Consider the following 55,172-nt stretch of genomic DNA (forward strand, 5'->3'; position numbering starts at 1 on the left):
GTGAGGCGTTGAGCTAACCAATACTAATTGCCCGTGAGGCTTGACCATATAACACCCAAGCAATTTGCTAGCGCAGATTGCGGTGGTGAAGACGAAACGAACCGAAAGTTCGAACGCACATTACACAAATCACATATCTGAATTCGCTGGGCTGTCCATCTGGACATTCTGGCTACCGAATTTCTTGACGACCATAGAGCATTGGAACCACCTGATCCCATCCCGAACTCAGTAGTGAAACGATGCATCGCCGATGGTAGTGTGGGGTTTCCCCATGTGAGAGTAGGTCATCGTCAAGATTCATTTCGCAAAACCCCTATCTGCGCGAGCAGGTAGGGGTTTTGTCTTTCCAGCCTCCTTAGCCGGAAAGTCGGCTCCCACATTTCGAGCTGGAACACTAGAATAGAGCCGACGTACCTATTCAGAACCTCGAGATGCCCAACCCAGTCGAAACTCAAGCGTTAGAGCAGTTGCCGCTGGACGAACTGGTCGCCTGTCACGAATGCGACCTGCTGATGCGCAAGCCGACACTGCAGCATGATGAAAAAGCCCAATGCCCCCGCTGCGGCTATGAGCTGTACGCTCACCGGCACAATGTGGTCAACCGTAGCCTAGCCCTGGTGCTGACTGCGCTGCTGCTATTTGTGCCAGCCAATTTCCTGCCGATCATGCAATTGCATCTGCTTGGCCAGACTTCAGACGATACGGTGTGGAGTGGGGTGGTGGGCCTGTACAACTCGGACATGCGCGGTGTCGCAGTCGTGGTGTTCCTGTGCAGCATGGCCATTCCGTTCCTCAAGCTCCTGTGCCAACTGCTAGTACTGCTGAGCATCCGTTTTAACGCGGGGCGTAGCTATGGCCTGCTGTGCTACCGCATCTATCACCACGTGCGTGACTGGGGCATGCTCGAGGTCTACTTCATGGGTGTGCTGGTGGCGATCGTCAAGCTGGTCGATCTGGCCGAATTGACCGTGGGGCTTGGGTTGTTCTGTTTCATCAGCCTGCTGTTGATCCAGGTGTGGCTTGAAGTGGTGATGTCTCCACACCAGATATGGAGCGCGTTGTCGGGGGAGGATCTCCATGCGGGCGATTGATGCAGGCATTCTGGTCTGCAATGAGTGTCATGAACTTAACCGGCAAGACCCTGGCAGCACATCGCAGGCTTGCACGCGCTGCGGGGCCCTCGTGCATGCACGGCGCCCCAACAGCATCATACGAACCTGGGCGCTGCTGATTGCCGCTTCTATTCTGTACATCCCGGCCAACCTGCTGCCGATCATGACCGTCAGCACGCTGGGGCAGGGCAGCCCGGACACGATCATGTCGGGGGTCATTACCTTGCTCAAGCACGGCATGGTGCCAATTGCCGCCGTGGTCTTCATCGCCAGTATTCTGGTGCCCACGTTCAAGCTGGTGGGTATCGCGCTGCTGTTGTATTCGGTACAGCGCCGCCAGCCCTTATCGGCGCGGCAACGTATCCTCATGTACCGTTTCATCGAATTCATAGGGCGCTGGTCCATGCTGGACATCTTCGTCATTGCCATCCTGGTGGCGGTGGTGAATTTCGGCCGCATTGCCAGTGTCGAAGCCAACCTGGGCGCTGTCGCCTTCGCTACTGTAGTGATACTCACGATGCTCGCTGCTTTAACTTTCGATCCCCGGCTGATCTGGGATAACACGGAGTCGGATGACGACAATGAGTGACATGCCAACGGCTAAAACCCGCCCAGCCTCCAATTGGTCGGCCATCTGGATTCTGCCGCTGATTGCACTGATGATTGGTGGCTGGCTAGCCTGGCAGGCCTATCGCGAAGCCGGCGTGGAAATCGAGGTTCGGTTCGAAAGCGGTGAGGGTATCGTCGCCAACAAGACCGAGGTGATCTTCAAGGGCATGCCGGTCGGCAAGGTAAAGAGCCTGGTGCTCGATGCCGAGGGCGAGAAGCAGGGCGTTATTGCAACCATCGAAATGAACCAGGCTGCCGAGCCCCACTTGACCAAGGGCACGCGCTTCTGGCTGGTCAAACCCAGTGTCACCCTGGCGGGCATCACTGGCCTTGAGACATTGGTGTCAGGTAATTACATTGCCGTCAGCCCTGGCGAGGGTGAGCGCACCAAGCGCTTCACCGCGTTGAAGGTGGCGCCACCGCTGTCTGACAGCGAGCCGGGCCTGCACCTCACCCTCAAGGCCGAGCGCCTGGGTTCGCTGAACCGTGACAGCCCGGTGTTCTACAAGCAGATCCAGGTTGGCCGGGTGAAGAGCTACCGCCTTTCCGAGGACCAGAGCACTGTCGAGGTCAAAGTGTTCATCGAGCCGGCCTACGCCAGCCTGGTGCGCAAACACACGCGCTTCTGGAATGCCAGTGGCATCAGCATCGATGCCGGCCTGTCCGGGGTGAAGGTGCGCAGTGAGTCGCTGTCCAGCATCGTTGCCGGCGGCATCGCCTTCGCTACCCCGGAGTACCGCAAGGACAGCCCGCCCACGGACCCAAGCCTGCCGTTCCGCCTCTATGAAGACTTCGATGCAGCTCAGGCGGGCATCCGGGTGAAGGTCAAGTTGAGCGACTACGAGGGCTTGCAGGCAGGCCGAACGCCTGTCATGTACAAGGGCATCCAGGTTGGCTCGCTGAAAACCCTGAAGATGGAAGACAACCTCGGCAGCGCCATGGCCGAACTAACGCTGGACCCGCTGACCGAAGACTATCTGGTCGATGGCACGCAGTTCTGGGTGGTCAAGCCGTCCATTTCCCTGGCGGGTATCACTGGCCTGGAAGCCTTGGTCAAGGGCAATTACATCGCCATTCGCCCGGGTGAGAAGGGTGCAACGCCACAACGCGAGTTCGAGGCGCGGCCCAAGGCACCGCCGCTCGACCTCAAGGCGCCAGGCCTGCACTTGGTGCTGTTCGCCGACACCCTTGGCTCGCTGGAAGTCGGTAGCCCGGTGATGTACCGCCAGGTCAAGGTCGGCAGCGTGCAGAGTTACCAGTTTGCCCGTAACAGCAATCGCATCCTGATTGGCGTGCACATCGAAAAAGAATACGAAAAGCTGGTCAATGGCTCATCGCGCTTCTGGAACGTCAGCGGCATTACCCTCACGGGTGGCCTCTCCGGTATCAAGATAAAGAGCGAATCGCTGCAAACCTTGATGGCTGGCGGCATCGCCTTCGATACGCCGTCGCCGAATGTGGCGCTCAAACGCCATATTCCGCGCTTCCGTTTGCATGACAGCCAGGAGGCGGTGAACCGCGCCGGTACGCTGATCACCATTCGTGTGGACCGTGCCGATGGCCTTAAGCCAGGCACGCCGATCCGCTTCCGCGGCCTGGACGTGGGCAGTATCGAAAGTGTCGACCTGACCAAGGACCTGCAGGCAGTGCTGCTGCGAGCACGCATCACGGAGTCGGCAGACCGTATCGCGCGGGCCGGGACGCAGTTCTGGGTGGTAAAGCCGGCCCTGGGGCTGGTGCGTACCGAGAACCTGGATACGCTGATTGGCGGGCAGTACCTGGAAGTGCAGCCTGCAGTGAAGGACAAGGGGCCGCAGCGGGATTTCATCGCCCTGGCCGAAGCGCCTGAGGTAAAAGGCGAGGAGATCGGCCTACCACTGACCCTCAGCGCCCCGCGGCGTGGCTCGATCAAGCCTGGCGTGCCGGTGACCTACCGTGAAGTCGCGGTGGGCAAGGTGACTGGCTTCGAGCTGGGCCAGACCGCAGATCGCGTGCTGATTCACATCCTGATCGAGCCGCGCTATGCCGCCTTGGTACGTGGCGGCAGCCGGTTCTGGAACAGCAGTGGCTTCGGTTTTGACTGGGGCTTGTTCAAGGGTGCCACCGTGCGTACCGAGTCGCTGGAAACGCTCATTGATGGGGGCATTGCCTTCGCCACGCCAGACGGCGAGCAGATGGGCAACCCAGCGCGGCCGCAGCAGACCTTTGCCCTGTTCGACAAGCCGGAGGATACCTGGCTGCAGTGGGCGCCGAAGATTCAGATCGCCAAGTGATACACCAGCGGGGCTGCCAAGTGCAGCCCCGCATTTTCTGTTGCCCGTGCATAAATCGCAGGCAATAAAAAACCGACCCTAGGGCCGGTTTTTCGACTAAAGCGTCGCTTAGGCAGCTGCAGCTTCTTTCAGCGCCTTGATGTGGCCATTCAGACGGCCTTTGTGGCGAGCAGCTTTGTTCTTGTGGATGATACCTTTGTCGGCCATACGGTCGATTACAGGTACAGCCAGAACGTAAGCGGCTTGCGCTTTATCGGCGTCTTTTGCGTCGATGGCTTTAACTACATTCTTGATGTAGGTGCGGACCATGGAACGCAGGCTGGCGTTGTGGCTGCGACGCTTCTCAGCCTGTTTTGCACGTTTCTTGGCGGAAGGTGTGTTGGCCACCGTCGAGCTCCTCGAAAGACTTTAGGTAAATAGCAAACAAAATAGGCCGCGAATCATGCCGATCACTTGAACGGATGTCAAGGCCACCTGCAAGGTTCCGCCGAGCGGCGCACCAACAGGAGGGAAATATTCCTTTCTGCTGCACGACCTGTAAACTCGGGAATTTTTGGCTCCCCTGCGAAGGCGCGGGAGTATCGCACATTCGGACGCTGTCTGGCAGCGTCCTCTGCCCTTGGCGTGAATCTTTTCGATGAACCTGCTCAAATCCCTGGCTGCAGTCAGTTCCATCACCATGGTTTCCCGGGTGCTGGGTTTCGTGCGCGATACCATCCTGGCCCGTGTTTTCGGTGCCGGCATCGCCACCGATGCCTTCTTCATCGCCTTCAAGCTGCCCAACCTGCTGCGGCGTATTTTTGCCGAGGGCGCGTTTTCCCAGGCGTTTGTGCCGATTTTGGCCGAGTACAAGACCCAGCAGGGCGATGAGGCGACGCGCACCTTCATTGCCTATGTCAGCGGCCTGCTGACGCTGATCCTTGCCCTGGTCACGGTGCTCGGCATCTTCGCCGCACCCTGGGTGGTGTGGGCCACCGCGCCAGGCTTTGTCGACAGTACCGAGAAATACCAGCTGACCACCGACCTGCTGCGGGTCACCTTTCCTTATATATTGCTGATATCTCTGTCGTCCCTGGCGGGGGCGATCCTCAATACCTGGAACCGCTTCTCGGTCCCGGCGTTCACGCCAACCTTGCTCAATGTGGCGATGATCATCTTCGCCGTGCTGCTGACGCCGTACTTCGATCCACCGATCATGGCGCTGGCCTGGGGCGTGCTGGCCGGCGGCCTGGCGCAGTTGCTGTACCAACTGCCAGCGCTGAAGAAGATCGGCATGCTCGTGCTGCCGCGGATCAACCTGCGGGACAGCGGTGTGTGGCGGGTACTCAAGCAGATGCTGCCAGCCATCCTCGGTGTTTCCGTCAGCCAGATTTCGCTGATCATCAACACCATTTTCGCCTCTTTCCTGGTGGCTGGCTCGGTGTCGTGGATGTACTACGCCGACCGCCTGATGGAGCTGCCATCGGGTGTGCTCGGCGTGGCCCTGGGCACCATTTTGCTGCCGACCCTGGCCAAGACCTACGCCAACAAGGACCGCGAGGAGTATTCGCGGATTCTCGACTGGGGCCTGCGCCTGTGTTTCCTGCTGGTGCTGCCTTGCACATTGGCCCTGGCTATCCTCGCCGAGCCGCTGACCGTCGCGCTATTCCAATATGGCAAGTTCACCGCGTTCGATGCGGCGATGACCCAGCGCGCCCTGATCGCCTATTCGGTAGGCCTGTTGGCAATCATTCTGGTCAAGGTACTGGCACCGGGCTTCTATGCGCAGCAGAATATCCGTACGCCGGTGCGCATCGCGATCTTCACCCTGGTCTGCACCCAATTGTTCAACCTGGCCCTGGTCGGCCCGCTGCAGCACGCCGGCCTTGCCCTGGCGATCAGCCTGGGTGCCTGCCTCAATGCTGGCCTGCTGTTCTGGAAGCTGCGCAGCAAGCAGCTGTTCCAACCTCAGCCGGGCTGGATGATGTTCCTGCTCAAGCTGGTGTTTGCGGTGACCTTGATGGTGGCGGTACTGCTGGTGGGCATGCATTACCTGCCAGCCTGGGAGCAGGGCAACATGTTCGAACGTTTCATGCGCCTGGGGGCGTTGATCGCGGCCGGTATCGTGACCTATTTCGGTTGCCTGTACCTGTGCGGCTTCAGGCCTCGGCACTTCGCCCGCAAGGCCCTGCACTGAGGTAGAAAGCGGGTCAGGCGTCGGTTTTTCCTATTCCACGCCACCCCCGGGCGCTGCTGCCTGTCACCGGCGCCCGGGTGTGGTTATAATCGGCCACTTTATGAGCAAGAAGCGCGTTATGCAGCTGGTTCGAGGTCTTCACAACCTGCGCCCCGAGCACCGGGGCTGTGTCGCCACCATTGGCAACTTCGACGGGGTTCACCGCGGCCACCAGGCGATCCTGGCGCGCCTGCGCGAGCGCGGCCAGGCGCTTGGCCTGCCGACCTGCGTGGTGATCTTCGAGCCGCAGCCGCGCGAGTACTTCGCCCCGGACACAGCACCGGCCCGCCTGGCGCGCCTGCGCGACAAGGTCGAGCTGCTGGCCGCCGAAGGCATTGATCGGGTGCTGTGCCTGGCTTTCAATCAGCGCCTGAGCAAGCTCAGCGCCGATGAGTTCGTCAAGGCGATCCTGGTCGACGGCCTGGGCGTGCGCCACCTTGAAGTGGGCGACGACTTCCGCTTCGGTTGCGATCGCGCCGGCGATTTCACCTTCCTGATCGAAGCCGGCAAGCAATATGGCTTCTCTGTCGAAGCCGCGAACACGGTGATCCAGGACGGCCTGCGAGTCAGCAGCACCGAGGTGCGCAAGGCGCTGTCCGAGGGCAACTTCGAGCTCGCAGAGCATCTGCTGGGCCGCCCATACCGCATTAGCGGGCGCGTCCTGCACGGCCAGAAGCTGGCCCGCCAGCTCGGAACGCCCACCGCCAACATCCAGCTCAAGCGCCGCCGCGTGCCGCTGTCCGGGGTTTACCTGGCCAGCATCGAAATCGACGGCAAGGCCTGGCCGGGTGTCGGCAACATTGGGGTACGCCCCACCGTGGCCGGTGACGGCCGCCCGCACCTCGAGATTCATCTACTGGATTATGCCGGCGATCTGTATGGCCGGCGCCTGACGGTGGAATTCCACCACAAGCTGCGTGAAGAGCAGCGATTCGCCTCCCTGGAGGCGCTGAAGTCGGCGATCGATGCGGATATCGCCGCCGCACGTGCACATTGGCACGCTCAACCGCTAACGAAGAGCCTGAAATGACCGACTACAAAGCCACGCTTAACCTTCCGGACACCGCCTTCCCCATGAAGGCCGGCCTGCCTCAGCGCGAACCGCAGATCCTGCAGCGCTGGGACAGCATTGGCCTGTACCAGAAGCTGCGCGAAATTGGCAAGGATCGTCCGAAGTTCGTCCTGCACGACGGCCCGCCCTATGCCAACGGCAAGATTCACATCGGTCATGCGCTGAACAAGATTCTCAAGGACATGATCGTCCGCTCCAAGACCCTGGCAGGCTTCGATGCGCCGTACGTGCCGGGTTGGGACTGCCACGGCCTGCCGATCGAGCACAAGGTCGAGGTCACCCATGGCAAGCACCTGACCGCCGACCGCACCCGCGAGCTGTGCCGCGAGTACGCGGCCGAGCAGATCGAAGGGCAGAAGACCGAGTTCATCCGCCTGGGTGTGCTGGGCGACTGGGACAACCCGTACAAGACCATGAACTTCGCCAACGAGGCCGGTGAAATCCGCGCGCTGGCCGAGATGGTCAAGCAAGGCTTCGTGTTCAAGGGCCTCAAGCCTGTGAACTGGTGCTTCGATTGCGGTTCGGCGCTGGCCGAAGCCGAAGTCGAATACGCCGACAAGAAGTCGCAGACCATCGACGTGGCCTTCCCGGTCGCCGACGCCGACAAGCTGGCCGCCGCGTTCGGCCTGGCTTCGCTGCCCAAGCCTGCCGCCATCGTGATCTGGACCACCACTGCCTGGACCATCCCCGCCAACCAGGCGCTGAACATCCACCCGGAGTTCAAGTACGCCCTGGTCGATACTGGTGAGCGTCTGCTGGTGCTGGCCGAAGAGTTGGTCGAATCGTGCCTCAAGCGCTACAACCTGGAAGGCTCGGTCATCGCCACTGCCCAAGGTTCGGCCCTGGAGCTGATCAACTTCCGCCACCCGTTCTATGACCGCCTGTCGCCGATCTACCTGGCTGACTACGTCGAACTGGGTGCCGGCACCGGTGTGGTTCACTCTGCGCCTGCCTACGGTGAAGACGACTTCGTCACCTGCAAGCGCTACGGCATGGTCAACGACGACATCCTCACCCCAGTACAGAGCAACGGCGTGTACGTCGAGTCGCTGGAATTCTTCGGCGGCCAGTTCATCTGGAAGGCCAACCCGGCCATCATCGAGAAGCTCAGCGAAGCCGGTGCGCTGATGCACACCGAAACCATCAGCCACAGCTACATGCACTGCTGGCGCCACAAGACCCCGCTGATCTACCGTGCCACCGCGCAGTGGTTCGTCGGCATGGACAAGCAGCCCACCACTGGCGAGCCGCTGCGTGAGCGCGCGCTCAAGGCCATTGAAGACACCAAGTTCGTCCCGGCCTGGGGCCAGGCGCGCCTGCATTCGATGATCGCCAACCGCCCCGACTGGTGCATCTCGCGTCAGCGCAACTGGGGCGTGCCGATCCCGTTCTTCCTGCACAAGCAGACCGGCGAGTTGCACCCGCGTACCGTCGAGCTGATGGAAGCGGTGGCCAAGCGTGTCGAGCAGGAGGGCATCGAAGCCTGGTTCAAGCTGGACGCCGCCGAGCTGATCGGTGACGAAGCGGGCCAGTACGACAAGATCACCGACACCCTCGACGTGTGGTTCGACTCCGGCACCACGCATTGGCACGTGCTGCGTGGCTCGCATGACATCGGCCACGCCACCGGCCCAGTCGCCGACCTGTACCTGGAAGGCTCCGACCAGCACCGCGGCTGGTTCCACTCGTCGTTGCTCACCGGTTGCGCCATCGACAACCACGCGCCGTACCGCGAGCTGCTGACCCACGGCTTCACCGTGGACGAGAACGGCCGCAAGATGTCCAAGTCGCTGGGCAACACCATCGAGCCGGAAAAGGTCAACAACACCCTGGGCGCCGACATCCTGCGCCTGTGGGTTTCGGCCACCGACTACTCCGGTGAAATGGCGGTTTCCGAGCAGATCCTGCAGCGCAGCGCCGACGCCTACCGCCGCATCCGTAACACCGCGCGCTTCCTGCTCTCCAACCTGTCCGGCTTCGACCCGGCCCGCGACCTGCTGGCCCCGGAAGACATGCTGGCCCTGGACCGGTGGGCTGTAGACCGTGCCCTGCTGCTGCAACGCGAGCTGGAAGAGCACTACAGCGAGTACCGTTTCTGGAACGTCTACTCGAAGATCCACAACTTCTGCGTGCAAGAGCTGGGTGGCTTCTACCTCGACATCATCAAGGACCGCCAGTACACCACTGGCGCCAACAGTGTCGCCCGCCGTTCCTGCCAGACCGCGCTGTACCACATCAGCGAGGCGCTGGTGCGCTGGATCGCGCCGATCCTGGCCTTCACCGCCGACGAAATCTGGCAGTACCTGCCGGGCGAGCGTAACGAGTCGGTGATGCTCAACGGTTGGTACCAGGGCCTGAGCGAGCTGCCGGAAGGCATCGAGCTGGACCGTGCCTACTGGGACCGCGTGATGGCGGTCAAGGCAGCCGTCAACAAGGAGCTGGAAAACCAGCGTACCGCCAAAGTCATCGGCGGCAACCTGCAGGCCGAAGTCACCCTGTTTGCCGAAGATGGCCTGAGCGCCGACCTGGCGAAGCTGGGCGACGAACTGCGCTTCGTGCTGATCACCTCCGCTGCCAGCGTGGTGCCGTTCGCGCAAGCGCCGGCCGAAGCGGTGGCCACCGAGGTCGAGGGCCTCAAGCTGCAAGTGGTCAAGTCCGGCCACGCCAAGTGCGGCCGTTGCTGGCATTTCCGCGCCGACGTCGGCAGCCACGCAGAGCACCCGGAAATCTGCAGCCGTTGCGTCGATAACCTGACCGGCTCCGGTGAGGTGCGCCACTATGCCTAACCCTGCTGCTGGGCGCTTCGGGCGCCTTGGCTGGCTCTGGCTCAGCCTGTTGGTCCTGGTCCTCGACCAGGCCAGCAAGCTGTATTTCAACAACGCCCTGAGCATGTACCAGCAGATCGTGGTCATCCCTGACTACTTCAGCTGGACCTTGGCCTACAACACCGGCGCGGCGTTCAGCTTCCTGGCCGACAGCTCCGGCTGGCAGCGCTGGCTGTTCGCCCTGATCGCCGTGGCGGTCAGTGCGGTGCTGGTGGTGTGGCTCAAGCGCCTGGGGCGCAACGAGACCTGGCTGGCCGTGGCCTTGGCGTTGGTGCTTGGCGGTGCGCTGGGTAACCTGTACGACCGCATCGTGCTGGGCCACGTGGTCGATTTCATTCTGGTGCACTGGAAGAATATTCATCACTTTCCGGCCTTCAACCTGGCCGACAGCGCTATCACCGTTGGCGCGGTGATGCTGGCGCTGGATATGTTCAAGAGCAAGAAGTCCGAGGATCCGGTCCATGACTGACACCCGTATCGGCCAGAACACCGAAGTCACCCTGCACTTCGCGCTGCACCTGGAAAACGGCGACACCGTCGACAGCACGTTCGACAAGGCCCCGGCCACCTTCAAGGTCGGCGATGGCAACCTGTTGCCCGGCTTCGAGACCGCGCTGTTCGGTTTCAAGGCCGGTGACAAGCGCACTGTAGTAGTGGCCCCGGAGAATGCCTTCGGCCAGCCCAACCCGCAGAACGTGCAGGTCATGCCAAGGTCCAACTTCGAGGGCATGGAGCTTTCCGAAGGGCTGCTGATCATCTTCAACGATGCCGCCAACACCGAGCTGCCAGGTGTGGTCAAAGCGTTCGATGACGACCAGGTGACCATCGACTTCAATCACCCACTGGCTGGCAAGACCCTGACCTTCGAGGTGGAGATCCTCGAGGTGAAGGCCCTGTAAGCCTGGAGCCGAGCATGCAAATCAAACTCGCCAACCCTCGCGGCTTCTGCGCGGGGGTCGACCGGGCGATCGAGATCGTCAACCGTGCGCTGGAAGTCTTCGGCCCTCCGATCTACGTGCGCCATGAAGTGGTGCACAACAAGTTCGTGGTGGAAGACCTGCGCAACCGTGGCGCCATCTTCGTCGAAGAGCTGGACCAGGTGCCGGACGACGTCATCGTCATCTTCAGTGCCCATGGTGTTTCCCAGGCCGTGCGCCAGGAAGCCGCTGGCCGTGGCCTGAAGGTGTTCGACGCCACCTGCCCGCTGGTGACCAAGGTGCATATCGAGGTCGCCAAGTACAGCCGCGACGGCCGAGAGTGCATCCTCATCGGCCACGAAGGGCACCCGGAAGTCGAAGGCACCATGGGCCAGTACGACGCCAGCAATGGCGGCGCCATCTACCTCGTCGAAGACGAGGACGATGTCGCCAAGCTGCAAGTACGCGACCCGGACCACCTTGCTTTCGTCACCCAGACCACGCTGTCGATGGATGACACCAGCCGCGTCATCGACGCCCTGCGCGCACGCTTCCCGAACATCGGCGGCCCGCGCAAGGACGACATCTGCTACGCCACCCAGAACCGCCAGGACGCGGTCAAGCAACTGGCGGGCGAGTGCGACGTGGTGCTGGTGGTGGGCAGCCCCAACAGCTCCAACTCCAACCGCCTGCGCGAGCTGGCCGAACGCATGGGTACACCGGCCTATCTGATCGATGGCGCCGAGGACATGCAGCGCAGCTGGTTCGATCAGGCGGCGCGGATCGGCATCACTGCCGGCGCTTCGGCCCCCGAAGTGCTGGTGCGCGGCGTGATCGACCAGCTCAAGGGCTGGGGCGCGACTGGCGCCGAAGAACTTGATGGGCGCCCGGAGAACATCACGTTCTCCATGCCCAAAGAGCTGCGGGTTCGCTCGCTGATCTGATCAGGGGGCTGCGCACAGTGAACTGTTCGGTTCACCTGTGCGCAGGCTGATCCTGCCGCCGCTGGCCAGCACCACGCGATGCTGGCTGGTTGCAGACGACCGTTCGCAGACTTCAAGCGTTGCACCTAGCCAACGGTTGTTGTGCAGCACGCCCAGTGCACTGAACTTCACCTGCCCTCCGCTATTCGCTGCGATCCTGATGGGCCGTGACAGCCGATGCTCGCGCAGGACTTGCTGGTTATGTTCCAGTATCACCTGCCACCCTTTTCCCCAATCGCTATCGAGCGCCCGCACTTGTACGGCCTGTCGTTGCAATTGTGCGTGGCTGCGCGCGGTGCGCAACGCTTGGGCCAAGTCACGGGCCGCCGCTGCCCTGTGTAAGTCGTCGCTCAATCTGGCGTAGGCAGGCATTCCAAGCTGTGTCAGCAGCGTGGCCACCGCCAAGCCAAACATCATTTGTATCAGTGTTACCCCCTGTTGCTTCACCGTGCATTCCTCCCTGAAAGTGCTTTGCTTCAGCTTCACGGTCGCTGGGCAAGAGGTCCAGTCGCCATGTTCAAGACAAACGCGGGAAATGTCGCGGGAGGTGCAGGGATGCACACAAGACAATATGGCATGACGTTGCTGGAGGTACTGCTGGCCCTGGTAGTGGTCGCGCTGGGGGTGTTCGCCGCAGCGGCTTTACAACTGCAGGCACTCCAGGCCACAGACGCAGCCCGTCGTGATGTGCAGGATGTGCTGGCTGCGCAGACTGCGCATGAGCGGGCTTGGGCCATGGGCGAGTTGACGGTGCCCGCGCCGTGAGGCGTTTGCAGCGTGGTTTCGGCCTTCTCGAGGCGCTGCTGGCGCTTGTTATCGGGTTGATGTTGATGGCCGCTGTCAGTGAACTTTTCGTCTCCGCTCATCAGGCTTGGCGCCTGCAGGGCGCCGCAGCGCGCATGCAGGATGATGCACGTGTTGCGCTGCTGCACATGGCTCAGGATATCCGCATGGCCGGTATGTTCGGTTGCTTGCGCCTGCAGCCAGGTGACTTCAGGGATCCAGCTGCGCGACAGGCATTCGGCCGGCCGGTGGAAGTCAGCCGCTCCGGCCTCACGGTCGTGGTGGCGCAATTGCCGGGGTACGACGGTAAGCCTGACTGGACGTTACAGACGGATTGCATCAGCGAAGTGCACATTGGCAGTGGCCTTGTTGCAGGTAATGAACGCCTCTGGTCGTACGCCATAAGCCGGCACACTTATCAATTGTCGGGAACGACGCTGAGGTTCAAGCGGGGCAGCAACACCAGCTTCCAGCCGCTGATCGACCATGTGCATGAAATTCGTTTTGAGCACGTGCCGGCGCAGGAGGGGGAGCGGGTCGATATAGCGTTGACCCTATTCGACCCAGCCATGGGCCTCAAGCAGCAGTACGAAATGAGCGTAGCGATCCGCAACCCGGTGTCCGAACCATGAAGCACCAGCGAGGGGTTGTCCTGCTATTGGCCCTGGTCCTCAGCCTGCTGCTCGGTTTGCTCGCTGCTTCCGCTTTGCGCGGTGCCCTGGTGGAAACACGCCTGGCCGGTTACCTGCGCGATGGCCAGCAGGCGTTCGAACAAGCAGAGGCCACGCTGCTGGCCGGCGAGGGTGTATTGCAAGTGTCGCCGCCCGAGGCGTGCCAAGCGTGTTTGCCACCGCCCAATCCACACGACCTGCAGGGCCAATGGCACACCAGCAAAAGCGGTTATTTTGTGTTGCAGAACCTCGGCGTGAGCACCCGTGCCTTGCACATGCCCAAGGATGAACCGGTCACGCTGTACAGGATTACCGCCGTCAGCCTGCAACCCGAATCACGGCAGGTACTTGAAGCGGTCTACGCCATCCCAGCCGCTCAAGCACAAGCGCCGCGGCGCATCCTGTGGCGGCAAAGGCTCAGGGAGGGCTGACATGCAACGCGGCCTGAGCCTGATCGAGTTGTTGATTGTCGTGGCCGTCACCGGCATTCTGGCAGCCATTGCCTACCCCAGTTACAGCGACCAGCTCAGGCGAGCCGCACGCAGCGAAGTGGTTGGCCTGCTGCATGACGCAGCCCTGCGCCTGGAGCGCCATCGCCTGCGCACCGGCCAATACGCCGAGGGCGACCCGGCGTTGCCCACTGCCAACCGTCATTACAGCCTGCAGGCCCAACGCGGCAGCGATACCTTCACGCTGCGTGCTCGGCGGCTGCCGCATGGCCTGATGGCCGACGATCGCTGTGGCGACTTTGAGCTCGACCAGGCCGGCGTGCAGAGCAATCCCGGTGCCGGCGAGGCCAGCGAGCGTTGTTGGGGAAGCTGAAGGTTGAATGATGCCCGTGCATCGCGGTTTTACTTCAGGTGTTGGATCGACAGATGAGCAAGCAAGTAGTGGTGGTCGGTGGCGGGGTGATTGGCCTGCTGACGGCGTTCAACCTGGCGGCGAAGGTTGGCCAGGTGGTGGTGTGCGACCAGGGCGAAGTCGGCCGTGAGTCGTCCTGGGCGGGTGGCGGCATCGTCTCGCCGCTGTACCCCTGGCGCTACAGCCCGGCAGTGACTGCGCTGGCGCACTGGTCGCAGGACTTTTATCCACAGCTGGGCGAGCGCCTGTTCGCCAGCACCGGCATCGACCCTGAAGTGCACACCACCGGCTTGTACTGGCTCGACCTGGACGACGAAGCCGAAGCCCTGGCGTGGGCGCAACGCGAGCGCCGGCCACTCAGTGCAGTGGATATCTCTGCGGTTTATGACGCAGTGCCGGTAATGGGCCCAGGCTTCAAGCACGCCATCCACATGGCAGGCGTGGCCAACGTGCGCAACCCACGGCTGGTCAAGGCGCTCAAGGCGGCGCTGCTGGCATTGCCCAACGTGACTTTGCGCGAACACTGCCAAATCACCGGCTTCGTCGAAGATAGCGGGCGCGTGACTGGCGTGCAGACGGCAAATGGCGTGCTGCAGGCCGATGAAGTGGTGCTCAGCGCTGGCGCCTGGAGTGGCGACCTGCTGCGCACCCTAGGCCTTGAGCTGCCGGTGGAGCCGGTGAAGGGCCAGATGATCCTGTTCAAGTGCGCCGAGGACTTCTTGCCGAGCATGGTGCTGGCCAAGGGGCGTTACGCGATCCCCCGCCGTGACGGGCACATCCTGGTGGGCAGCACGCTGGAGCATGCCGGGTACGACAAGACCCCGACCGAGGATGCGCTGGCGAGCCTGAAGGCCTCGGCGGTGGAGCTGTTGCCGGCGCTCAAGGATGCAACGGTCGTGGGGCACTGGGCCGGGCTGCGGCCGGGGTCGCCTGAAGGCATTCCCTATATCGGGCCTGTGCCCGGGCATGACGGGTTGTGGTTGAACTGCGGGCATTACCGCAATGGGTTGGTGCTGGCGCCGGCTTCGTGTCAGTTGTTTACCGATTTGCTGACGGGCGCTGCGCCGATCATTGATCCCGCGCCGTATGCCCCGGACGGGCGTCTGGGCTGAGATCGCCAGGGGCGCTTGGCGGCCCAATCGCTGGCAAGCCAGCTCCCACAGTGACAGCGTTGCTCTCAAGTGCTGCGCTGTACCTGTAGGAGCCGGCTTGCCGGCGATTGGGCCGGTGGGGCCAGCAAATAACTAAGGCCTCAACTCACCATCGGCGCCTGCAAATGCCGGCTCGGGTAGTGCTGCTCATACACCTTGCATACCCGCAGCACCTGCTCATCGGCAAACCGCCCCGCAACGACCTGCAACCCCACCGGCAACCCCTCGCGGGTAAACCCGCACGGCACCGACGCCGCCGGCTGCTGGGTCAAGTTGAACGGGTAGCTGAACGGTGTCCACTCCATCCACTGCGCCATCCGCGACCCCGGCGGCACGTTATGCCCCGCCTCGAACGCCACCAGCGGCAACATCGGTGACACCAGCACGTCATAACGCTGGTGGAAGGCATTCATCCGCGCAATCAGCTCGGCCCGTGCCTCCAGCGCCTGGGTGTATTCGCTCAAGCTGGTCTGCGCGCCTTGTTCGGCAATCCAGCGCAACCCGGGGTCGATCTGCTCCCGCTGCTCGTCGGTAAAGGCGCTGGTCAGCCGAGCAGCCCCGGCAAACCACAGGGTATTGAATGTCTCCAGCGGGTCAGCGAAGCCCGGGTCGACTTCCTCCACCTGCGCCCCCAGCCGCGCCAGGCGCTGCACCGCCTGCGCCACCAGCGCCTGGATCTGCGGGTCGACCTGCACGTAGCCGAAGTCGGCGCTGTAGGCGATACGCAGCCCGCTAAGGTCCTGCTCCTGGCCCAGCCATGGCGCCTGTCGGGCTGCACCGGCCAGCCCATCACGCGCATCGGGCCGAGCCACGCAGTCGAGCATCAGCACCGAGTCATCGACGGTGCGGGTCATCGGCCCAAGGTGCGAGAGCACGGTCATGGCGCTGGACGGCCACTGTGGTATGTAGCCGAATGTGGGCTTGATGCCGAAGGTGCCGGTAAAGGCGCAAGGGATGCGGATTGAACCACCGGCATCGCTGCCCTGGTGCAGCACACCCAGGTTCAGCGCCGCCGCAGCCGCCGCGCCGCCGGATGAGCCACCTGCCGTCAGGCGTGTGTCCCACGGGTTGCGGGTGATGCCGTACAGCGGGTTGTCGGTCACGCCTTTCCAGCCGAACTCCGGCGTGGTGGTCTTGCCGACCAGCACTGCACCCGCACCGCGCATGAATGCGCTGAAGGGCGCATCGACGTCCCACGGGCCAGCGCCCGATGTGGTGCGTGAACCCTTGCGTGTGGGCATGCCGCGGGTCAGGGTCAGGTCCTTGATCGACGCTGGCACCCCGTCCAGCCGGCCACACGGCTCAGCGCGTTGCCAACGTTGTTCGCTGGCGCGGGCGGCGGCGCGGGCGCCTTCGCCGTCCACATGGCAGTAGGCGTTGACGGCCGGGTTGTGCTGATCGATGCGCGTCAGCACATCATCGATCACCTCTACAGGCGACAGCTCACGCCGCTGGTAAAGTTCGAGCAGTTCGACGGCAGTCAATTCGCCGATGGCTGTTTTGCCGTTCATCTCAATGCGCTCTCTGGTTGGCGGCCTGGAACATGGCGCGCAGCAGCACATCGCAGCCGTCAGCCAGATCCTGTGGCGCTGCGTTTTCGATTTCGTTGTGGCTGATGCCGCCTTCGCAAGGCACGAAGATCATGCCGGCCGGGCCCAGCTCGGCGAGGAAGATCGCGTCGTGGCCAGCCCCGCTGACGATGTCCATGTGGCTCAAACCCAGCTCGCGTGCACCCTGGCGCACGGCATCGACGCATTGCTCGGCGAAGTACAGCGGGGGGAAGTCGGCTGTGGGTGTGAGTTCGAAGGTCAACCCGTGTTTTGCCGTGGTCGCATCGATCGCCGCCCGCACTTCGTCGACCATGGCGTCGAGGTGGGCCGGGTCGAGGTGGCGCAGGTCAAGCGTCATGTGCACTTGGCCGGGGATGACATTACGCGAGCCGGGGTGCAAGGTCAGGCAACCCACCGTGCCGCAGGCATGCGGCTGATGAGCGTGGGCCACACGATTGACCGCTGCCACTACATCGGCGGCGCCGACCAGAGCATCCTTGCGCAGGTGCATGGGGGTTGGGCCGGCATGGGCCTCGACGCCGGTCAGCACCAGGTCGAACCATTTCTGCCCCAGGCAACCCTGGACCACGCCGATGGTGGTGCGCTGGTCTTCCAGCACCGGGCCTTGCTCGATGTGCGCTTCGAAGTAGGCGCCCACCGCATGGCCCGTGGGTACGCGGGGGCCGGCGTAGCCGATACGCGTCAGCTCCGCGCCCACCGACAGGCCTTGGTCATCGACCTTGTCCAGCGTTTCCTGCAGGCCGAACTTACCGGCAAAAACGCCTGAGCCCATCATGCACGGTGGGAAGCGCGAGCCTTCTTCGTTGGTCCACACCACCACTTCCAGCGGCGCCTCGGTGGTCAGCTGCAGGTCATTGAGGGTACGAATCACCTCCAGCCCGGCCATCACCCCGTAGCAACCATCGAACTTGCCGCCGGTGGGCTGGGTGTCGATATGGCTACCGGTCATCACCGGTGGCAAGGCCGGGTTACGCCCGGGGCGCCGGGCGAAAATGTTGCCGATGGCGTCAACGCTGACCGTGCAGCCCGCCTCGGTGCACCAGCGCACGAACAGGTCCCGGGCCTGGCGGTCGAGGTCGGTCAGGGCCAGGCGGCACACCCCGCCCTTGGCGGTGGCGCCGAGCCTGGCCAGGTCCATCAGCGATTGCCAGAGGCGCTCGCGGCTGACCAACGCACCTTGGCCGAGCAAGTGCTGCGAGGGATCGATGCGGGTATTCATGGGCATTCTCCTTTCAGGCGCTCAGGGCCAGGTAGCGGTTCTTGATGCTCGGGTCGTCGCGGAACTGCGCCGCGCTGCCCTGGTAGGCCACTCGGCCTTGTTCGAGTACGTAATGGCGGTCGGCTAGGGCGTCGCAGACCATCAGGTTCTGCTCCACCAGCAGGATCGACAGGCCTTCGCCCTTGATCCCGCGCAAAATCTTCACCAGCTCATCGACGATCACCGGGGCCAGGCCCTCGGTGGGCTCGTCGAGGATCAGCAACTTGGGGTCATTGAGCAGGGCGCGGGCGATGGCCAGCATCTGCTGCTCGCCGCCGGAGAGTGCAAAACCGCCGTTGCGCCGCCGTTCTTTCAGGCGCGGGAAGAGGGTGTAGACGTCTTCCAGCTGCCAGCGGCTTTCCTTGCGCACGGCAATCTTCAGGTTCTCCTCGACGCTGAGCTGGCGGAAGATGCCGCGATGCTCCGGCACCAGGGCGATGCCCTGGCGGGCGATGTCGAAGATTTCGCGGCCGACCAGCTGCTGGCCGTTGAAGCTGATCTGCCCCTGGCGCGGCCGGACGATACCGAGGATGCTGCGCAAGGTGGTGGTCTTGCCGGCGCCGTTGCGCCCCAGCAGGGTCACCAGTTCACCGGCGCCGACCTGCAGCGAAACCCCTTCGAGCACGTGGCTCTTGTCGTAGTAGGAATGGATCGATTCGACGTCGAGCATCAGGCGGCCTCTCCAAGGTAGGCGGTGCGCAAGCGGGCGTCGTTACGCACCTGTTCCGGTGTGCCCTCGACCAGGATCTGGCCGTGGCTCATGACGGTGATGCGCTGGCTGATCGACATGACGATGCTCATGTTGTGCTCGATCAGCAGCACGGTATGGTCGCGGCCCAGGTCGCTGATCAGGTCGGTCATCACCGGGATGTCGTCGATGCCCATGCCCGAGGTCGGCTCGTCGAGCATCAGCAGGGTGGGCTTGGCGCAGATCGACATGCCCACCTCAAGCACCCGTTGCTGGCCGTGCGACAGTTCGCCGGCGAGGGTGTCGGCGCGGGCGGTCAGCTTCAGCCGCTCCAATACTTGATCGGCGGTGTTCCAGTGGCTGCGCTTGTGCTCCACGCTGCGCCAGAAGTTCAGCGCGCCCAGGCCATCGCGGCCTTGGGCCGCCAGGCGCAGGTTTTCGCGTACCGACAGGTTCTGGAACAGGCTGGTGAGCTGGAACGAGCGCGCCATGCCCAGCGCCACGCGGCCGTGGGATGGTTTGCGGATGATGTCCTGGCCGTTGAACAGGATCTTGCCGCTGGTGGCCTGGCGTTCGCCGGTCAGGCAGTGGAACAGGCTGGTCTTGCCGGCGCCGTTGGGGCCGATGACCGTGTGAATGGTGCCGGCGCGGACCTTCAGGTCGACGCCTGCCACCGCCTTGAACGGCCCGTAGGCCAGCTCCAGGTTGCGGGTTTCCAGGAGGTAATCACTCATCACAAGGTCTCCTTGGTCTTGGCTGTTGTCTTGTCATCGTTAGTGCGCGAGGGTTGCAGGCGCTTGCCCAACTCGGCCAAGCCGCCCCACAGGCCCCCACGCATGAACACCACCACCAGGATCAGAATCGCCCCCAGCAGCATCAGCCAGCGTGGCCACAGCTCCGACAGCACATCGCCCAGCACTACGATGGCGCCCGCACCCAGCAAGGAGCCGAACAGCGAGCCGGTGCCACCGACGATGGTCATGATCAGGATGTTCTCGCTCATCATCAGGTCGATGTTCGACAGCGGCGCGAAGTGCAGCAGCATCGCGTACAGCGCACCCGCGATACCGGTGATGGCGCCAGACATCATGAACACCAGGATCTTGAAGTGGCGGGTGTCGTAGCCGATGGCGGCGGCGCGGGTCTCGTTTTCGCGGATCGCCAGCAGGGTGCTGCCGAACGGCGAGCGGATCACCCGCAGGGCGCCCGCGAAGATCAACAGGAACAGCACCGCCACAAACACATAGAAGTGCCGTGGGTCGGCCAGGTCGACCAGCACGTGGCCGGCGATTTCGATGTTCGGCCGCGGCACGTCGAGCAGGCCGTTGTCACCGCCGGTCCAGCCGCTCAAGGTATACGCCAGGAAGTACGCCATCTGGCTGAAGGCCAGGGTCAGCATGACGAAGTAGATGCCTTTGCGGCGGATTGCCAGGGCCCCTACCAGCAGCGCCAGAAAAGCGCCGAACACGGCCGCGCCGAGCAGCGCGCTGAACATCCCCCAGTTGAGGTGAATCATCAGCAGCGCCGCGCCGTAGGCGCCCACGCCGAAGAAAATGCCCTGGCCGAACGACAGCAGGCCGGTGTAGCCGAGCAGCAGGTTGCAGGCCAGCGCCGCCAAGGCAAAGATCAGGATCTCGGTGGCCAGGGTAGCCGACGGCAAGATCAACGGCAGCGCCACCAGGCTGGCGAGCACCAACAGCAGCAGGGCAGGGGTGCGGCCCTTTACGGGCAATGGGTTCTTCTCGCTCATCGTCATGCTCTCCCGAACAGGCCATAGGGGCGAACCAGGATCACCGCCGCCATCGCGCCGTAGATCATCAAGCTGGCGCCTTGCGGCCAGAGGCTGGTCATCATGCTTTGCACCACACCCACCAGCAGGCCGCCCACCAGCGCGCCGCCGAACGAACCCATGCCGCCGATCACCACCACTACAAAGGCGATGCCGAGGATTTCTGGGCCGACGAAGGGTTGGGCACCCCGCAGCGGTGCGAACAGCACCCCCGCCACGCCGGCCAGGCCCACGCCCAGGGCAAAGGTCAGTGAGAACAGGCGGAAGATGTTGGTGCCCAGCAGCGACACGGTTTCGGTGCTCTCGCTGCCTGCGCGCACCAGCGCGCCAAAGCGGGTGCGCTCCAGCAGCAGCCACAGGCCCAGGCCGATCAGCGCCGCGAAGCCGATGAGGAACAAGCGGTAGTACGGGTAGATGAAGTCGCCGACGATCAGCACCCCGCGCAGCTCCGGTGGCACTGCGATGCTTTTGCCCACCGGGCCCCAGATCAGCACCGAGGCTTCCTGGATGATCAGCGCTATGCCCAGGGTGACGAGGATCTGGAAGGTGTGCGGCAAGTGGTAGATGCGCTTGATCAACAACCGCTCTACCGCCCAGGCCAGCGCCGCGACCACCAGCGGGGCGATCAGCAGGGCCAGCCAGAAGTTGCCGGTGATCGCCACGGCGGTGTAGCACAGGTACGCGCCCAGCAAGAAAAACGCGCCGTGGGCGAAGTTGACGAAGTTGAGCAGGCCGAAAATGATCGTCAGGCCCACGGCGATGAGGAAGTAGATCATCCCCAGGCCCAGGCCGTTGAGCAGTTGGAACAGGTACAAATCGAGCATGAGTGTGCCCTCGACAGTGCGCGCTGCGCCTGCCTGTACGAGTGGTTTTGACTAACGCCGCAGCTTCAGGCCAAGGCGCAACCGGTGTGGTCGACTTCGACGAACGAGCGCCCCGAGCTGATGACTTCGGCTAGGTCGTCCTCGTCGCGCATCTGCCCCTGGGGCTTGCCGCGCAACAAGTAGTAGTCCTTGAGCACCTGGTGGTCGCCGGGGCGGATCAGCTCTTCGCCGGTAGGGCCCTGGAAGCGCATGCCCTGCAAGGCGGCTGACACGCTGGCGCCATCCAGGCTGCCGGCTTTGGTAATGGCATCGAGCATGACCTTGGTGCCGATGTAGTCGGCCGCCAGCGGGTAGTTGGGGTTGATGCCATAGGCCTTCTGGGTGGCGGCGACCAGCTGTTTGTTCAGGGGTGTATCGACCTGGTGCCAGTACTGCGCGCCCAAGTACACGCCTTCGAGCACGTCGCTGCCCAGCTCCTGGAACTGGTCGAGCCCGGCCGACCACACCATCAGCACTTTCATGCGGTCCTTGATGCCGAAGTTGACCGCCTGGCGCAAAGCGTTGGACGACTGGCTGCCGAAGTTGAGCAGCACCAGCACGTCGGGTTTGGCGGCGATGGCGTTGGTCAGGTACCCGGAGAATTCCTGTTCCTGCAGCGAGTGGTAGCTGTTGCCGATGTGTTCCACGCCAAACTCGGCGAACACCTTGCGGGCGTTGTCCAGCAGCGCATCGCCGAACACGTATTGCGGGGTGATGGTGTACCAGCGCTTGGCCTGCGGCAGCTGGCGAATCATCGGGATCAGCGTCTCGCGGATGGCGCCATAGGTGGGCACCGACCAACGGAAGGTCGACGCGTTGCAGTCCTTGCCGGTGATCTCGTCGGCACCGACCGGCGTCATGAACACACCGCCTGCCTTGTGGATTTCCTTCGACACGGCCAGCGCCGAGGACGACAGGGTGCAGCCCTGGAAGAAGCGTGCGCCATCCTGGCCGATGGCTTCCTGTACCTTGCGCACCGCCTTGCCGGCGTTGCCTTCGGTGTCGATGACTTTGTACTTGAGCGGGCGGCCGAGCAGTTGCGGGTGCTCGGCGATGGCCAGGCGCGAACCCATGTCGGCGTACTTGCCGTAGCTGGCGAAGGCGCCAGACATGGATTTGAGCCCGTAGAAGGTCAGCGGTTCGTCGGCGAATGCCCGGTGCGCCCCCAAGGGGAGGCTACCGAAGGCACCCAAGGCAAGGCCTGCCTTGAGCAGGGTACGTCTTTGCATGAGTAACTCCTTGGTTGTGGTTATTAGGCAGGAGTGCAATGACAAAGCGGTGCGGCCGGGCCTGTGTGCAGGCCTCTGTCCAGGCGGATCAGTGGTTGTGTGGGAACTCCAGCAAAAAGTTGCGGGCGACCTCGCCTTCCAGCGCGGTCATGTGGTGCTCGGCGTCACACATGTGCTCGTGCATCAGTCGGCGCACGGCGGGCTCGTCGCTGGCGCGCAGGGCCAGCAACAGTTGCTTGTGGTAGTCGATGTTGGCGGCGGCGAACTGCTGGCGCTTGGGCAGGTAGGCCTTCTTCAGCACCACCAGGTCGCGCAGCAGGTCGTTGAGGAACACCGCCATGAAGCGCAGCAGCGGGTTGGGGCAGCGGTGTGCCAGCAGGGTATGGAACTCCAGTTCTGCCAGGCGTTGCTCGCGCTGGCCTTCTTCGCTGTCTTCCGGGGCGCTGCAGAAATCGATGTTGGCCTGCAGCGCGGCGTAGTCGGCTTCGCTCAGTTGCCCCATCACCGACACTGCCAGCTCCACCTCAATGACCTTGCGCAGTTGGTACACCTGCTCGCCGTCCAGGTGCTGGAAGTGCAGGTAGTTGCGCAGGGCACGGCTGGCCGGTTCGGTGCCGACTTCGTTCAGGTAGGCGCCGCCGGCAGGGCCGGTGCGGGTGCTGACCAGGCCTTCGACTTCCAGCGCCTTGAGCGCTTCGCGGGCGGTGCCTTTCGAGCATTCGAAGTGCTCCATCAGCTCACGCTCGGTGGGCAAGCGGTCGCCTGGGTGCAAGGCTTCGGTGACGATCGAGCGCTTGACCGATTCGACGATCACGTCGGACAACTTCTGGCGCTTGCGTTTGGGTTTGAGCATTTCGCTATTTTTCATATTTATGCGGATAAATAGGATTTAGCGAATTTTGCCGGGGTGGGTCAATGCTGGCGGAGGGGTAGGGGTCGTAAATGGTGCGAAAGGGTCGGGGAGGGACAAGTGGCTGGTGTGATTGATCGCATGATCAACGCGTGCTTCTCGGGGCAAGCCCGCTCCCACAGATAATCACTGCGCTGAAGGCATGCATTTCAACTGTGGAAGCGGGCTTGCCCCGCGAAGAGGCCCACACCGAATCAACGCGATTGGCCAGGCCCCTGCTGCAGGTGGGCCTGGCTGCAATACCACTCATTGCCCCGGTGCAACGCCCGGTCATTGGGCAGGTGCACGCCGCAATGGGCGCAGCGCACCATCTGCAGCGGCGCGTCGAGTTTCGGCCCGGATGGCGATTGCTGGCTGATCTTGAATTTGCGCCACAGCCAGAACGCGGCGGCGATCAGGGCGATCCAGAAAAGTAGGCGAACCATGGTGTCCAGCTTGTCTATTGGAGAAGCCGACAGTCTAGGGCGCGGCCAATAAAAAAGGGAGGCCCAAGGCCTCCCTTTCTCGTACCACGATGAATCAGTCGAACAGACCAAAGGTCATGTAGCTGAACCAGGAGCGGTCTTTTTCGGCTTCTTTCGGGCCTTCCGGCAGGATCGGGTCGCCGTTTTCGTCTTTCGGCAGCAGGTCCTGCGGCATCTCGGCGCGGGCGTCCTGGAACTGGCGGACCACGTCCTGATTGGCGCGGGTTTCACCCGGCGGCAGCGGCGCGTCGGTTTCGATCAGGCCCAGGGTGGCCTTGGACAACCAGCCACGGCCGTCAGACTCGGTCTGCTTGGGCTGGAACTCGCCATCGACCAGGCTCGGGTGGTCAGGGTAGTTGAGCTTGAGGGTTTCCAGGCTGGTGGCGGCCAGTTCGTCCAGGTGCATTTTCTGGTACGACTCGACCATCACGGCCAGGCCGTCGCCGACCGATGGGGTTTCCTGGAAGTTCTCTACCACGTAGCGGCCACGGTTGGCGGCAGCGACATAAGCCTGGCGGCTCAGGTAGTAGTCAGCCACGTGGATCTCGTAGGAGGCCAGCAGGTTGCGCAGGTAGATCATGCGCTGCTTGGCGTCCGGGGCGTAGCGGCTGTTGGGGAAGCGGCTGGTCAGCTGAGCGAACTCGTTGTACGAGTCGCGCGCGGCGCCCGGGTCACGCTTGGTCATGTCCAGCGGCAGGAAGCGCGCCAACAGGCCACGGTCCTGGTCGAACGAGGTCAGGCCCTTGAGATAGTAGGCGTAATCGACGTTCGGGTGCTGCGGGTGTAGGCGGATGAAGCGCTCGGCAGCCGATTTGGCGGCCTCCGGCTCGGAGTTTTTGTAGTTGGCGTAGATCAGCTCTAGCTGCGCCTGGTCGGCATAACGGCCGAACGGGTAGCGCGACTCCAGGGCCTTGAGCTTGTTCACGGCGCTGGTGTAGCTGGAGTTGTCCAGGTCAGCCTGGGCCTGCTGGTACAGCTCGGCCTCGCTGAGGTTCTCGTCAATCACCTCTTTATTAGAGGAACAGGCCGCGGTAAGCCCGAGGATGGCGATCAGCAGCAGGTGTTTCACTTGCATGGCGGCTTGCGTCCCTTTGACGGCCGCTGTCTTGGGCGGTGCCGTCCTGTTATGATGAGCGCCCCGGCCAACCCCGGGACAAAAGAAGCCGTATTTAACCACAAGCTCGCAGCCGAAACCAAAGGCTGTGCGCCCGCCGAATCGAGCATGTCCGAGATCATTCAACTTAGCGCAGAGGTACCGTCCGAACTGGGCGGTCAACGCCTCGACCAGGTCGCCGCCCAATTGTTCGCCGAGTACTCGCGTTCGCGGCTTACTACGTGGATCAAAGAGGGCCGCCTGACGGTCGATGGCGCCGTCGTGCGCCCTCGAGATACCGTCCATGGTGGCTCGCTGCTGGCGCTGGAGGCCGAGCAAGAGGCCCAGGGCGAGTGGATCGCCGAAGATATCGAGCTGGATATCGTCTACGAAGACGAACATATCATGGTCATCAACAAGCCCGCCGGGCTGGTTGTGCACCCGGCCGCCGGTCATGCCAGTGGTACGCTGCTCAATGCGTTGCTGCACCACGTGCCAGATATCGTCAACGTGCCGCGCGCCGGTATCGTTCATCGCCTGGACAAAGACACCACCGGCCTGATGGTGGTGGCCAAGACGTTGCAGGCGCAGACCAAGCTGGTCGAGCAGATGCAAAGCCGTAAAGTCAGCCGCATCTATGAGTGCATCGTGATTGGTGTGGTAACGGCCGGTGGCAAGATCGATGCCCCGATCGGCCGCCACGGCGGTATGCGCCAGCGCATGGCAGTCACCGACGGCGGTAAGCCGGCGGTCAGCCACTACCGCGTGCTCAAGCGCTTCCGCTCCCACACCCACGTGCGGGTCAAGCTGGAAACCGGCCGTACTCACCAGATCCGTGTACACATGGCCCATGTTGGTTTCCCGCTGGTCGGCGACCAGACGTACGGTGGGCGCTTCCGCATTCCACCGGCTGCCAGCCCAACCATGGTCGAGGCGGTCAAGACCTTCCCGCGCCAGGCGCTGCACGCGCGTTTCCTGGCGTTGGCTCACCCGATTACCGGTGAGATCATGAAGTGGGAATCGCCACTGCCAGATGATTTCGTCTGGTTGCTGTCGCTGCTCAACCAGGACCGCGAGAGCTTTGTGGGATGAGTGGCCTGGCGCAGTCGCTGCTGTTCCCCGACTGGCCCGCCCCGGCCTCGGTCCGCGCCTGCGTCACCACCCGTCAGGGCGGCATCAGCCTGCCGCCCTACGAATCCTTCAATCTGGGTGACCATGTGGGCGATGAGCCGCAGGCTGTCACCGAGAACCGCCGTCGCCTGAGCGACGAATTCGCCATCCAGCCCGCCTGGCTCAAACAGGTGCATGGCCTGGTGGTGGCGGATGCCGACCCGTCCGTGGTCGCCGAAGCCGACGCCAGCTGGACCGACCAGCCCGGCATCGCCTGCACCGTGATGACTGCCGATTGCCTGCCAGCGCTGTTCTGCGACCGCGCCGGTACCCGTGTAGCGGCGGCGCATGCTGGCTGGCGCGGGCTGGCTGGTGGCGTGTTGGAAGCCACCTTGGACCGCTTGGCCTTGCCGCCTGAAGAAGTGCTGGTGTGGTTGGGCCCGGCCATCGGCCCGCAGGCCTTCGAAGTAGGCCTGGAAGTGCGTGATGCCTTCACGGCGGTGCACCCGGAGGCTACCAGAGCATTTGTCGACGGTGAGCGGCCGGGCAAGTTGCTGGCCGACATCTATGAGCTGGCGCGTATTCGCCTGGCGGCGCGCGGTGTGACTGCGGTTTATGGCGGTGGTTACTGCACGGTCAGCGATGAGCGGTTCTTCTCCTATCGCCGTACCCCGCAGGGTGGGCGGTTTGCTTCTTTGGTCTGGCTGGATCCTCGCTGACAGGCCCGGCCTCATCGCCGGCAAGCCGGCTCCTACAAGTACCCACCTTGCTTGAAGTTTGCGCCTTCTTGTGGGAGCCGGCTTGCCGGCGATTGGGGCACCGTTAATCCATCAGGCTGACCTCGGTCAACCCCGCTACGCTTGAATCTTCCAGAATCAGCCTTATCTATAAGCTCATCTCAGGCAGGTTTCTTCATTAAAGGTGCTGTCCATCGCTCCGACCTGCCCTTACAGGAAGGTACTCCCATGCGAATAGACCGTTTAACCAGCAAGCTTCAATTAGCGATTTCCGATGCCCAGTCCCTGGCCGTTGGCATGGACCACCCCGCTATCGAGCCCCTGCACCTGCTGCAGGCGCTGATCGAGCAGCAAGGTGGTTCGATCAAGCCGCTGCTGATGCAGGTCGGCTTCGACATCAACAGCCTGCGCCAGGCACTGGTAAAAGAACTCGACCAGCTGCCGAAAATCCAGAACCCCACCGGCGACGTGAACATGTCGCAGGACTTGGCGCGCCTGCTCAACCAGGCCGACCGCCTGGCCCAGCAGAAAGGCGACCAGTTCATTTCCAGTGAATTGGTGCTGCTGGCCGCCATGGACGAGAACAGCAAGCTCGGCAAGTTGCTGTTGAGCCAGGGCGTAAGCAAGAAGGCCCTGGAAAACGCCATCAACAACCTGCGCGGCGGCGCAGCGGTGAATGACGCCAACGCCGAAGAGTCGCGCCAGGCCTTGGACAAGTACACCGTCGACCTGACCAAGCGTGCCGAAGAAGGCAAGCTTGACCCGGTGATCGGCCGTGACGACGAAATCCGCCGCACCGTGCAGGTGCTGCAGCGCCGTACCAAGAACAACCCGGTGCTGATCGGCGAACCCGGTGTGGGCAAGACCGCCATTGCCGAGGGCCTGGCCCAGCGCATCATCAACGGTGAAGTGCCCGACGGCCTCAAAGGCAAGCGCCTGCTGGCGCTGGACATGGGTGCGCTGATCGCCGGTGCCAAGTACCGCGGCGAGTTCGAAGAGCGCCTAAAGTCGCTGCTCAACGAGCTGTCCAAACAGGAAGGCCAGATCATCCTGTTCATCGACGAGCTGCACACCATGGTCGGCGCCGGTAAAGGCGAGGGCGCCATGGACGCCGGCAACATGCTCAAACCGGCCCTGGCCCGTGGTGAGCTGCACTGCGTCGGTGCCACCACGCTCAACGAATACCGCCAGTTCATCGAGAAGGACGCCGCCCTGGAGCGCCGCTTCCAGAAAGTACTGGTGGAAGAGCCGAGCGAGGAAGACACAATCGCCATCCTGCGCGGCCTTAAAGAGCGCTATGAAGTGCACCACAAGGTGGCCATCACCGACGGCGCCATCATTGCTGCGGCCAAGCTCAGCCACCGCTACATCACCGACCGCCAGCTGCCGGACAAGGCCATCGACCTGATCGACGAAGCGGCCAGCCGCATCCGCATGGAGATCGACTCCAAGCCGGAAGTGCTCGACCGTCTCGACCGTCGTCTGATCCAGCTGAAGGTGGAATCGCAGGCACTCAAGAAAGAAGAAGACGAAGCGGCGAAAAAACGCCTGGAAAAACTGACCGAGGAAATCGAGCGCCTGGAGCGCGAGTATTCCGACCTGGAAGAAATCTGGGCGTCCGAAAAAGCCGAAGTGCAGGGCTCGGCGCAGATCCAGCAAAAGATCGAGCAGGCCCGCCAGGAGCTTGAAGCTGCCCGTCGCAAAGGCGACCTGAGCCGCATGGCCGAGCTGCAGTACGGTGTGATCCCGGACCTGGAGCGCAGCCTGCAGATGGTCGACCAGCACGGCAAGACCGAGAACCAGCTGCTGCGCAACAAGGTGACCGAGGAAGAGATTGCCGAAGTGGTGTCCAAATGGACCGGCATCCCAGTGGCCAAGATGCTCGAAGGCGAGCGCGAGAAGCTGCTGAAAATGGAAGACCTGCTGCACCAGCGCGTGATCGGCCAGAACGAAGCCGTGACTGCCGTGGCCAACGCCGTGCGCCGCTCGCGTGCCGGCCTGTCCGATCCGAACCGGCCAAGTGGTTCGTTCATGTTCCTCGGCCCGACCGGCGTGGGCAAGACCGAGCTGTGCAAGGCGCTGGCCGAGTTCCTGTTCGACACCGAAGAGGCCATGGTGCGCATCGACATGTCCGAGTTCATGGAGAAACACTCCGTGGCTCGCCTGATCGGCGCCCCACCAGGGTATGTAGGTTATGAAGAGGGCGGTTACCTGACCGAAGCGGTACGCCGCAAGCCTTACTCGGTGGTACTGCTGGACGAGGTGGAGAAAGCCCACCCGGATGTGTTCAACGTGCTGCTGCAAGTGCTTGAAGATGGCCGCCTGACCGACAGCCACGGCCGTACGGTGGACTTCCGCAACACGGTGATCGTGATGACCTCCAACCTGGGCTCGGCGCAGATCCAGGAACTGGTGGGCGATCGCGATGCTCAGCGTGCGGCGGTGATGGACGCCTTGGGTTCGCACTTCCGTCCGGAGTTCATCAACCGGGTCGACGAAGTGGTGGTGTTCGAGCCCCTGGGCCGCGAGCAGATCGCCGGCATCACCGAGATCCAGCTTGGCCGCCTGCGCAGCCGCCTGGCTGAGCGCGAACTGGCGCTGAACCTCAGCCCGGAAGCCTTGGACAAGCTGATCGCGGTGGGTTACGACCCGGTGTATGGCGCACGGCCGTTGAAGCGGGCGATCCAGCGCTGGATCGAGAACCCGCTGGCGCAAATGATCCTGGCTGGCAAATTCTTGCCGGGCTCGGCGATCACGGCCAAGGTAGAAGGCGAAGAAATCGTGTTTGCCTGATCCATCCGCTGCAAAAATCAGCCCCGCACCTGCGGGGCTTTTTTATGGCCGCTGTGTTTCTGCAGCCAACGCGGCCCCTTGTGGGAGCCGGCTTGCCGGCGAAGACGCCCACCCAAACCCCGCAAAATCAGGCCCTCGCCATTTTTTTTCATAACTTGCTGAAATTTTTGAAAAAAACGCTTGCACGGTTTCAAGAGTGCCCCTAATATACGCCGCGTTGTCAGGCACTAAGCGAATCACCAGGAACATCGGTGTTAGCAAAACAACTTAGAAATCAGTAAGTTGAATGAAAAAAAGTGGTTGACAAGCAAAACGAAGAATGTAGAATAGCCGGCCTCAGCAGCGACAAAGCGAAAGCCAAGAAGCTGAAGAGATCGAAGCTAACACAGACTTCGATGCAGTAAAGATGTACCGAAGTTCAGTTCCGCGATAGCTCAGTCGGTAGAGCAAATGACTGTTAATCATTGGGTCCCTGGTTCGAGTCCAGGTCGCGGAGCCAATCTCGGGGTGTAGCGCAGTCCGGTAGCGCGCCTGCTTTGGGAGCAGGATGTCAGGAGTTCGAATCCCCTCACCCCGACCATTTTCAGGGTCGTTAGCTCAGTTGGTAGAGCAGTTGGCTTTTAACCAATTGGTCGTAGGTTCGAATCCTACACGACCCACCATGTAAAGAGGGCATCTCGACAGAGATGCCCTTTTTCTTTTGTCTCGAAAAAGTCACGGAGTCCGCAGCCCGCGCAAGCCCGCTCCCACATCAGTAAGCTGCCACAGTTGCCGCAGCCAAAAAAAGCCCAGCTCACTGAGCTGGGCTTTTAACTATCAGTGCAGCTTAAGCCGCGGCTCAGTGCCCCGGCCAATCTTGCTACCCAGCATCATCATCGCCGTACGGAAGAACCCATACAGCGCCATCTGGTGCATGCGGTACAGCGACACATAGAACATCCGCGCGAGCCAGCCCTCAAGCTTGACGCTGCCCATCAGGTTACCCATCAGGTTACCCACCGCCGAGAAGCGCGACAACGACACCAGCGAACCGTAGTCCTTGTAGGCGTAGGTGGGCAGCGGCTTGTTCTCGAGGCGTGCCTTCAGGCTCTTGGCCAACATTTCCGCTTGCTGGTGCGCCGCCTGGGCGCGTGGCGGCACGTTGCGGTCACTGCCTGGTTGCGGGCAGGCGGCGCAGTCGCCGAAAGCAAAGATGTCATCGTCGCGGGTTGTTTGCAGGGTAGGGCGCACGACCAGCTGGTTGATGCGGTTGGTTTCCAGGCCATCGATGTCCTTGAGGAAGCCGGGCGCACGAATACCGGCCGCCCACACCTTCAGGCTGGCCTGGATCACGTCGCCATTGGCGGTTTTCAGGCCATCCGCGGTCACTTCGCTGACCGAGGCGTTGGTCATCACCGTCACGCCGAGTTTTTCCAGCGTCTTGTGCACCGGCACACTGATGCGCTCCGGCAGTGCCGGCAGCACCCGCGGGCCCGCTTCGATCACGGTGATGTGCATGTCTTTGGGCTGGATGCGGTCCAGGCCATAGGCAGCCAATTCGTGAGCGGCGTGGTGCAGCTCTGCCGCCAGCTCGACACCGGTGGCACCGGCGCCGACGATGGCCACACTGATCTTTTCACTGGCCTGGTCGCCCGCATGAGCGCGCAGGTAGTGGTTGAGCAGCTGCTGGTGGAAGCGCTCGGCCTGCTTGCGAGTATCCAGGAACAGGCAGTGCTGCGCCGCGCCCAGGGTGCCGAAGTCGTTGGTATTGCTGCCCACGGCGATTACCAGGGTGTCGTAGCGCAGGGTGCGCGCAGGCACCAGCTCGCGGCCATCTTCGTCGAGGGTGGCAGCGAGTTGAATCTGCTTACCTTCACGGTCCAGGCCGCTCATGCGCCCCAGCTGGAAGTTGAAGTGGTTCCACTTGGCCTGGGCCACGTAGTTCAGTTCGTCTTCCGAGGAGTTGAGCGAGCCGGCGGCCACTTCGTGCAGCAGTGGCTTCCAGATGTGCGTGAGGTTGGCGTCGACCAGGGTAATCTCGGCCTGCTTGCGCTTGCCCAGGGTTTTACCCAGGCGGGTCGCCAGTTCCAGGCCGCCGGCGCCGCCGCCGACAATCACGATGCGATGAGTCATGGGGATATCTCATAAGGTTTACGGAATTCGTGGCCCTGGGGGCCGGCCGCAAACTGCATGAGGGGAGGGCGAGCGCGAGGCAGCTCATAGCACCAGTCCACTCAACAGGCGGCTGATGAGGCCCAACCCGATGGTCACCGCCAGCACCAGCACAAGGAGCAGCCACGGCCGGAAGGGCTTGCGCTCGACTTGGTGCTGAGGGGCTTGCAGGTACTCATCGACACGACGCTGATCTTCCGGGTTCAGTCGGCTGGTCATGGCAGGGCCTCGTCAGGTAGACGTATGTGACTGCGCGAACGCTACAGGGTTCGGGCAAGTACTTGAGACAAATGATAAAGCTTTCTATCCCTGGCGCCGAGTGTACGCCATCGCAAAGACTCTCGGCACTGGATCAAAGACTGATGCCCACGTCGAAAACAATGCTGCGCCCCAGGTTGCCGCGCAGAAAATCCGGCGCGTCGGGGTGGGCGAACAGCACCCGGGCAAAGGTCGGCCCCACCAGCGACAGCGACCGCCAGCCCTGGCGCAGGTATTCGGTGGGCGGCGGGAAGTGGGTATTGAGGTCGAGCACTTCGCGCTTGAGGCTGGCGAAGGCAATGATGTCCAGCTCGCTCAGGTCCAGCCCGCGTTCCCGGTAGTTGTGTGCCTTTTTGCGCAAGGTCGGCGCCAGCCGCGCCAGCAATTCGGTGGCGGCGATGCGCCTGGGCCGGGCCTCGCGCCGCACCAGCTGAGCCAGGGAAAAGGCACTGCGCCGACGCTGCAGCTCTTCACGCCACTCATCATTGAGGCGGCGGCCTTCATCGAGCACGAAAAACACCTCGAACGACGCATCGCGAAACAGCACATCCGGCGGCTCCTGGCCGGCCGGGGTAAATTCTTCGCCGCGATAGGGGATGTTCAGCCCCTGCAGCAGGCGCTGGCATACCCAACGCTCCCGCTCCCATTTGCGTGCATTGGAGAGGAAGGCGTTGGCTTGTTCGGCCTGGATGGTGAGCAGGCGCAGGTAGTCTGAGTCATCCATGCACACAAGCTTAGACGCTAAACCATGACGATAAGATGCTGTTTTCCAATGGGTGTAGACTCAGGTATGTCCACAGGGTAGCCAGGGGCATTCGTCAGGTGATCAGCGCGCACGTCTTGTCCAGCACCAGCCTCACACTGGGTTGGCTGGGTTATGTCCCTTTATTGCTGTGGGCGGTTGGCCGTACCCGCTGGGTGGAACTGTTTGCCGACAACCGCCGGCAGCACCTGCTGTTCGGCACGGTGTTTTGCCTGTTTGCGTTGTGGTTGGTGAGGCGCGATTTTGACACCGGCGTGTCGTACCACTTCATCGGTATGACCGCCGTGACCTTGCTACTGGACTGGCCACTGGCGGTACTCGGCGGCTTTCTCGCCCAGCTCGGTTTGCTGGCGCTTGGGCGGCAAGACCTCGCAGCCCTTGGGGTCAACGGCCTGCTGCTGATCGGCCTGCCGGTGCTGATTACCGAAGTGTGCGCGATCCTGGTTGAACGCGCGCAGCCGCGTAACCTGTTCGTCTACATCTTCTGCTCGGGCTTTTTTCCCGCCGCACTGACCGTGCTGGTATGCCTGCTGGCCGGGCTAGGGCTGCTGTGGCTGGACGGGCGTTTCGCCATGCCAGAATGGCTCAGCGACTTTGTCGGCTACCTGTGGCTGATGATGTTCCCGGAGGCGTTCATCAACGGCATGGTGATCAGTGCCCTGGTGGTGTTCAGCCCGGAATGGCTGGAGACCTTCAATCGCACGCGGTATTTGCAGGCGCCGTGGAAGGATGATGAGCGGTAGTTTGTGTCGGCCTCATCGCCGGCAAGCCGGCTCCCACAGGTAGCGCGCTGGCCGTAATTTTTGCGCCAGCCCTTGTAGGAGCTGGCTTGCCGGCGATGGCCTGCAAAGCAGGCCCAAACGCACTCAACTCAATGCCGCGGTTCCAGATCCCCCGAATACAGCTCATCTTCGGATTCTTCCGACCCCGCCGGCAAGCCGGCTCCCACAGGCACCGCGCCGGCCGTAATTGTTGCGCCAGTCGTTGTAGGACCTGGCTTGCCGGCGATGGCCTGCAAAGCAGGCCAAAAGCACTCAACTCAATGACGCGGTTCCAGATCCCCCGAATACAGTTCATCTTCGGATTCCTCCGACCCCGCAATCTTGTGCTCCTCAGCCGCCCACGCCCCCAGATCGATCAATTTGCAACGGTCAGAACAGAACGGCCGGAAAGCGCTCTTCTCGCTCCATTCCACAGGTGCGCCACAGGTCGGGCAGTCGACGGTCAATGGCTGGCTCATGGCTGGCCTCCTCGTAAAGTCAGGTAAAAGTGGTGCAGTCGGTCGATCTGCGCATGCAGCGTGGCAAGGTCACTGTCGTTGACCACCACATCATCGGCGTGGCGCAAACGTTCCTCGCGGGCCAACTGAGCCTTGAGAATCGCCTGCACCTGCTCGGCACTGGTGTTGTCACGCAGCAGAGTGCGCGCCACCTGCAGCTCCTGCGGTGCATCGATCACCAGTACACGCTGGGTTTTTTGATACTGGCCAGACTCGATCAGCAGCGGCGACACATACACCGCATAGGGCGATTCGGCCTTGGCCAGGTAGCTGAAAATCTCCTGCCCGATCAGCGGGTGCAGCAGTTGTTCCAGCCATTTGCGCTGTGCCGGGTCGGCAAAGATCAGCTGGCGCAACGCCGCGCGATCGAGCTGGCCGTCTTCCTGCAATACGCCAGCGCCGAAGCGCTCGACGATGCTTGCCAGCGCCGGGCGGCCCGGCTCTACAACCCAGCGCGCCGCCTGGTCGGCATCGACTAGGTGCACGCCAAGCTCGACAAAGCGCTCGGCGGCGGCACTCTTGCCGCTGCCGATGCCGCCGGTAAGGCCGAGAATCCAGGGGGTGAAGGCCGCAGTGGTCATCAGTATCCAAGCAGTTGCAGGTATGAGGCGTATATTTCATCACCCCAGAGCACAGCAATCCACCCCGCAATGGCCAGATAAGGGCCAAAAGGTATGGCAGTGCCGATCGAATGCTTGCGCAGCCTCAACAAACACACGCCGACAACCGCGCCGACCACTGACGACAGCATCAAGGTCAGCGGCACCACCTGCCAGCCGCCCCAGGCACCGATCAGCGCCAGCAGCTTGAAGTCGCCATAGCCCATGCCTTCCTTCCCGGTGATCAGTTTGAACACCCAATAAACTGTCCACAGGCTGAGGTACCCGGCGACGGCCCCCCAGACGGCATTGGATAAAGGCACCACCGTGTCGAAGGTATTGACGATCAAACCCAGCCAGAGCATCGGCAGCACCAACACATCCGGCAAAAGCTGCTGGTCATGGTCGATCAGGCTCAGCGCCAGCAGGCTCCATGTGAACAGCAGCAGCGCCATCGCCTCCAACCCCGGCCCAGAATGCCAGGCAACTGCCAGTGACAAGAGGGCACAGGCCAGTTCCACCAATGGATAGCGCGCGCTGATCGGTTGTTTGCAAGCAGAGCAGCGCCCGCGCAGGGCCAGGTAACTCAGCACCGGGATATTCTCCCACGCGCGAATCGAGTGGCCACAGTGCGGGCAACGGGACGCGGGCAGGCACAGGTCAAAACGCTCGTGCTCGGTGGTTGGCAGGCCCAGTACCTCCTGGGCCTCACGCTGCCATTGGCGCTCCAGCATGATCGGCAGGCGGTACACCACCACATTGATGAAGCTGCCAATCAACAAGCCAAGCGCTGCCGCCAAGGCGGTGAAGTACGCCGGCTGCTCGGCCAGCAAAGTCCATGAATTCATGTTCAGATCAAACTACCCAACTGGAAGATCGGCAGGTACATCGCCACCACCAGGCCACCGACCAGCAAGCCCAGGATCAGCACGATGGCCGGCTCCAGCAGGCTGGTCAACTGGTCCAGCGCCTGGCTGACCTGTTCCTCGTAATGGCTGGCGGATTTTTCCAGCATCTGGTCCAGTGTACCGCTCGATTCGCCGATGGCCGTCAGCTGCACCAGCAACGGCGGAAACAACGGCTCCACCGCCATCGCCTGGTTAAGCCCCTGCCCATTGGCCATGCCCTGGCGCAGCCGCACAATAGCCCGCTCGTGCAAGTCGCTACCACTGGCCTTCGCTACCGTACCCAACGCATCGAGCAACGGCACCCCGGCGGCGTACGCCGTGGCCAGGCTACGGGCAAAACGTGCCAACGCTGCCTGCCCCAGCAGCTTGCCGAATACCGGCAAACGCAGCACCTGGCAAGATATCCACAGGCGCGCAGGTTCATGTTTTCGATAAAGCTCACGCACACCCAAAACCAACACAATGGCAGTTATCAACAAAGCTGGCGCATGCCGACCCAGCCCTGTGGACAAGTCGATGACCCACTGAGTGAACGCGGGCAATGCCGCATCAAACCCCGCAAACAAGCTTTGAAAGCGCGGGATCACTTCCAGCAACAAGATCGCCGACACGCCCAACCCGGTCAGCAACAGCAGCAGGGGATAAAGCATCGCCTTGCGCACCCGCTTGCGCAGCGCCTGCCCCTGCTCCAGCATGCCCGCCAGTTGTTCAAGCTGCCGGTCCAGCGTGCCCGACTGCTCCCCCACCCGCACCAGGTTGCAGTACAACCCATCGAACCACAGCGGATGGCGCTGTAACGCATCCGCCAGCCCAAGGCCCGCCGCCACATCCTGTTTCAATCGCGCCAGCAACGCCGCCTGCCCAGCGCTGCAACCACTGCGCCCCATCACGTCGAACGCCTGCAGCAACGGCACACCGGCCTTGAGCAAAGTCGCCAACTGCCGGCTGAAACCTGCCGGGTCGGTCTTCTCGCGCAATGTCGGTAGCCGCCACGCCATCCCGCCGGCAGGCCGCAACCCGGCAACCCGTATGCCTTGGCGCTGCAAGCCTGCACGTACGTAAGCCGGGCTACGCCCAGCCACCTGCCCGCTGACCGCCGCGCCATTGCCATCGGTGCCATGCCAGGCATAGAGGTGTTTCGAAGGATTCATGCAAAGGTCCTTTTTGCCCGTGCGACAAGCCTGGAAACAGCTTGTCGTGTCCATGAAGGGGCGCGCGTTGCTGATGCTCACTAGAGTAGTTCAGCGATGATGACGCCCTGACGGGCAGGGGTGACAAAAGGTGTCTGTTCAGGCCTACTGCGCCGCTGCCAGCCGGGGTCGAAGCGACCTCAACGAATACGTGTGAAAAAGGAACCGTTCATGAAAGGGCAACGCGGTATCACCCTGATCGAACTGATGATCGTCGTCGCGATCATCGGCATCCTGGCGACCATCGCCATACCGATGTACACCAACCACCAGTCACGCACCAAAGCGGCTGCCGGGTTGCTGGAAATTACCGCGCTGAAGACAGCGATGGACCTGCGGTTGAACGAAGGCAAGGACGTGGCGGATGTAGCGGTGCTCGGCGGCCAGCCCGCGACCACCCACTGCGCGATCACTGCCCAAGGCACAGCGGCCAGCGGCACCGGCAGCATCGTCTGCACTCTGGTCGACGCGCCCGCCAACGTGGTCGGTAAAGCCGTAACCCTCACCCGTTCGGCAACCGGCTGGAGCTGCACCACCACGATCGAAGAAGACCTGGCCCCGAGCGGCTGCAAAGGGGCGTGAGGGTAGGGCAATAAGCAAGCGAAACAGGGGTTTGCGTAACGGGTGCGGCAGTGGTACGTTGCGCTACACGCCGGTGTAGCTCAGTCGGTAGAGCAGCGCACTCGTAACGCGAAGGTCGCAGGTTCGATTCCTGTCTCCGGCACCATATCCAGCTCCACTGTATTCCGCTGAATGCTTTGGAAGCCCTCTAAACCGGCCTTCTGGCCGGTTTTTCGTTTCCACGACCCTCCGTCGGGAACCAACTAAATCCCCAATAACCGGGGGTATTTTTGGGGTACAGCGTCTTTCCTGCATGGAGAACGTACCCCTATGCCACGCCTAGCCACTCCGCTCAGCGACCTCAAATGCCGCACGGCCAAACCGCGTGATCGGGCCTACAAACTGTTCGACGGAGGGGGCATGTACCTGTACGTCGCACCCAGTGGCTCGAAGACTTGGGGTCCAGCACGACGAGATGCTCGAGTGCGAACATAACCCTCAACTGAGCTTGCGCAACACTGCAGGTATTCACCAGGCGATCCGCATCATCAGCCGGCTGGCCAGTGAGCAATGCGGCAAGATGATCGAGCCCAACGACGTGTGTGATCCAGCCGATTGAAGCAGGCACCGCTGCCGCCAGCCAAGCGCTGGCGCAGCTGCTAATGTCAGACACCTCAACAATCAAAGCTGAGGTTCAAGATGGTTTCGCACAAGGATGTCATCGCCAGCAACCGTGACGCGTGGAATGCCTCCGCCGACTATCACCGGCGCAGCGCTGAGTGGGCTCGACTAACCGACGCAGTGGCGGACAAGGCCTTTTCCTGCCTCGATTCGACCCTTACTGAACAGTTGAACCAAGTAGGCCTGACGGGAAAGGCCGTCATCCAGTTGGGCTGCAACAATGGCCGCGAAGCACTATCGCTGTTTGCCCTCGGCGCACTGGAAGTGATGGGTGTCGATCAGTCTTCGGAATTTCTCAAGCAGGCGCATGAGCTGGCCGAGAGATCCCAGTATTCACCCGAGTTCGTCGAGGCAGACATTCACGAGTTGCCGGCAACGCTCAACGAACGCTTCGATGTCGCCTTGATCACCATCGGTGTTGTGAACTGGATGCCCGACCTCGGTCTGTTCTTCAGCCACGTTGCCAGGACGCTGAAACCGGGCGGGAAGTTGGTGATATACGAGACGCACCCGTTTCTGGAAATGCTCGATCCCGAAGCCAGCGACCCATGGCGCATCAGCACGTCCTACTTCCAGGCCGAGCCGCTGGTCGAGTCCGTCGCAATTGTCTACGAAGGCAAGGGCGAGGCGAACGGGCAGCAGTCTTACTGGCATGTGCACCGGCTGAGCGATCAGCTCATGGGGGTCGTTGGTGCGGGGCTGAGGCTTTGCGCATTCAACGAATACGCGCATTCCAATCGGGAGGATCTTTACGACGTCTACACGCAGGGAGAGGCGCAGATACCCATGTGTTACGCCCTGGTAGCAGAGAAACTGTGAGGCGGCAGGGGGCTGCTATGCAGCCCATCGCCGGCAAGCCAGCTCCCACCGGGAATCCGGTTCAACCCACTGTAATCGCCGCGTTCAACACCAACACCACGATCAAGCCAACCACTGCCACGATGGACTGAATTACCGAGATGGTCTTGGTCGCTTCGCCCATGGTCATGCCGAAGGACTCCTTCACCATCCAGAAGCCTGCATGATTGGCATAGTTGAAGAACAGCGAACCGCAGCCGATGGACAAGGCCAGCAAAGGCAGGTTGAGGCTAGGGTCTGCACCTGCAAGCGGCGCCAGCAGGCCGGCAGCCCCGACGATACCCACCGTGGCGGAACCGGTAGACACCGACAGCAACATCGCGATCAACCACCCCAGCAGCAACGGAGGGAAGGCCGATTGCTGAGTCAGGTGCACAATCGCATCGCCAACCTTGGCGCTGGTCAGCATTTCCTGAAACGCCCCGCCGCCGGCGATGATCATGATGATGGAGGCGATAGGCTTGAGGCTTTTGCCCAGCGCATCGCGCAGCTGATCTGCGTCGCCGCCGCGCGCCAGTACCAGGCTCGCACCGGCGAAGAGCACGCCCAGCAACATGGCGATCAGCGGGTTGCCTAGGAAGCTGGCCATTTCCAGAATCGCATTGCCCTTGGGCAGCACCATCTCGGCGACGGCGTGCACCAGCATCAGGATCGCCGGTAGCAACGCGGCCAGCATGCCGATCAATACGCCGGGGCGGGGTTGGCCATCGGCTTTTTCAGCCAGTGTGAACTGGTCGAGTAGAGCCTGGTCGGGCCGCGTGCTCATGCGCGGCGCAATGAACATGCCATACAGCGGGCCGCCCAGGATCATTGCCGGCATAGCCGCAAGGAAGCCATAGAGCATGGTGGGCCCAACCGAGGTCTTGAGCACGGCGATGGCGGTCAAGGGGCCAGGGTGCGGCGGTACCATGCCGTGCATGGCGGCAAGCGCCGAAATCACCGGCACACCTACATACACGTACGCCGAGCCTTTGAAGCGAGCCTGGCCTTCGAGCTTGCGCGCCACGCTGAATATCAGCGGCAACATGATCACCAGGCCCACCTCGAAGAACATGGGGATGCCAATGACAAAGGCAACCAGCATCATGGCCCACGGGATCATGCGGTCTGAGGTGCGCTTGAGGATGACGTCCGCGACCTGCTCCGTGACGCCAGCGTCAGCCAGTATCTTGCCTAGCATCGCGCCAAGCGCGATCACCACCCCAACGGCCCCCAAGGTTTTTCCGGCGCCAGTGAGCAAGTGCGAGACGATGCTGCCTGGCTCCATGCGGGTGGCAAAACCTACCCCAATGGACACCACCAGCAAGGCCAGCAGCGGGTGCATCCTGAGGCGCGACACGATGAGCGTCACCAGCACCAGGACGCTGATCAAGGCAGTCAGTAACAGCTGTATATCTACGGGAGTCATTCAAGGGATCTCGGTTGGGCTGGCGCTCGATCTGCACTCAATATTTGCAGGAGTGACAGGCGCCACTACGGGCAATGCCAAGCAAGGGCGACCGCTGCAGGTGCAGCTAGGGTTTCGCTGGAGAGAAAGCGGCGTTCCGATAACTGCCGCTCACAGGCTGTTGCCCTGAGATGGAAGATTCGGAGCTGGGAGGAATGGCACTGAGGCCGACGGACGGAGGTGCCGCGCCGGGTAAACGAGCATCGCTGGGCAAAGCGTTCATGAAGCGATTCACCTTGTTATTTGGTCATCTATATGAATCTGGCCGAAGTATTCGCGGTGCGACGGGACGCTGTCAAGCGCAGGTGGTCTTGTCTACAGCCAGGCATCGCCTTCGGGTGGCCTTTTGGCCACGGCGGGCAATACTTCTTCCTATACGCAGGCGTGTTCCTGGTGGCGCGCGCCGCTGGGAGGTGTCTGGTGAACAAACTGACAATCGTGGGTGCCGGCCTAGTGGGCGAGGCGGCGGCGCAGATCATCGCCCGGGATGAGTTGTGCCGTGAGTTGGTGTTGATGGACGTGCAGGGTGAACTGGCGCAGGGCAAGGCGCTGGACGTCTGGCAGGCGGCGGTCGAGTCAGGTTCTGATACCCGGGTTGTCGGCGGGTCCAAGGCCGAATTGCTGCAGGGTTCGGAGCTGGTGGTGATTACCGCAGGTGTGCCGCGCAAACCTGGCCAGTCGCGCCAGGATGTGCTGAGCATCAACCTGCCCATTCTCGACGGCATCATGCAGGACATCAATCGTCATGCCCCGGCAGCGACGGTGCTGGTGGTGTCGAACCCGGTCGATGTGCTGACCTATCGGGCCTGCTCGCTCAGCCCGCTCGGCCGGGGCAGCGTGTTCGGCCAGGCCGGGGTGCTGGATACCGCGCGGATGAAGTGTTTCATCGCCGAGGAGACGGGGTTTTCTGCTCGGGATATCACGGCGCTGGTGCTGGGCGGGCATGGCGACAGCATGGTGCCGCTGATGCGCTACTGCCAGATCGGCTCGGTGCCTCTGTCGCACTTCCTATCCGATGAGCAGATTGAGCGAATCGTGGAGCGCACGCGCAAGGGGGGCGGTGAGATTCTCGGGTTGAAGAAGATAGGCAGTGCCTGCGATGCGCCGGGCGTGGCCATTGCGCAGATGGTGGATGCCATCGCCCACGGGCGTAACCGCATTCTGCCAGCGGTCGCGGTGCTGGAGGGCGAATACGGGCGAACCGGTATCGCCATGGGCGTCCCCTGCGTGCTGGCGCAGAAGGGGATAGCCCGGGTGATCGAGTTGCCGCTGGATGCGCAGGAACAGGCGATGTTCGATCATTCAGCAGATCAGGTAGAGCGTGATATTGCTGAGATGCAGGCTTTGTGAGCGGGTGTGAAATGCCATATGCCTACGGCACACGCAGCCCTTTCACATGACTGGACGCTTGCGTTAACAGTGGTCGGGGGATAAATTCCCTCCATCGCCGAAGCATCGGCGATGCGACCTTGGCCGGTCGGAATCGAAAGGCGCATCAGCGCCCCAGTCTTCATCGCAGGCGCTTTTTTTGTGCCCGCGATCTCGTGTTATGGCGGTGGTGCGCGGGACACCTTCGGGTGTGCCGGGCTCCTTTCGTCCCGGTCGGCCAACCCGCGTACTGCTGCCACCTTAACTTGCTTGGCCGCGAGCGGTGGCAGTTCCACAACGAAAGGAACTCATGCATGACCACCCGAAATCTATTACGGATCCTCGCATCCGTTCTCCGCCGCCGTCCCGCGCCGGCTCCCAAACCGCACCGTTTCTACCCGATCTACGATCCATCCCGTCCCACCTGCGCACCCAGGCAGGTGCCCCATGACTGACCTCGAACGCTTATCCACAATCCAGAGCTACGCCTGGACCCTCGAACTGCTCGGTGAAGCCCTGGTGCAGCACGACGAAATGCTCGAGTGCGAACACAACCCGCATTTGAGTTTCCGGAACACGGCTGGCATCCACCAGGCAATCCGGATCATCAGCCGGCTGGCCAGTGAGCAGTGTGGGAAGACCAGCCTGTTGCAGGGCGCTGTTGGCGACCCGTGCTCGGGGCAGTGAGGCCGAGGGTGTGATCCTTCATTTTTGAACTGTTGGCCGCCAGTGGCTAACAGTTCAAAAACCGGATCAACAGTGAGGGCAGGCAGGCGCGATTGCCTTAGAATCCAACGATGCCACCAAGGACCACGGGCTGGTCGCAAGCCGACCCGCACCGCGCCTTGGCGGCTGCTCAAAGCCGCTGACAAAAGGAAAATTGACATGGCTACGCCACGCTGGAACGACTGGGCTGACGGAGTAACCTTGGTCCTTCAGATCGCCGTTTTCGGTCCACTGCTTTACATCATTTTCATGCCTTGGCTGTGCCTTGCGCTCGTCACCGCTGGGGCAGTTCCGTTTGTGCCTGGTTTTTTCCAGGCAATGGCTTCGACAGGGTGGCTGATTGCTTCGGGGCTCACAGTGTTGGCTATTGCGGTGAATTTGGTGCGGACCGAGATACGCAAGCGTAAGCGCAGGGCCGAATTGGCTGCTCAAGGGCGCTGATTTTGAGGGTGCGTGCTGGGGCGTCTTGTTGCCGTCCCGGTGTTGGTGCCGCTTGAACATGCTGGGGCTGCTGCGCAGCCCTTTCGCGACGCAAGGCCGCTCCCACAAGGTGGTGGGTGGGTGTTATTGCGTGAACACCACCACGTAGTCGATGCAGGGCGTCAGCAGCACCAGCAGCGCGGCGATGAAGCGGCGGTTGCCCCAGCCCTGGCGCAGGGCGAGGAAGGTGAACTGCAGGAACATCGCGTACATCAGCACGGCTCGAGTTGGTCTCTGGGCAGGGTGGGGTCTGTGCTCCGGGGGAGCACAGGGTAATACGTGATGTCTGGATTTTCGATGGTTTAGGAGGGGCCGAGGATGGCACGAGCTATGCCCGTGTTCGCGGGAAAGCCCGCTCCTGCAAGGGCAAGGCAGGTACGCAAATGCACTTATCAGGGCCTCAGCCAGTCGACGCCACGGGCTTCGATCAGCAGGTTGAACATGGCCTGCGGGCCACCGTCATTAATGGTCAGAAACCCGCCTACTGGGTAGAGGTTGTGCAGCGTCAGTGCCCGCCCATTGTTGGTAACCAGCTGAATTTCCCGCTGGTTATCCTCCGACTGCGTCAGGTCGAAGGCATCGTCGGTTTGCGCATCGGTTACAACCCACAGGGTCGGGTCCTTGCCCTCGATCGGCTGCACATTGACCAGGCCATCGTCGGTCACGAACACGCCTTCGCCAAAGTGGGCGCCGCTGCGCAGATAGATTCGGTAACCGCTGTCGCCGTGGCGAAAGTAAAGCTTCAGCGGTTCTGGTTGGGGAGCTTTGTCAAAGGTGATCAACCCTACCTCCTTACCGTGCCGCCAGTCTTCATCACTGCCATCCAGCACGGCGAGTGTGCAGCCCCCCTCGATGTTGTAACCCGGCACGCCTTTGAGGGAGGTAATGACCACGGGGCCGGTGGTCATGCTGTCGAGTGTATTGATCGGGATTTCTTCAAATTGCAGCGTGGCGATGAAGGAGTGCGCTACGTGGTCGAACATGGGGATTCTCCGCAGATTCAAGGAGGCCACACGCTAGTTCGATCAGCATGGCCGTCCTATTCGGAAGCGCTTCCGCCCACTCCCCCATGTCTAGTGCGCGGGTGTACCGAGCAGTGTGGGAACGAGGCTCGGTGGGTGTCTGTGGGATCTCGGGGCTGCTGCGCAGCCCTTTCGCGGCGCAAGGCCGTTCCCACAAGGGGGTGGGTGGCTATCACGTGCGTAGTAGTGCCGGTATGGCGCGCACGTAGATCAGCTCAAAGACCAGCTCCACCATTGTCTGGGTGATAACCGCAGCGGCGGCCAGTGTGCGCATGTCTTCCGGCAGTGCCAGCGCCAGGGGCAACACCACCAGCGAATTGCGCGTGGCGGCGCTGAAGGTCACGGAGCGTGCCTCTGCCACCGGCAAACGAAACAGCCGTGCCGAGACCAACCCGAGTACCGGGGCCAGCAACATGAAGCCGATGTACACCGGGATCACCGGCAGCAACCGGTCGAAATCACGCAGTACCACGGCAATCTGCGAACCGATCACGGCCACCAGTACCACTGCCATCGCCGGCACCGGCATCCAGGCCCAGGCATCGTTCCACCCCGAGGCCCACCGCGAGCGACGCGCACCGGCTGAGGTGAGCATGGCGAGAACCATCGGCAGCACGATCAGCAGCACAAAGGCTTCCACGAACGGGGCAATGGAAATTGCCACTTCGCTGTTATCCGCAAGCATCAGCGCGAGGTACACCGGCAACAGCAGCAACTGCACCAACAGCAGCACAGGCGTGGCAGCCAGGGTCAGGCGTGAGTCGCCTTTGCCGATGTGGGTGAACACCACCACGTAGTCGATGCACGGTGTCAGCAGCACCAGCAACGCGCCAATGAGAATTGCCGGGTGTTCGACCAGGCCTCGGGTGGCGGCCCACACCAGCAGTGGCACAAGCACGAAGTTGGCGAGCAATAGCGCGGCCATGAAGCGGCGGTTGCCCAGGCCCTGGCGCAAGTCTAGGAAGGGGATCTGCAGGAACATCGCGTACATCAGCACGGCGATGGCGGGGGTGACCAGGGCTTCCACGTGGCGTGCGGCGTCGGTGGCCAGCAGGCCAAAGGCGATGGCGGCGAACACTGCGGCGAAGTAGATCAGGGTCTGATGGGTTTCGAGTTGTTCTCTGGTCAAGAGGAGGCCTGTGCTCAAAAGCTGAAGAGCACAGGGTAATCGTTGGCGGCATTGGCTGCTCGCCTGAATCATTGCTCTTGCCGCCTCGGGGGCCCTAGCTACCTATACCTCATCCGGATCGCTCAGCCATGCGGCGTTACGCTCCAGAATGTTGAGGGTCAGGCGCATCCTCTCATCGCGCTTGGCAAATACATAGGTGTGCGCAGCGTCGAAACGCTTGTGGCGATGCAAGCACATACCGGAGGCACGCTCACGCAACACGCAGTGGAAGGCGTTCACAGGAATGTCCGAGAGTATCAGCGGGCCGTTGGGGCCGAGCAGCTCGAGGCAGGCGGGGGCGAGGGTTTGGAGTGGGTAGGCACCGATTTCCCCATGCCTACCACGGCTGATGCCTTTGCCGAAATGGTTGCCAGGCGTTCTTACATACAAGTGGTAACCGTCTTCGGAGTGGCGAAAGTACAGCGTCGGAGCGGGCGGCGCGTGTTCAACGGGCAGGTGGCCTAACAGGTGCGAGTCATCCCGCTCGCTGAACCTGCCACTGAAAACACTACCACCGCTACCTGCGAGCGGGATTCTGGCTGGATGCCCCAGCAGCACATCCAGGAAGTTCAGGTGCGCACCTGGGGCGCTGAGCTGGGCGATGAATGATTGTTGCCGGTGGCTGTACATGGCGATGACCCTTGCTGAGGAAAGCGATCTTAGGAGTCGGCTCCCACACCGCCACAGCGGGTGATCATTCCCTGATGCAAAAAGCCCCGGCACTGTTTGCGCATGTGGGGCAAGCGGCTCAGCGTCGCGCCCAGTCCACTCCACGCTCGGTAATGTTCAGTCCCAAGTTGGTGGCAGGCTTGGAGAGCAGCGTGATCAGATAGCCCCCTTTGCCATCGGCAATCAAATTGGTGGCCAAGCTTTGCCAGGTCGCAGCGCATGCCCATTTGGACCTGTTTCCGATAGGCAAGCATGAAAAAGCCCGGCACTGAGGCCGGGCTTTTTCACATCAGGCTATCGCCAATCAGTTGCCGTATACCGGCAGCTTCTTGCAGATGGCCTTGACCTTTTCACGCACGGCGTCGATGACGGCGTCGTTGTTCAGGTCGGCGAGGATGTCGCAGATCCAGCCAGCCAGCTCTTTGCACTCGGCCTCTTTGAAGCCACGGGTGGTGACGGCTGGGGTGCCGAAACGCAGGCCCGAGGTCACGAACGGGGAACGTGGGTCGTTCGGTACCGAGTTCTTGTTGACGGTGATGAAGGCTTTGCCCAGTGCGGCGTCAGCATCCTTACCGGAGATTTCCTGCTTGATCAGCGACAGCAGGAACAGGTGGTTCTGGGTGCCGCCGGAAACCACGTCGAAACCACGCTCGATGAACACTTCGGCCATGGCCTGGGCGTTCTTCACCACTTGCTGCTGGTAAGCCTTGAACTCAGGCTGCAGGGCTTCCTTGAAGCAGATGGCCTTGGCCGCGATGACGTGCTCCAGCGGGCCGCCCTGGGCGCCTGGGAAGACGGCCGAGTTCAGCTTCTTCTCGATGTCGGCGTTGGCACGGGCCAGGATCAGGCCGCCACGTGGGCCGCGCAGGGTTTTGTGGGTGGTGGTGGTGACCACGTCGGCGAACGGCACCGGGTTCGGGTACACGCCAGCGGCAACCAGGCCTGCTACGTGGGCCATGTCGACGAACAGGTAGGCACCGACCTTGTCGGCGATTTCGCGGAAGCGGGCGAAGTCCAGCACCTGCGAGTAGGCCGAGAAACCGGCAACGACCATCTTCGGCTTGTGCTCGACAGCCAGGCGCTCGACTTCGTCGTAGTCGATCAGGCCGTTGGCATCGATGCCGTACTGGATGGCGTTGTACAGCTTGCCCGACGAGCTTACCGAAGCACCGTGGGTCAGGTGGCCACCGTGGGCCAGGCTCATGCCCAGGATGGTGTCACCGGCCGACAGCAGGGCCAGGTAGACAGCGGCGTTGGCTTGGGAGCCGGCGTGCGGCTGGACGTTGGCGTAGTCGGCGCCGAACAGCTCTTTGGCGCGGTCGATGGCCAGTTGCTCGACCACGTCGACGTACTCGCAACCACCGTAGTAGCGCTTGCCTGGGTAGCCTTCGGCGTACTTGTTGGTCAGGACCGAACCCTGAGCTTCCATGACCGCTGGGCTGGTGTAGTTTTCCGAAGCGATCAGCTCGATATGCTCTTCCTGGCGCAGAGCTTCTTGCTGCATGGCTTCGAAGAGCTCGGCGTCGTACTTGGCAATGGTCAAATCACGGCTGAACATAACGGTCCTCAAGGATCGGGCTGAATTGGGGGGGCATTCTAACCGATTGATTCGCGCCTGGCATATGAAGTGGCGTCAAGTCGCGGACCAATGGCCTTCATGTTGCATCCCGCGCCGTTTCTGGGCTGGCTGGGGGGCGGAGTTGACCTTCAGGTCCGTTTTTCGACGCCGATATCCAACCGCAACACTGCACCTGTAGGGGCGGGTTTACCCGCGAAGCAGGCGACGCGGTGGATGGCACCGGCTTTGCAGGTATCGCGGGTAAACCCGCTCCTACAGGGTGTGCGGCGTTCGGTGCAGATCACTGGAACATGAACAACGTCTCGTTGGCGAACTGCGCCTCGAACTGGTTGGCCGGCATCGGCCGCCCGAACAGGTAGCCCTGCACTTCGTCGCAACCATGTTCGCGCAGGAATTCCAGCTGCTCGTGGGTCTCCACGCCCTCTGCGATCACCGCCAGGTTAAGGCTGTGGGCCATGGCGATGATCGCGCGGGCGATCTGCGCGTCCTGCTCGCCCTCGGGCAGGCCGTCGACGAAGGTGCGGTCGATCTTCAGCACGTCGATGGGGAACTGCTTGAGGTAGTTGAGCGACGAGTAGCCGGTGCCGAAGTCGTCGACCGCGATGCTCAGGCCCAACACCTTCAAGCCATCGAGAATCTGCATCGCTTCGTTCACATCGCGCATCAGGATACTTTCGGTCAGCTCCAGCTCAAGGCAGGCGGGTGGCAGGCCGGTTTCTTCAAGAATTGTGGCGATGCGGTTGCCCAAGTGGCCGTCAGAGAACTGCCGCGCCGAGATGTTTACCGACACCTTGGGCACGCGCACCTTGGCCTTGTGCCAGGCCTTGAGCTGGCGGCAGGCCTCGCGCAGTACCCAGTCGCCGACATCCACCACCAGCCCCAGCTCTTCGATCACCGGTATGAAGTCGCCCGGCGGCACCAGGCCGCGGGTCGGGTGGCGCCAGCGCAGCAGCGCCTCGGCACCGGTCAGGCGCTTGCCGTCACCGCTGAACTGCGGCTGGTAGTAAAGGATGAACTCGTTCTGCTCCAGCGCGTGGCGCAGGTCGCTTTCCAGCTCCAGGCGCTCCAGGGCGCTGGCGTTCATCTCGGCCTGGTAGAACTGGAAGTTGTTCTTGCCGCGCTCCTTGGCGTGGTACATGGCGGTGTCGGCGTTCTTCATCAGCTGGCTCAGCTCGCTGCCGTCCTGCGGGCTGAGGGCGATGCCGATACTGGCGGTGACGAAAAACTCGCGGCCCTCCAGCACGAACGGCCGTACCAGGCTGGCGAGAATGTTCTCGGCCACGTGAATGGCGCGGTTGAGCGCCATCTCGCGGGTGGCGCGCGATTGCAGCAGCAGGGTGAATTCGTCGCCGCCCATGCGTGCCACGGTGTCGTCGTCGTCGACGCAGGCCAGCAGGCGTAGGGCCATGTCCTTGAGCATGCGGTCGCCCGCGGCGTGGCCGAGGGAGTCATTGATCGGCTTGAAGCGGTCGAGGTCGAGGAACATCAGCACCACCCACGACTTCTGCCGTTCGGCCTGCTGCAGCGCGGTGTGCAGGCGGTCCTGGAACAGCGTGCGGTTGGGCAGGTGGGTCAGGGCGTCGTAGTAGGCCAGGCGGTGGATGCGTTGCTCGCTGGCCTTGCGCTCGCTGATGTCGGTAAAGAAGCACACGTAGCTGGCCAGGTCGCCTTCGTCGTCAAGCACCGCAGTAATGCCGACCCAGGCCGGGTAGCGCTCGCCATCGCGGCGCTTGAGCCATACTTCGCCTTCCCAGCTGCCGCGCTGGTGCAGCTGCTTGAGCACGTAGCGCAGGTGGCCTTCCTGTTGTTCGTCGACGGTGAGCATGCCGGGCAGTTGGTCGAGCACGTCGCTGACCGCGTAGCCGCTGACCCTGCTGAACGCTTCGTTGGCCTGCACGATGTACCCGGCCGGGTCGGTGATGAGGATGGCCGAGGTGGAGTGCTCGAACACCGTCGCGGCCATGCGCAGGTCTTTTTCCGCGCGGCGCTGCTGGCTGATGTCGCGGCCCACGCCCAGCACGCCCTCGAAGCGCTCGTGGTCGTCCCACACCAGCACCAGGCGCAGTTCGATGGGGATCTTGCGGCCATCGGCACGCAAGCAGTCGAACAGGAACAGCTGGGTCGGCAGCTGGCTGCGCAGTTGGGCCAGTTGCTCCCTGTCGCCCATGGCTTTGCTGACCCGCTCCATCAGGCTGTAGATGCCGGTGAGCTGGGACGGGTTGGCGACGATCGACTGCCAGCCGTTTTCGAAGATCCAGTCGGCCTGGTAACCCAGCACGGCGTGCACCGAGGGGCTGACGTAATTGAGCTGCAGGCGGCTGTTGGTGGAGAAGATCACGTCGCTGATGCTTTCGGCGAGCATGCGGTAGCGCTGTTCGCTGTCACGCAGCGACTGGCTGGCCTCGATCTGCACGGTGACGTCCTTGCCCACCCCGATGATGCGCGTAACCAGGCCATCGCCGTCGCGGGTCAGCACCTGTTCACGGATGTCGTAGCAGCGCCAGCCGCCGTCGCGGTGGCGAAAGCGCAGCTGGCAATGCAGCGGCTGGCCGTGGCCGTTGTCGCGCTGTTGCTGGCGCAAAGCCTGGTAATGCGCGGCGTCTTCGGGGTGCAGCAACAGCTCCCAGAAGCGGTCGCCCATCTGCGCCAGCTCGGTGCGGTTGTAGCCCAGGGTCTGGCCGAGGTGGCGGTTGCTGAAGATCATCCGCTGGCTGAGCACGTCCTGCACATACAGCTGGTCGGGCACGGTACGCACCACGTCCGACCAGAAGCTTTCGCGCTCCAGCAGCGACAACTCCACCTGCTTGCGGCTGGTGATGTCGCTGATGCTGAGGATCACTGCCTGGTAGTCGCGCCGCTGCGTGGGCAGGCGCGCCATCAGCCACAGGTGCAGCTCGCCGCCCAGCGGGGCAGGCAGGCGTACTTCCAGCTCGAGCAGCGGGCGCTGTTCGATCAGCGCGTCGATCAGTTGCATGCCAATGCTGTCACGGCCATCGCCGCTGCCGGCGATCAGCCGTTGCCAAGCGCCCTCGTGGCATTGGACATTGAGCAGCTGGCGCGCCACCTGGTTGATCTCGGTGATCTTCAGTTCCTGCAGCAGTGAGCGGCGCAGGTCAGGGTCCAGCGCCAGGCTTTGCTTGAGCGCGGCGAGGTTGCGCAGGTGGTAGCGGTCGAGCTGCCCGGGCAGGCTGGAGAGGTCGAGCACGCACAGGGCCACGCCGGTGCCCTCGAAGATTTCGTGGTAGCGCCGGCGGTCTTCCTGCAGGGCGCGTTGGCGGCGGCGCATGTTGATCAGCGCCAGCACCGGCAGCAGGGCGCAGAACAGCGCCAGCAGCACCTTGCCGAGCAGCGCCGGCAGCAGCTTGTGCTGGGCCAGGCTTGCATCGTACAGCCCACGCAATTGCCAGGCGCTGTTGTCGATGAACGCCAGCATCACGCTTTGCAGGGGCTCGCCGCTGGTCTGTGCGGGTGCATGGCGTTCCAGCACCTCGCCACTGCGGCTGTTTTCCAGCAGCCACAGCGGATGGCCGGGGCCGTCCAGGTGCACGGTGAGGGTGCGGTAGTAATCAGGGGTCAGGCGCAGCAGCCAGTAGCCGCGGTCCTGTTCGCTGGCCTGGCGCAGCAGCAGGTAGACGGTGCTGTTGTCTGCCGAATTGGAGAAAAAGTAGAGGCGCCCCTGGTTCAGCTTGACCAGCTCGTCAATCAGCTGACGGTCGGGGCTGCCGGCCAGGCTGTCGCCCAGCAACTGGCCATTGTGGTCCAGCCAGGCCATGTCGCGCAGGGTCGGCAGCCGTTCGCGCAAGGTGCCGAGCAGGCTGGGCAGGGCGGCGGGCGTCGGCGCTTTGACGTAGGGCTGGACAACATTCAGCGCCTGCTGGGCCTTGAGCGCCATGTTCAGGCCCAGGTGGTCGGCCAGTTCGGCACTCGCATCGAGGTGCTGCTGGCGTTGGTCGGCCTGGGTGTGGCGGAACTGCGCGAACAGTTGCCAAAGCAGCAAACTCAGCAGCACCAAGGCCAGCATGGCCAGCGCACCCTTGAGCGAACCGCGCAGCGAAGCACGCGGGTGCGGTAAGGCGGGGCGCAGCGGAGACGGATGATTGAGATTGGTCAAGCGTTGATCCTGCTACTGGTCTGGCGATGGCAGGGATTGATCATGCACGGTGTATGCCGGTGCTGCAGTGGCCGGACCGCGGTGGCGCACTATAAGGCCGGACACCTGAAACCGGCTAGCATGCCTGTCATTATGGCAAAGTGCCAGCTGTGCTTCGAGGTGCCGATGGTCGTGGTGGAGCCTGGCGGTTCGGCAAGGCCTTGCTTCCTGTGCGAGAATGCCGGCCGCTTCAAATGACAACGCATCGGAGATGTTCGGTTTTGGTTACTCACTTTTCCACCAATGGCCTCGATTCCGCCTGCGGGCGCAGCAGTCAGACCCTTGTCAGCACTGCCGTGACCGAGGACGTATCCTGCAAGTCGTGCCAGCGTTCGCTGGTCAAACCGGAGGCTTCGGCCGCCAAGAACAAGACGCCGTCGCTGGCCGAACTGCGCAAGACCGCCAAGGCGGCTGCAGCGCCGGCTGAGGTTGTGGCTGCGGCCAAGCCTGCGGCGAAGGTCGTCAGCACCACGCCAGCCAGCAAGCCTGTCGCCCAGCCGGCCAAGGTTGCCGAGCAGCCTGCCCGCAGCGGTGGCTTCAGCGTCAAATCCGCCTGGGCCGCGCGCCTGGCGGAGCAGAGCGGCCGTTGCCGGTTGCCGCGTGGCAAGGCCAAACAGCGTCACGTCTGATTTTTGTGTGGCCAGTACTGGCCTCATCGCCGGCAAGCCGGCTCCCACAGGGTCACCACCACAGGCCCGTGGGTGTCGGCTGGCTGGCGATGGGCCGCAAAGCGGCCCCAATTAGCCCCACCATCCGGCCACCCTGTGCAACGCCGCGCGTTGGCGTAGAATGGTCGACTTTGTTCAATGACACCCCGTAAACACATCCCCCTGGCCACCTGGCTGGGCGATCGTCGATGTCTTTACCTATCTGATTAGAGGGCTTGGTTTTGGCTCAATACGTCTACACCATGCATCGGCTGAGCAAAGTCGTGCCGCCGAAGCGGGAAATTCTCAAGAATATTTCCCTGTCGTTCTTCCCGGGCGCCAAGATCGGCGTACTCGGCCTGAACGGCGCGGGTAAATCGACCCTGCTGCGGATCATGGCGGGCGTCGACAAGGAATTCGACGGCGAAGCCCGCCCGATGCCCGACATCAACGTGGGTTACCTGCCGCAGGAACCGCAACTGGACCCGACCAAGACCGTGCGTGAAGTGGTCGAGGAAGCGGTCAGCGTGATCAAGGACGCCCAGGCTCGCCTGGACGAGGTCTACGCCGCCTACGCCGAACCCGACGCCGACTTCGACAAGCTGGCCGCCGAACAGGCCAAGCTCGAGTCGATCCTGCAGGCAGCCGATGGCCACAACCTCGAGCGCCAGCTGGACGTCGCCGCCGACGCCCTGCGCCTGCCGGCCTGGGACGCAAAAATCGAACACCTGTCCGGTGGTGAGAAGCGCCGTGTGGCCCTGTGCCGCCTGCTGCTGTCGGCCCCCGACATGCTGCTGCTCGACGAACCGACCAACCACCTGGACGCCGACTCGGTGGCCTGGCTGGAGCGCTTCCTGCACGACTTCCCGGGCACCGTGGTTGCTATTACCCACGACCGTTACTTCCTCGACAACGTCGCCGGCTGGATCCTCGAACTGGACCGCGGCGCCGGTATCCCGTACGAAGGTAACTATTCGGGCTGGCTGGAGGCCAAGTCGGACCGTCTGGCGCAAGAGTCCAAGCAACAGAGCGCCCACGAGAAGGCCATGAAAGAGGAACTGGAGTGGGTGCGCAAAGGCGCCAAGGCCCGCCAGTCCAAGTCCAAGGCCCGTCTGCAGCGTTTCGAAGAAATGCAGTCGCAGGAATTCCAGAAGCGCAGCGAGACCAACGAGATCTACATCCCGGCCGGCCCACGCCTGGGCGACAAGGTCATCGAGTTCAAGAACGTCTCCAAAGGCTATGGCGACCGTGTGCTGATCGACAACCTGTCGTTCGCCATGCCCAAGGGCGCTATCGTCGGCGTTATCGGCGGTAACGGTGCCGGTAAGTCGACCCTGTTCCGCATGCTGATGGGCAAGGAACAGCCGGATTCGGGCAGCATCGAGATTGGTGAAACCGTACAGCTGGCCTGTGTGGACCAGAGCCGCGAAGACCTGGACGGCGGCAAGACCGTGTTCCAGCAGGTTTCCGACGGTTCCGACATGATCAAGATCGGCAACTACGAGATTCCGTCGCGCACCTACGTTGGCCGTTTCAACTTCAAGGGCGGTGACCAGCAGAAATTCGTCAAGGACCTGTCCGGTGGTGAGCGTGGCCGTCTGCACCTGGCCCTGACCCTGAAGGAGGGCGGCAACGTCCTGCTGCTCGACGAACCGTCCAACGACCTCGACGTCGAAACCCTGCGTTCGCTGGAAGAAGCCCTGTTGGACTTCCCAGGCGCCGCGATCGTGATTTCCCACGACCGTTGGTTCCTGGACCGTGTGGCCACTCACATCCTGGCGTACGAAGACGACTCGAACGTGATGTTCTTCGAGGGCAACTACACCGAGTACGAAGCCGACCGCAAGAAGCGCCTGGGCGATGCTGCTGCCCAGCCGCACCGTGTACGGCACAAGAAGCTGGCGCAGTAAGCCGGTTTAGTTGCACAAGAATGGGGCCCTTGGTGGCCCCATTTTTGTGCCTGGGGTAATTCGGTGTTGGACCGATCGCGGGCAAGCCCGCTCCTACAGGGGCCGCGCAATGCCGGGGTCAAGGGGGCGTTGGTGGGGGTGGCCTTGCCCGCGACAGGTCGGCATTTTGTATACACTTATATAAAACGCACCAAATAATTTCATAAAAACGACATTTCGCCCTATTCCAGTGCGATTGCTTCTTGGTACATTCGGGAAAAAACCAATAAGTCCAATCCCTCTTGGTGAGACGTCTACCATGATCGAATCCGTCGACAACTTCCTCGCGCGCCTGAAGCAACGCGACCCGGCCCAGCCCGAATTCCATCAGGCGGTGGAAGAAGTTTTGCGCAGCCTCTGGCCGTTCCTCGAAGCCAATCCCCACTACCTGCAAGCCGGCATCCTCGAGCGCATGGTCGAGCCGGAGCGCGCCGTGCTGTTCCGCGTGTCGTGGGTGGACGACCAGGGCAAGGTCCAGGTCAATCGCGGCTACCGTATCCAGATGAGCAGCGCCATCGGCCCGTACAAGGGCGGCCTGCGCTTCCACCCGTCGGTGAACCTGGGCGTGCTCAAGTTCCTGGCCTTTGAGCAGGTGTTCAAGAACTCCCTCACCTCGCTGCCCATGGGCGGCGGCAAAGGCGGTTCGGACTTCGACCCGAAGGGCAAGAGCGATGCCGAAGTCATGCGCTTCTGCCAGGCGTTCATGAGCGAGCTGTACCGCCACATCGGCGCCGACTGC

General features: G+C 62.5%; 52 protein-coding genes, 4 tRNA genes, 1 rRNA gene and 2 pseudogenes (1 of these 59 running past the window's edge). 33 read left to right on the forward strand and 26 right to left on the reverse strand.

Going from position 1 to position 55,172, the window contains the following annotated elements:
• The first annotated feature begins 183 nt into the window (after positions 1-183).
• The 4 genes from rrf to ACFY68_RS15555 all read left to right on the forward strand — a co-directional run bounded on the left by rrf (position 184) and on the right by ACFY68_RS15555 (position 3,997).
• Positions 184-299, forward strand: a 5S ribosomal RNA gene (gene rrf, locus ACFY68_RS15540).
• Between the two features lie 135 nt (positions 300-434).
• Complete coding sequence (locus tag ACFY68_RS15545) at positions 435-1,094, forward strand: paraquat-inducible protein A (RefSeq protein WP_387528839.1); 660 nt, start codon at positions 435-437, stop codon at positions 1,092-1,094.
• Positions 1,081-1,704, forward strand: coding sequence for a paraquat-inducible protein A (locus tag ACFY68_RS15550; RefSeq protein WP_387528842.1), 624 nt, complete (start codon positions 1,081-1,083; stop codon positions 1,702-1,704). The genes ACFY68_RS15545 and ACFY68_RS15550 overlap by 14 nt, the downstream gene beginning before the upstream one ends.
• Positions 1,697-3,997 carry an MlaD family protein gene (locus ACFY68_RS15555; RefSeq protein WP_387528845.1) on the forward strand — a complete coding sequence of 767 codons (2,301 nt, stop codon included), beginning with the start codon at positions 1,697-1,699 and terminating at the stop codon, positions 3,995-3,997. Before ACFY68_RS15550 ends, ACFY68_RS15555 begins: the two co-directional genes overlap by 8 nt.
• Before the next feature lie 108 nt (positions 3,998-4,105).
• Here ACFY68_RS15555 and rpsT read toward each other — a convergent pair whose 3' ends face one another.
• Positions 4,106-4,384, reverse strand: coding sequence for a 30S ribosomal protein S20 (gene rpsT, locus ACFY68_RS15560; RefSeq protein ID WP_016484776.1), 279 nt, complete (start codon positions 4,382-4,384; stop codon positions 4,106-4,108).
• 250 nt (positions 4,385-4,634) lie between these two features.
• Here rpsT and murJ point away from each other — a divergent pair, with 250 nt between their 5' ends.
• The 6 genes from murJ (at position 4,635) to ispH (ending at position 11,970) form a co-directional block, all read left to right on the forward strand.
• Positions 4,635-6,173: a murein biosynthesis integral membrane protein MurJ gene (murJ, locus tag ACFY68_RS15565; protein ID WP_387528849.1), complete on the forward strand. Its 1,539-nt coding sequence runs from the start codon at positions 4,635-4,637 to the stop codon at positions 6,171-6,173.
• 118 nt (positions 6,174-6,291) lie between these two features.
• Complete coding sequence (gene ribF / locus ACFY68_RS15570) at positions 6,292-7,242, forward strand: bifunctional riboflavin kinase/FAD synthetase (protein WP_387528852.1); 951 nt, start codon at positions 6,292-6,294, stop codon at positions 7,240-7,242.
• Positions 7,239-10,070 (forward strand): isoleucine--tRNA ligase, encoded by a 2,832-nt coding sequence (gene ileS, locus ACFY68_RS15575; RefSeq protein ID WP_346615878.1) that lies wholly within the window; start codon positions 7,239-7,241, stop codon positions 10,068-10,070. Before ribF ends, ileS begins: the two co-directional genes overlap by 4 nt.
• Positions 10,063-10,578, forward strand: coding sequence for a signal peptidase II (lspA, locus tag ACFY68_RS15580; protein ID WP_346615879.1), 516 nt, complete (start codon positions 10,063-10,065; stop codon positions 10,576-10,578). The genes ileS and lspA overlap by 8 nt, the downstream gene beginning before the upstream one ends.
• Positions 10,571-11,008, forward strand: a complete 438-nt coding sequence (fkpB, locus tag ACFY68_RS15585) for an FKBP-type peptidyl-prolyl cis-trans isomerase (RefSeq protein ID WP_317661056.1) — start codon at positions 10,571-10,573, stop codon at positions 11,006-11,008. Before lspA ends, fkpB begins: the two co-directional genes overlap by 8 nt.
• A gap of 14 nt (positions 11,009-11,022) precedes the next feature.
• The gene (ispH, locus tag ACFY68_RS15590) at positions 11,023-11,970 is read left to right on the forward strand and encodes a 4-hydroxy-3-methylbut-2-enyl diphosphate reductase (RefSeq protein ID WP_346615881.1); all 948 of its coding nucleotides are present in this window, start codon (positions 11,023-11,025) and stop codon (positions 11,968-11,970) included.
• Here ispH and ACFY68_RS15595 read toward each other — a convergent pair whose 3' ends face one another.
• Positions 11,971-12,456, reverse strand: coding sequence for a GspH/FimT family pseudopilin (locus ACFY68_RS15595; RefSeq protein ID WP_387529219.1), 486 nt, complete (start codon positions 12,454-12,456; stop codon positions 11,971-11,973). It lies immediately after the preceding gene.
• Between the two features lie 108 nt (positions 12,457-12,564).
• Between ACFY68_RS15595 and ACFY68_RS15600 the strand changes: the two genes are divergently transcribed.
• The 5 genes from ACFY68_RS15600 to thiO are packed head-to-tail and all read left to right on the forward strand — an operon-like array spanning position 12,565 to position 15,436.
• On the forward strand, positions 12,565-12,774 hold the full coding sequence (locus ACFY68_RS15600) for a prepilin-type N-terminal cleavage/methylation domain-containing protein (protein WP_387528857.1): 210 nt from the start codon (positions 12,565-12,567) through the stop codon (positions 12,772-12,774).
• The gene (locus ACFY68_RS15605) at positions 12,771-13,424 is read left to right on the forward strand and encodes a PilW family protein (RefSeq protein ID WP_387528860.1); all 654 of its coding nucleotides are present in this window, start codon (positions 12,771-12,773) and stop codon (positions 13,422-13,424) included. The genes ACFY68_RS15600 and ACFY68_RS15605 overlap by 4 nt, the downstream gene beginning before the upstream one ends.
• The gene (locus tag ACFY68_RS15610) at positions 13,421-13,894 is read left to right on the forward strand and encodes a PilX N-terminal domain-containing pilus assembly protein (protein WP_387528863.1); all 474 of its coding nucleotides are present in this window, start codon (positions 13,421-13,423) and stop codon (positions 13,892-13,894) included. Before ACFY68_RS15605 ends, ACFY68_RS15610 begins: the two co-directional genes overlap by 4 nt.
• A gap of 1 nt (position 13,895) precedes the next feature.
• Positions 13,896-14,285, forward strand: coding sequence for a type IV pilin protein (locus ACFY68_RS15615; protein ID WP_387528866.1), 390 nt, complete (start codon positions 13,896-13,898; stop codon positions 14,283-14,285).
• Positions 14,286-14,338: 53 nt separating this feature from the next.
• Positions 14,339-15,436, forward strand: a complete 1,098-nt coding sequence (thiO, locus tag ACFY68_RS15620; RefSeq protein WP_387528869.1) for a glycine oxidase ThiO — start codon at positions 14,339-14,341, stop codon at positions 15,434-15,436.
• A gap of 140 nt (positions 15,437-15,576) precedes the next feature.
• On the opposite strand, the gene ACFY68_RS15625 is transcribed toward thiO, so the two are convergent.
• From ACFY68_RS15625 to ACFY68_RS15670, 10 genes are all read right to left on the reverse strand, one after another.
• A complete protein-coding gene (locus ACFY68_RS15625) occupies positions 15,577-16,986 on the reverse strand; it encodes an amidase (protein WP_387528872.1) in 1,410 nt (469 codons plus the stop codon).
• Position 16,987: 1 nt separating this feature from the next.
• Positions 16,988-18,265, reverse strand: coding sequence for a Zn-dependent hydrolase (locus tag ACFY68_RS15630; RefSeq protein ID WP_387528875.1), 1,278 nt, complete (start codon positions 18,263-18,265; stop codon positions 16,988-16,990).
• Positions 18,266-18,278: 13 nt separating this feature from the next.
• Complete coding sequence (locus ACFY68_RS15635; RefSeq protein WP_387528877.1) at positions 18,279-18,974, reverse strand: ABC transporter ATP-binding protein; 696 nt, start codon at positions 18,972-18,974, stop codon at positions 18,279-18,281.
• Entirely contained in the window at positions 18,974-19,726 is a 753-nt protein-coding gene (locus ACFY68_RS15640; protein WP_387528880.1) for an ABC transporter ATP-binding protein, read from the reverse strand. The genes ACFY68_RS15635 and ACFY68_RS15640 overlap by 1 nt, the downstream gene beginning before the upstream one ends.
• Entirely contained in the window at positions 19,726-20,742 is a 1,017-nt protein-coding gene (locus ACFY68_RS15645; RefSeq protein WP_387528883.1) for a branched-chain amino acid ABC transporter permease, read from the reverse strand. The genes ACFY68_RS15640 and ACFY68_RS15645 overlap by 1 nt, the downstream gene beginning before the upstream one ends.
• 2 nt (positions 20,743-20,744) lie before the next feature.
• Positions 20,745-21,605 (reverse strand): branched-chain amino acid ABC transporter permease, encoded by an 861-nt coding sequence (locus ACFY68_RS15650; protein ID WP_232884943.1) that lies wholly within the window; start codon positions 21,603-21,605, stop codon positions 20,745-20,747.
• Positions 21,606-21,670: 65 nt separating this feature from the next.
• Entirely contained in the window at positions 21,671-22,873 is a 1,203-nt protein-coding gene (locus tag ACFY68_RS15655; protein WP_387528886.1) for an ABC transporter substrate-binding protein, read from the reverse strand.
• Between the two features lie 88 nt (positions 22,874-22,961).
• A complete protein-coding gene (locus ACFY68_RS15660) occupies positions 22,962-23,726 on the reverse strand; it encodes a FadR/GntR family transcriptional regulator (RefSeq protein ID WP_387528889.1) in 765 nt (254 codons plus the stop codon).
• A gap of 251 nt (positions 23,727-23,977) precedes the next feature.
• Entirely contained in the window at positions 23,978-24,208 is a 231-nt protein-coding gene (locus ACFY68_RS15665; protein WP_346615895.1) for a PP0621 family protein, read from the reverse strand.
• A gap of 94 nt (positions 24,209-24,302) precedes the next feature.
• A complete protein-coding gene (locus ACFY68_RS15670; protein WP_387528892.1) occupies positions 24,303-25,322 on the reverse strand; it encodes an outer membrane protein assembly factor BamD in 1,020 nt (339 codons plus the stop codon).
• Between the two features lie 147 nt (positions 25,323-25,469).
• Here ACFY68_RS15670 and rluD point away from each other — a divergent pair, with 147 nt between their 5' ends.
• The 6 genes from rluD to ACFY68_RS15700 all read left to right on the forward strand — a co-directional run bounded on the left by rluD (position 25,470) and on the right by ACFY68_RS15700 (position 30,642).
• Entirely contained in the window at positions 25,470-26,432 is a 963-nt protein-coding gene (gene rluD / locus ACFY68_RS15675) for a 23S rRNA pseudouridine(1911/1915/1917) synthase RluD (protein ID WP_346615897.1), read from the forward strand.
• On the forward strand, positions 26,429-27,169 hold the full coding sequence (gene pgeF, locus ACFY68_RS15680) for a peptidoglycan editing factor PgeF (RefSeq protein ID WP_387528896.1): 741 nt from the start codon (positions 26,429-26,431) through the stop codon (positions 27,167-27,169). The genes rluD and pgeF overlap by 4 nt, the downstream gene beginning before the upstream one ends.
• A 246-nt stretch (positions 27,170-27,415) precedes the next feature.
• Positions 27,416-29,980, forward strand: coding sequence for an ATP-dependent chaperone ClpB (gene clpB, locus ACFY68_RS15685; protein ID WP_387528899.1), 2,565 nt, complete (start codon positions 27,416-27,418; stop codon positions 29,978-29,980).
• A 423-nt stretch (positions 29,981-30,403) separates the two neighbouring features.
• Positions 30,404-30,479 (forward strand) — tRNA-Asn (locus tag ACFY68_RS15690).
• Positions 30,480-30,483: 4 nt separating this feature from the next.
• Positions 30,484-30,560: transfer RNA gene (locus ACFY68_RS15695), tRNA-Pro, on the forward strand.
• Between the two features lie 6 nt (positions 30,561-30,566).
• Positions 30,567-30,642: transfer RNA gene (locus tag ACFY68_RS15700), tRNA-Lys, on the forward strand.
• Between the two features lie 154 nt (positions 30,643-30,796).
• Here ACFY68_RS15700 and ACFY68_RS15705 read toward each other — a convergent pair.
• The 3 genes from ACFY68_RS15705 to ACFY68_RS15715 all read right to left on the reverse strand — a co-directional run bounded on the left by ACFY68_RS15705 (position 30,797) and on the right by ACFY68_RS15715 (position 33,113).
• Positions 30,797-32,092 carry an NAD(P)/FAD-dependent oxidoreductase gene (locus ACFY68_RS15705; RefSeq protein ID WP_387528902.1) on the reverse strand — a complete coding sequence of 432 codons (1,296 nt, stop codon included), beginning with the start codon at positions 32,090-32,092 and terminating at the stop codon, positions 30,797-30,799.
• A gap of 84 nt (positions 32,093-32,176) precedes the next feature.
• Positions 32,177-32,350 carry a DUF3094 domain-containing protein gene (locus ACFY68_RS15710; RefSeq protein ID WP_346615901.1) on the reverse strand — a complete coding sequence of 58 codons (174 nt, stop codon included), beginning with the start codon at positions 32,348-32,350 and terminating at the stop codon, positions 32,177-32,179.
• A 133-nt stretch (positions 32,351-32,483) separates the two neighbouring features.
• A complete protein-coding gene (locus tag ACFY68_RS15715; RefSeq protein WP_346615902.1) occupies positions 32,484-33,113 on the reverse strand; it encodes a DUF1780 domain-containing protein in 630 nt (209 codons plus the stop codon).
• Positions 33,114-33,148: 35 nt separating this feature from the next.
• On the opposite strand from ACFY68_RS15715, the gene ACFY68_RS15720 reads away from it, so the two are divergent.
• Complete coding sequence (locus ACFY68_RS15720) at positions 33,149-33,895, forward strand: energy-coupling factor ABC transporter permease (RefSeq protein WP_387528906.1); 747 nt, start codon at positions 33,149-33,151, stop codon at positions 33,893-33,895.
• 296 nt (positions 33,896-34,191) lie between these two features.
• Here the strand turns inward: ACFY68_RS15720 and yacG are convergent, their stop codons facing one another.
• From yacG to ACFY68_RS15740, 4 genes are read right to left on the reverse strand one after another with little or no spacing between them, the layout of a single operon-like run.
• The gene (yacG, locus tag ACFY68_RS15725) at positions 34,192-34,392 is read right to left on the reverse strand and encodes a DNA gyrase inhibitor YacG (RefSeq protein ID WP_252826628.1); all 201 of its coding nucleotides are present in this window, start codon (positions 34,390-34,392) and stop codon (positions 34,192-34,194) included.
• Positions 34,389-35,012, reverse strand: coding sequence for a dephospho-CoA kinase (gene coaE / locus ACFY68_RS15730; RefSeq protein ID WP_387528911.1), 624 nt, complete (start codon positions 35,010-35,012; stop codon positions 34,389-34,391). Before coaE ends, yacG begins: the two co-directional genes overlap by 4 nt.
• The gene (locus ACFY68_RS15735) at positions 35,012-35,878 is read right to left on the reverse strand and encodes a prepilin peptidase (RefSeq protein WP_387528914.1); all 867 of its coding nucleotides are present in this window, start codon (positions 35,876-35,878) and stop codon (positions 35,012-35,014) included. The genes coaE and ACFY68_RS15735 overlap by 1 nt, the downstream gene beginning before the upstream one ends.
• Positions 35,879-35,880: 2 nt before the next feature.
• The gene (locus tag ACFY68_RS15740) at positions 35,881-37,089 is read right to left on the reverse strand and encodes a type II secretion system F family protein (protein WP_387528917.1); all 1,209 of its coding nucleotides are present in this window, start codon (positions 37,087-37,089) and stop codon (positions 35,881-35,883) included.
• A 210-nt stretch (positions 37,090-37,299) separates the two neighbouring features.
• On the opposite strand from ACFY68_RS15740, the gene ACFY68_RS15745 reads away from it, so the two are divergent.
• The 5 genes and pseudogenes from ACFY68_RS15745 (at position 37,300) to ACFY68_RS15765 (ending at position 39,189) form a co-directional block, all read left to right on the forward strand.
• Entirely contained in the window at positions 37,300-37,710 is a 411-nt protein-coding gene (locus tag ACFY68_RS15745; RefSeq protein ID WP_346615907.1) for a pilin, read from the forward strand.
• Positions 37,711-37,779: 69 nt separating this feature from the next.
• Positions 37,780-37,855 (forward strand) — tRNA-Thr (locus ACFY68_RS15750).
• 164 nt (positions 37,856-38,019) lie between these two features.
• Positions 38,020-38,148, forward strand: a pseudogene (locus tag ACFY68_RS15755) (Arm DNA-binding domain-containing protein); the annotation flags it as partial.
• A complete protein-coding gene (locus tag ACFY68_RS15760; RefSeq protein ID WP_387529228.1) occupies positions 38,132-38,308 on the forward strand; it encodes a hypothetical protein in 177 nt (58 codons plus the stop codon). The pseudogene ACFY68_RS15755 and the gene ACFY68_RS15760, both read left to right, overlap by 17 nt.
• 80 nt (positions 38,309-38,388) lie before the next feature.
• Entirely contained in the window at positions 38,389-39,189 is an 801-nt protein-coding gene (locus tag ACFY68_RS15765) for a class I SAM-dependent methyltransferase (RefSeq protein WP_387528920.1), read from the forward strand.
• Positions 39,190-39,250: 61 nt separating this feature from the next.
• Here ACFY68_RS15765 and ACFY68_RS15770 read toward each other — a convergent pair whose 3' ends face one another.
• Positions 39,251-40,636, reverse strand: coding sequence for a GntP family permease (locus ACFY68_RS15770; protein WP_387528923.1), 1,386 nt, complete (start codon positions 40,634-40,636; stop codon positions 39,251-39,253).
• Between the two features lie 459 nt (positions 40,637-41,095).
• Here ACFY68_RS15770 and ACFY68_RS15775 point away from each other — a divergent pair, with 459 nt between their 5' ends.
• The 3 genes from ACFY68_RS15775 (at position 41,096) to ACFY68_RS15785 (ending at position 43,210) form a co-directional block, all read left to right on the forward strand.
• Complete coding sequence (locus ACFY68_RS15775) at positions 41,096-42,025, forward strand: malate dehydrogenase (RefSeq protein ID WP_387528926.1); 930 nt, start codon at positions 41,096-41,098, stop codon at positions 42,023-42,025.
• A 465-nt stretch (positions 42,026-42,490) separates the two neighbouring features.
• Entirely contained in the window at positions 42,491-42,730 is a 240-nt protein-coding gene (locus ACFY68_RS15780) for a hypothetical protein (RefSeq protein WP_387528929.1), read from the forward strand.
• A gap of 198 nt (positions 42,731-42,928) precedes the next feature.
• Positions 42,929-43,210, forward strand: coding sequence for a hypothetical protein (locus tag ACFY68_RS15785; RefSeq protein WP_387528932.1), 282 nt, complete (start codon positions 42,929-42,931; stop codon positions 43,208-43,210).
• A gap of 129 nt (positions 43,211-43,339) precedes the next feature.
• On the opposite strand, the pseudogene ACFY68_RS15790 reads toward ACFY68_RS15785, so the two are convergent.
• From ACFY68_RS15790 to ACFY68_RS15815, 6 genes and pseudogenes are all read right to left on the reverse strand, one after another.
• Positions 43,340-43,480, reverse strand: a pseudogene (locus ACFY68_RS15790) (arsenic resistance protein); the annotation flags it as partial.
• Positions 43,481-43,641: 161 nt separating this feature from the next.
• The gene (locus ACFY68_RS15795) at positions 43,642-44,232 is read right to left on the reverse strand and encodes a hypothetical protein (RefSeq protein WP_387528935.1); all 591 of its coding nucleotides are present in this window, start codon (positions 44,230-44,232) and stop codon (positions 43,642-43,644) included.
• A 211-nt stretch (positions 44,233-44,443) separates the two neighbouring features.
• A complete protein-coding gene (locus tag ACFY68_RS15800; protein ID WP_387528938.1) occupies positions 44,444-45,400 on the reverse strand; it encodes an arsenic resistance protein in 957 nt (318 codons plus the stop codon).
• A gap of 102 nt (positions 45,401-45,502) precedes the next feature.
• Positions 45,503-46,069, reverse strand: a complete 567-nt coding sequence (locus ACFY68_RS15805; RefSeq protein WP_387528941.1) for a hypothetical protein — start codon at positions 46,067-46,069, stop codon at positions 45,503-45,505.
• Between the two features lie 343 nt (positions 46,070-46,412).
• The gene (glyA, locus tag ACFY68_RS15810) at positions 46,413-47,666 is read right to left on the reverse strand and encodes a serine hydroxymethyltransferase (protein ID WP_346614842.1); all 1,254 of its coding nucleotides are present in this window, start codon (positions 47,664-47,666) and stop codon (positions 46,413-46,415) included.
• 301 nt (positions 47,667-47,967) lie between these two features.
• Positions 47,968-51,798, reverse strand: a complete 3,831-nt coding sequence (locus tag ACFY68_RS15815) for an EAL domain-containing protein (RefSeq protein WP_387528944.1) — start codon at positions 51,796-51,798, stop codon at positions 47,968-47,970.
• Positions 51,799-52,058: 260 nt separating this feature from the next.
• On the opposite strand from ACFY68_RS15815, the gene ACFY68_RS15820 reads away from it, so the two are divergent.
• The 3 genes from ACFY68_RS15820 to gdhA all read left to right on the forward strand — a co-directional run.
• The gene (locus ACFY68_RS15820) at positions 52,059-52,466 is read left to right on the forward strand and encodes a hypothetical protein (RefSeq protein WP_387528947.1); all 408 of its coding nucleotides are present in this window, start codon (positions 52,059-52,061) and stop codon (positions 52,464-52,466) included.
• Positions 52,467-52,726: 260 nt separating this feature from the next.
• Positions 52,727-54,394 carry an energy-dependent translational throttle protein EttA gene (ettA, locus tag ACFY68_RS15825; protein ID WP_346614845.1) on the forward strand — a complete coding sequence of 556 codons (1,668 nt, stop codon included), beginning with the start codon at positions 52,727-52,729 and terminating at the stop codon, positions 54,392-54,394.
• Positions 54,395-54,692: 298 nt separating this feature from the next.
• Positions 54,693-55,172, forward strand: the 5' end (the start) of a protein-coding gene (gdhA, locus tag ACFY68_RS15830) for an NADP-specific glutamate dehydrogenase (protein ID WP_387528950.1). 861 nt of this gene lie beyond the right edge of the window; 480 of the gene's 1,341 nt are visible here — the first part of the coding sequence; its start codon is at positions 54,693-54,695; its stop codon lies off the right edge, out of view.

The organism is Pseudomonas sp. NPDC012596, from assembly GCF_042902325.1.
Lineage (GTDB): Bacteria > Pseudomonadota > Gammaproteobacteria > Pseudomonadales > Pseudomonadaceae > Aquipseudomonas.

Bases quoted from the DNA above. Each gene is read 5' to 3' on its own strand.
- ACFY68_RS15545 (WP_387528839.1), top strand. From the start codon at position 435: ATGCCCAACCCAGTCGAAACTCAAGCGTTAGAGCAGTTGCCGCTGGAC.
- ACFY68_RS15550 (WP_387528842.1), top strand. From the start codon at position 1,081: ATGCGGGCGATTGATGCAGGCATTCTGGTCTGCAATGAGTGTCATGAA.
- ACFY68_RS15555 (WP_387528845.1), top strand. From the start codon at position 1,697: ATGAGTGACATGCCAACGGCTAAAACCCGCCCAGCCTCCAATTGGTCG.
- murJ (WP_387528849.1), top strand. From the start codon at position 4,635: ATGAACCTGCTCAAATCCCTGGCTGCAGTCAGTTCCATCACCATGGTT.
- ribF (WP_387528852.1), top strand. From the start codon at position 6,292: ATGCAGCTGGTTCGAGGTCTTCACAACCTGCGCCCCGAGCACCGGGGC.
- ileS (WP_346615878.1), top strand. From the start codon at position 7,239: ATGACCGACTACAAAGCCACGCTTAACCTTCCGGACACCGCCTTCCCC.
- lspA (WP_346615879.1), top strand. From the start codon at position 10,063: ATGCCTAACCCTGCTGCTGGGCGCTTCGGGCGCCTTGGCTGGCTCTGG.
- fkpB (WP_317661056.1), top strand. From the start codon at position 10,571: ATGACTGACACCCGTATCGGCCAGAACACCGAAGTCACCCTGCACTTC.
- ispH (WP_346615881.1), top strand. From the start codon at position 11,023: ATGCAAATCAAACTCGCCAACCCTCGCGGCTTCTGCGCGGGGGTCGAC.
- ACFY68_RS15600 (WP_387528857.1), top strand. From the start codon at position 12,565: ATGCACACAAGACAATATGGCATGACGTTGCTGGAGGTACTGCTGGCC.
- ACFY68_RS15610 (WP_387528863.1), top strand. From the start codon at position 13,421: ATGAAGCACCAGCGAGGGGTTGTCCTGCTATTGGCCCTGGTCCTCAGC.
- ACFY68_RS15615 (WP_387528866.1), top strand. From the start codon at position 13,896: ATGCAACGCGGCCTGAGCCTGATCGAGTTGTTGATTGTCGTGGCCGTC.
- thiO (WP_387528869.1), top strand. From the start codon at position 14,339: ATGAGCAAGCAAGTAGTGGTGGTCGGTGGCGGGGTGATTGGCCTGCTG.
- ACFY68_RS15625 (WP_387528872.1), bottom strand. From the start codon at position 16,986: ATGAACGGCAAAACAGCCATCGGCGAATTGACTGCCGTCGAACTGCTC.
- ACFY68_RS15630 (WP_387528875.1), bottom strand. From the start codon at position 18,265: ATGAATACCCGCATCGATCCCTCGCAGCACTTGCTCGGCCAAGGTGCG.
- ACFY68_RS15635 (WP_387528877.1), bottom strand. From the start codon at position 18,974: ATGCTCGACGTCGAATCGATCCATTCCTACTACGACAAGAGCCACGTG.
- ACFY68_RS15640 (WP_387528880.1), bottom strand. From the start codon at position 19,726: ATGAGTGATTACCTCCTGGAAACCCGCAACCTGGAGCTGGCCTACGGG.
- ACFY68_RS15645 (WP_387528883.1), bottom strand. From the start codon at position 20,742: ATGAGCGAGAAGAACCCATTGCCCGTAAAGGGCCGCACCCCTGCCCTG.
- ACFY68_RS15650 (WP_232884943.1), bottom strand. From the start codon at position 21,605: ATGCTCGATTTGTACCTGTTCCAACTGCTCAACGGCCTGGGCCTGGGG.
- ACFY68_RS15655 (WP_387528886.1), bottom strand. From the start codon at position 22,873: ATGCAAAGACGTACCCTGCTCAAGGCAGGCCTTGCCTTGGGTGCCTTC.
- ACFY68_RS15660 (WP_387528889.1), bottom strand. From the start codon at position 23,726: ATGCTCAAACCCAAACGCAAGCGCCAGAAGTTGTCCGACGTGATCGTC.
- ACFY68_RS15665 (WP_346615895.1), bottom strand. From the start codon at position 24,208: ATGGTTCGCCTACTTTTCTGGATCGCCCTGATCGCCGCCGCGTTCTGG.
- ACFY68_RS15670 (WP_387528892.1), bottom strand. From the start codon at position 25,322: ATGCAAGTGAAACACCTGCTGCTGATCGCCATCCTCGGGCTTACCGCG.
- rluD (WP_346615897.1), top strand. From the start codon at position 25,470: ATGTCCGAGATCATTCAACTTAGCGCAGAGGTACCGTCCGAACTGGGC.
- pgeF (WP_387528896.1), top strand. From the start codon at position 26,429: ATGAGTGGCCTGGCGCAGTCGCTGCTGTTCCCCGACTGGCCCGCCCCG.
- clpB (WP_387528899.1), top strand. From the start codon at position 27,416: ATGCGAATAGACCGTTTAACCAGCAAGCTTCAATTAGCGATTTCCGAT.
- ACFY68_RS15705 (WP_387528902.1), bottom strand. From the start codon at position 32,092: ATGACTCATCGCATCGTGATTGTCGGCGGCGGCGCCGGCGGCCTGGAA.
- ACFY68_RS15710 (WP_346615901.1), bottom strand. From the start codon at position 32,350: ATGACCAGCCGACTGAACCCGGAAGATCAGCGTCGTGTCGATGAGTAC.
- ACFY68_RS15715 (WP_346615902.1), bottom strand. From the start codon at position 33,113: ATGGATGACTCAGACTACCTGCGCCTGCTCACCATCCAGGCCGAACAA.
- ACFY68_RS15720 (WP_387528906.1), top strand. From the start codon at position 33,149: ATGCTGTTTTCCAATGGGTGTAGACTCAGGTATGTCCACAGGGTAGCC.
- yacG (WP_252826628.1), bottom strand. From the start codon at position 34,392: ATGAGCCAGCCATTGACCGTCGACTGCCCGACCTGTGGCGCACCTGTG.
- coaE (WP_387528911.1), bottom strand. From the start codon at position 35,012: ATGACCACTGCGGCCTTCACCCCCTGGATTCTCGGCCTTACCGGCGGC.
- ACFY68_RS15735 (WP_387528914.1), bottom strand. From the start codon at position 35,878: ATGAATTCATGGACTTTGCTGGCCGAGCAGCCGGCGTACTTCACCGCC.
- ACFY68_RS15740 (WP_387528917.1), bottom strand. From the start codon at position 37,089: ATGAATCCTTCGAAACACCTCTATGCCTGGCATGGCACCGATGGCAAT.
- ACFY68_RS15745 (WP_346615907.1), top strand. From the start codon at position 37,300: ATGAAAGGGCAACGCGGTATCACCCTGATCGAACTGATGATCGTCGTC.
- ACFY68_RS15765 (WP_387528920.1), top strand. From the start codon at position 38,389: ATGGTTTCGCACAAGGATGTCATCGCCAGCAACCGTGACGCGTGGAAT.
- ACFY68_RS15770 (WP_387528923.1), bottom strand. From the start codon at position 40,636: ATGACTCCCGTAGATATACAGCTGTTACTGACTGCCTTGATCAGCGTC.
- ACFY68_RS15780 (WP_387528929.1), top strand. From the start codon at position 42,491: ATGACTGACCTCGAACGCTTATCCACAATCCAGAGCTACGCCTGGACC.
- ACFY68_RS15785 (WP_387528932.1), top strand. From the start codon at position 42,929: ATGGCTACGCCACGCTGGAACGACTGGGCTGACGGAGTAACCTTGGTC.
- ACFY68_RS15795 (WP_387528935.1), bottom strand. From the start codon at position 44,232: ATGTTCGACCACGTAGCGCACTCCTTCATCGCCACGCTGCAATTTGAA.
- ACFY68_RS15805 (WP_387528941.1), bottom strand. From the start codon at position 46,069: ATGTACAGCCACCGGCAACAATCATTCATCGCCCAGCTCAGCGCCCCA.
- glyA (WP_346614842.1), bottom strand. From the start codon at position 47,666: ATGTTCAGCCGTGATTTGACCATTGCCAAGTACGACGCCGAGCTCTTC.